Source organism: Xenorhabdus sp. KK7.4, assembly GCF_963876465.1.
Classification (GTDB): Bacteria; Pseudomonadota; Gammaproteobacteria; order Enterobacterales; family Enterobacteriaceae; genus Xenorhabdus; species Xenorhabdus stockiae.
The window spans coordinates 57,672-115,342 of record NZ_CAWNQF010000046.1; the positions used below are offsets into that span (position 1 = coordinate 57,672).

Consider the following 57,671-nt stretch of genomic DNA (forward strand, 5'->3'; position numbering starts at 1 on the left):
GTGTTTTTTGGCAGAAGGTAAAGGACGGGGCATCATGGTCGGATGCCAAGCACAAGGACATACTTGATCCTAAGACAAAGAAAATAGAGCTAGAGGTAGAACAGAATGCGTTGTGGCGGGCAACGGTATTGCCGTTGATTGGAGATCCCCCACAATTGGTGGGTAAAGCTCACTTTCCTGAAGCCAATTTACCGAAAAGCCTTGTAGGTTCGACTACAGATAAGTACACAATGCCCACTAACCTGAGAGTGATTGCTGCCAACAACGCAGGAAAAAACTCTGTTCACGCATCCTGGGATGAAGCACTGGCAGCATCAGGCATACCAGCAGCAGGATATCGCGTGTTCTTTCAGGGAAAAACAGCGAGCGGTGCGTGGTCATCGTGGTCACACTTACCGGATACGGACAAACGCGAAGTGGTGTTTCAGGTGACCAGTGCCACGGATATAGGCCCGTGGCGAGTCGTCGTGCTACCACTGTATACATTACCCAACGTCACTGCTGTCGTGGGTGCCGATGAACACGGCAATCCGTTTGCAGCAGACGCAGACACACGCGGTGTGCAGATCAATAAACCGATACTGACATGCCAGTTCCCAGAGCCAGAGGAAACACTCTATATCACCGAAGGGACAATCGGTTCTGGGTCTGTAACAGCTTTGTTCAACTCTGTGGATCCCGATACGAAAGAGGGATCACTACAATGGGAGTGGGCGGATAGCGCGGACGGGAAGTTTATACCCGGTGGCCGGTGGGTAGGAATGTCAGGGCAAAACAGTGTGCAGATGGTGTTCGGAACAAAGGATGATCCAGCAACCGAAAACAACTCAGGATGGTACCGCCTGCGGGCAACCAATAACCTGGGTGAAAGCATAAGTCAGCCAGTACATGTGGTCATCAGCAATCAGGTAATACCATTATTGCTGGATCAGACGCCAGTCTCCTATGGAGAAGCGGTGGGGTATACCAACAGTGCCGGGGATGCGGAAATCGAGGTGTTATTTACCGCTTATCCGGCCCCGACCAATGCACAAGTAATGTGGGAAAAATTAGACCCGGCAACTCAAAAATACACTCCGAACATTAGCGACCGCTTATTCTCATTACCGCTTCAATCATACGGAAAAGAGAAAGAACATAAGTACATTGCCACTCTGGTCTTCGGGCAGGAAAAAACCTATCCGACTGAAGACGATTCAGGCTGGTATATCGCTCATATCAAGACCACATTCGCCGACAAAAGTGAGCACGAAACCTATTCGCTTCCCGTCTTCGTCAGTATCGGCGCATCTGTCAACTGAGCTATGAAAACGAAGGAGTAAAACAATGAATAAAAATCGGACAATAGGAGTAAAAAACTCCGCAATACGAGACAACATGTCGACACTACTGCGAATTCTGGCAGGCGGGTTGATGGCCATAGTTCTGGGCTTCGGGTTGAATGCTGCGCCTGCACATGCAGCCGGAACGTGGACGATGTTTATGACAAACTTTTCCGATAAGACTATTACTCTCCACCCTAGCAATTCCACGTGTATGTATAGTACAGGCGGAGAGCAGACGGTTCTGCCCAACGGGACAAATACCTTCACATTCGAGGACTCGAACGCACTTTTTGGTGGTTGTTGGTTGAGAGAAAAGTATATCGATTGGGAGGTAACGATCGAGGGCTTACCGGCGCCTACCGGATCCGGTCGCTTCAGTCTGCGCTGGGATCATGTATATTACTATTCTGGCGCAGAATGGCGCACAAAGATAACAAGCCCTAATTCATCCTTAGGTATACCGGTAACGGGAGCGAATTGCACCGAAATGGAGGGATTCCCCGAATCTGAGTATAGTTGTTTGAATGTTTGGCAAAAGGCACCGAATAACGATGGAGGTAAAATTTGGCTCTACTTCAACTTCGCACATATCAACCAGCAAGGTGAAAACGCGACTTATATGTATGAAGACGAGGCAAAATTCAGCGGTATTGGCGACATCAGAAATACCATTACTTTACATCAAGGATCTCCTCATGGAAATCCACTCCCCGGCTGCGAGAACATATCCGTCAGTCAAGAGCAGGGGGGATATAATGGTAATTGGTCTTGCACTTCGAGTTCCCTTCCGTACGGCATAACTCAGATTGTTGCCGTTCAGAATGATGGTATCTCTTCGCACTCTTCAACACCATACACTATCCTTGCGGAGCTAAAGGTGCATTCCCCCAGAGATAACGAAATTATCTTCAAAACCCTTGGCCCCTATGAGATTAGAGGCCGGGCGACTCCCGGTGCGAAAATCGAGGTGACACCTCGCGAGGGAGGAACTCCGGCAGGAGCATCCCCCTTTAGCTGCTCGGCAACTGCCGATGAATCGGGCGGTTGGTATTGCAAAAAGCAATTTCCCGCGCTGATTGATGGCACCTATCAGTGGGACGTCACACAAACTTTCAATGGGTATGGCAGTCAAGTCAATACAAATACAGGATATTATCACCTGACTGTCGGAGAGCTTAAGGTTTCGATTGATCCGATTGGGGTGGATGGAGTTGTGCCTGACTGGGGTGAGTTCTTGCAGATCCATGGACTGGGAACACCTCGCGATACTGTACACCTTCTTGTACAGAAGGACGGAGATTCTAAGACGATACTAAAATCTCACAACTGCAGAGAAAACTCAGCTTCCGATCAACCTGATATGCACCCCATTTCTGACACGAGTACCTGGGGATGCAACTATCCCATTCCCGAGGTAGGAACTACCTGGGACGTCACTGCTACACAATATCGCCCCCACGGAGAGGAAGTGCAGGATCCCGCAAAAACATCTTTCAGCGTCAAAACTGCGGCTCCTCTATTAGTGCATAAACAAAAAGACTCAAGCGACCGGAACGATAAGATAACCCTCTCTGGAACAGCAACTCCGGGTGCTACCGTCAAAGTTACCACTAAACAAGGGCCTCGGTGTCTGGTTAAAGTGACCGCAAACTCTTCAGGATTGCACATCCCTACGCCTTGGTCATGCATATTGGACAACGTTAATGCCGGAGGATTAGATTTCACGGCTATCCAGATATACGGTTCTATCATCAGCGCCCCAATTACTGGTTCAACAAATAACCTATAATGTAGCCCCATTTTAGTGAACACAGAGATAGGCATAATTACCGGCTGACTTCATCGTCAGCCGGTAGCTTCCTTTACTGGAGCACGCGATGATAATGATGAAACAGGAAAAATCATTTCTAAAATGGAAGGGCGACTTTTAAAAAGAGTTGCGAGCCTGCCGGGCGATTAGTCACGATCAGGTCTTTTTGCCATTTCAGGGCCACCAGCAAGCCTTTATCATTAGCGTAACGGACGGAAGGACCCAGACCAAATGCGCTCGCTTTACCCTGCGCTGAATTAGGCCCGCTGTCATTTGTGACCTGCTGGAATGCATAACCACCAACCCCAGCGACCAAGCCATTACCGAATCCCCAGCCCAGTGCATAATCTATATGAAAAGCCCGACCAGATGTTGTATTGGTCTTTTTATTTTTCAGATTAAAGTCATACATCACTTTTAAATCGGTATTGTAACCGTAAGCCGGAAAGTAGCTTATCGCCCAGACAGGCTGAAATGCCCAGTGATTTTTCCCCGGACTGGAAGGATCATGGCGATTATAGCTGCCTGTTGGTGCACTGATATCAAGACCGATAACATAACCTAAATCCGGAGCCGGATGATACCCAAGAGCCGGGCCAAAAGTGATATCCCCAATCCCTTTACTGTCGCTGCGTTTCCCCCCTGCTTCTGCTGTTACACTCAGTAAAGGTACAATAGTATGATAAGCCAGTTGTCCCCCCATAATTTGTTGATCTGTGACCAGAACTAACCGGGGAGCAAGAACATTCACATTCACTTTAAAACCGGGAACAGGAAGCCGGGAACCGTTATTTCCCCTGAGTTTGTTATAGTGAATATTGCCACCATAAAGCAGTACATGGACACCCGGTGGAGGCAGAGCACCTGACAGGTAATTATCTAATCCATCCGGATAGATACCAACACCGCCACCTTCTGTTGCCATAACAGAATGGCTTACAACTACAGCACTCATAACGGAAATACTGAGTAGTGATAAAACGGTAAGCTGAGTCGCTCTCCGATACTTTCTTATTCCTGTGTTTATCAGTTTTGCTTTTATTGCCGTGTATATTTTTATCATGACGGATCCTCCGGAGTGGGAAGTGAGCAAATATCGTATATGAGGAATGAATGTGATCAGTGCCGCGCAAGCCTGCGAGCAACCAGATAGCCGGAGGTTCCTGCTAATCCGGGTCCGGGATGTGCTGATGCTCCAATATGAAAGACATTACAAATAAAAGTCTGATGTGCTTTCGTCCTTTTTGAAGACGCAAAGGGACGCAGCCAGAAAAATTGGTCAGGTGTGCAAATCCCTGAATAGGGATCTCCCCCCACTAAATTACAGTTCAGTGTCTGTAAATCTGCCGGAGAATATGCCCTGCGGCCAACAATGGTGGATGAAAACCCCGGAATTACTCTCTCCAGACGAGCCTGTACGCGATCTGCGAACGCTTCACGAACAGCATCATTCCATTTGCCATCTTCGGGAATGGGGATTTCTCCCAGTGCATCCCCTTTCAGATGAGTGGGCAACTCCTGCATCTGGATCCATAAAATCCATCCACCTTCAGGAGCCCGCCCCGGATCAAGCGCAACCGGCTGACCTATAGCTAATGTTGGGTGCTCCGGCAAATAACCATTATTAGCCTGTGTTACCGACAGACAAATTTCTTGCATACTTTCTGCTAAGTGAATAAGCGGTACATGACATAATTTGGGATCGCTCCATGACGGGGGAGAATTCAGGGCAAAGTGAACCTGCATTCCACCACGCCCATAGCGATATCCCTGCGCATATTGTTGAACTGTCTGAGGAACGTTATCCAGTAAGTGGCCATAAAGCTGTTGCGGAGTGACATTGCAGACCACCGCATCGGTAGCGTGATAAACCCTTTCCCCGGCGATGACACCAGAAGCACGGTACTTTCGCCCCCGCTGATGAGTGATAATGTGATCAACATTGGTATGTGTGAGAAGCTGTCCCCCATACTGCTCTATGATCATTTTCAACGCTTCAACAATGCTGATACTTCCCCCTTTAACTACCGGCATTCCTCCCGCTACCACCGCAGCAAAAGTGAGTTTTCCAATCAGGGCAGAACTGGCATCATCCGGCCCCAGACCTGTATGCAAGGCCCATGGCGCAATCAGGGTACGGATGAAATCGGACTGCAATTCACGTTCAGACCAGCGCCGGAACGTTTCCAGTGAATGACCGGCAAATTCCACCAGACCATCAATACCGCGTTTTCGCCATTCATTAAACAGTAACCGGAGTACGCTGAAACCATAAGGGTTTTGCCCCAGTAAACTGAATACCAATTCAGCATCATCATGAAGAATTTGCTGCACCATGTAGCGAAATGCTTCTCCGTCTTTTCCGGCAATTTCATCAAGCTGCAATGCAGCAGGTAAAACGCCCCGCTTTAACGCAATTCCCCGACCATTCGTCTGAACCAGCCCAGTGGAATAATCACTTTGTATGAACTCTACACCCGCTTTTTCTAATTCCGGCTTCAGCACCTGATAAGCCGGGCTACTCAAAAATAGCGGATACCAGCAGGAGAGCACATCATGGATATAACCGGGAAAAAGTTCTTCTGTGCGGATACATCCCCCCAGCACTGCATTCCGTTCCAGTACCAGTACAGATTTTCCCCAGATGGACAGTAGCGCGGCACATACCAGTGAGTTTATTCCACTGCCGATAATAATGACTTGTGGTTTAGAACTGTTCATAGGGTTGTTCCATCAGGCTGTTCAACCAGTGCCAGAACTCGCAGAGGACTTCCCGAACCTCCTTCAATTTTAAGGGGAGCAGCAATAATAACGGTTCCGACTGGTGGTAATAAATCGAGGTTTTTCAGGCATTGCAAACCGTATTTATTTGCTCCGTGCATCAGGGTGTGACAAGGATAAGCCACGGGCCATGAATAAGACTGACCGGCATCAGTATTGATAGTTTCCACCCCAAATCCCCGGATATTACGTTTATGGATAAGCCACTCTACTGTTTCCTGATCAGGCCCCGGTGTATGCGCTCCGTCACCAAGCATATTGAGGAAACGGCTGGGATCGTCCGCCCGTTTTGACCAGTCAGTACGGAACAACAGCCATGCTCCAGCAGGGATTTGCCCGTGTCGATTTTCCCATTCAAGCAGGAAATCAATTGTCAGCAACCAATCCGGATTGTTTGCCACCTGTTGGCTGGCATCCACAACGACTGCGGGTGCCACAAAATTATGTAACGGAATGCTATCAACGGTATTATCTGAATAGTCTTTGCCGCTCACCCAGTGCGCTGGAGCATCAAAGTGTGTGCCTGTATGTTCTCCACAACTGAAATTATTCCAATACCAGCCCGGCCCGTTTTCGTCGTAACAAGAAATACGCTCCATTTTGAATGACCAGACTTGCCCATATTGTTCAGGTAACTGTAAAGCCGGGAAATCAGGCGATAAAGTCTGTGTAAGATCAATCACCTTCACTCCCCCCTGATCCAGCGCTGTAGTGAACATATTTAGCAGGCTTTTCATGCATCCTCTCCCATATTACTTCCCACATCATGCAATTCCGTAAACATACCGCAGTGAAAAACCAACGGCTTACCTTCGAGGCTGGCAATACGTTTCACCTGACCAATCATCAACAAATGATCACCAACATGGGTTTGCTGATGATTCGAGCAAACCAGTGTTGCTATTGCGCCACAAATTGCTGGGATCCCTTCCGGCGTTTCCTGCACAGGAATATCCTGAAACTTGTTTTCAACCCTCGGATTAGCAAAACGCAGGGCCAGTTCCTGATGGTCACAGCTAAGAATGCTGATCGTAAAATATTCACAGTTCTGGAATACAGCCAGACTGGGAGAGTGATTGACCAGACTCCAGAGTATCAGCGGTGGCTCCAGTGAAAGTGATGCAAATGAATTGATGGTCAGGCCCACATTGCGCCCGTCAGCAGTACGTGTCGCCACAATAGCAACACCGGTTGGGTAGCTCCCCAGAATGGTACGCAATGCCCTTGCCTCAAATTCGGTTATTCCCCATTCAGTACCGGGTAACATGGCTTCGCTGTTCTGGATATTCATGGTTATGTTGACTTTTTCCACACTGAAATTCTCCACACTAAGACCCTGCTTTTCAGGTAGCTTGTTCAATCGCTTTCTTAATTAAGAATTAGCCGCCTGTGCATGCTGTGTCTGTGAGTTAATGTAGGCTTCACAGGCATCACTATCCCGCCACCACGGAAACAGTACGGGAGGATGGTTGAAAGCATTGGCAATTGTGCTGGCAAGTGCCGGTAGCTGCTGTGCTGCGCCTAATAGATGCAGGATATGAGGTTTGGGCGGGATGAGCAGACTGTTTGTCCACTCCACTACATACTGGCTGTAATCCCAGAATCGCTCAAAGGTATCGTTCATCCATTCTGCCGTAAAAGGTTTGTCACCACGGGCAAGAATCGATTCGTAATAGACCTGACAGGCTTTGGTCGCATTGTTGGAGCCTTGTCCGGTAAGCGGATCGTTTGCCACTACCGCATCACCCAGTCCAAAGACCTGACGACCAGACGGTAATGTCAGTACCGGTTTGCGCACTACCGGTGCGAAACGTCCCGCCAGAATGCCGTTCGCATCGGTCAGTTCTACTTTTTCACAACGCGCTGCTTCCCACGGCAAAAAGGTTTTAAGGATGTGCCTGCTATAAGCCAGATGCTCCTGCGGTGTTCGGGCTTCCTGCCAGCCATCCATTGCTCCTCCCGGTATCCCTTCAAAGACCATAATGTCACAGGGACCACTCAGAGTCAGACCAGGAAAAACGAAATACTCGCCCACTCCGGGGATCAGGTTGAAAGAAACGCGAGAATATTCAGGCACCGGCAGCATACCATTCACATAAGTCAGTGCCAGTGCACGCTGCGGCTTATCATAGGGGGAACGGGTTGCATCACGCTCGAGCAATCTCACAACTTCCCCTTTCCCGCCCGCCAGAATAACCAGCTCGTGGGTCGATGCCAGTTGTTCCAGTTCATTAACACCTACATCAAGAATCACCAAATTACCGCCACGGGAAGCAAACAACTCCATCCAGAAAGGCATTTTAATACGCTGATCAACCGCCTGTGCGTACTTATCGAGCCGGGCGCTCCAGTCAATTACTTTAGTATTTGGCATTTCCGGATGCGGAACAGCGAAGCCGATACCTTCAACTGGCGGACATAGTGCTTCCCATTTATTCAGCCCCAGCTTCCGCTCAAACTGTAAAGAAGAATCGAACATACACTGACTCGACATCACCCGGCCATTCCGGACATCATCAGGAGTGCGATTGGTAACTACGGTTACCTGATAGCCCTTGTCAAGTAGACCAAGGGCCAGAGGCAGTCCGGCCTGACCACCTCCCACAATAGCGATACGACGCATGGTATTTTTCTCCTACCTTATGTTTCATTTCAACGGTGTTTTGAAACAACCGTGTTTTGTAACAACGACGATTTGCGACTATTCCGCCAGACGGCAAATGGCAGGTTTTGCCTGCTCAGGTCCCATCACTGAATAACCACCATCAACGGAGTAATCGGCCCCGGTCACAAAGCTCGACAAATCAGAAAGAAGAAAGGACACGACCTGAGCAATCTCTTCAGGATCGCCCGCACGGCCAAGTAAGTGATAATCTGCGGCAACTTCATCTGTTTTCCGGCGACTGCCCTGAGTCAGCTCATCCATGACCCGTGACCAGGTCCAACCCGGTGAAACGGAGTTCACACGAATGCGATCAGCGGCATAGTCCATTGCCATACTGCGGGTAGCTTGTAATAAAGCGGCTTTTGAGGCGGGATATAGCCAGCGGCCTGTCTGGGCAACAGAGGATGAAACGCTGGTGAAGTTAACAATTGCTCCACCTCCGGCTGCCATAAAATAAGGATGTGCAAACTGGGCAGCCTTGATGGCGCTGACCACATTAATATTCAGTGCCGTCAGCCACATTTCGCGGCCGGAGTCGGCACCATCATCCAGATAAGTTGCAGCAAGATTAACGAGACAATTAAGGTGACCATAGTAAGCTGCAACCTCGCGTATCCCCTGAGAGAGCTGTTTGTCATCGGTAATATCAACAGGCCAGAAATGAATATCATCAGGTCGGACATCGCAGGCTTTTTTTCCGCCTTCACGATCAATATCAAAAATAGCAACCTTAACACCATATTCACTCAATACTCTGGCAACGGCCGCCCCTATTTTGGTTGCACCACCAGTAACAATAGCGACCTTATTACTTAATCCTTTCATGAGTGATCCCCTTGTACATATATCTGCCGCTATTCAGGGAAAACTATCAGGACAAATTATTCGGTCGGAATTCGGGGGCACTAAGAAAAGACACATTTTTGACTGAATAGCTTTTGTTCGAATAGATCGTGACTGAATAGCCGCTCAGAGATATAAACACCGAATATCTAATATTTTGTATATTTAGTGTTTTTATAATTAATAAATCATGGTGGGTATCATTACGTGAAAAAGATAAGAACAAATAGCCGATATTTGCAGGAAATATCCATCCAGCGCAGGTATTAAAAAATGTATTCAATAGATTTCAGAATTTAGAAATAATATATTCTTTGTTTAACTTATCCCATCACCGAACACACTGAAATAGTAACCCACGGAATTAATCATCCTGGAATTCCGGATCTCGTTTGTAGCATCATGGTTGTGAGTCGCGACTAAACCGTCTCTGGTTTACCGAAGAAAAATTCTCCCGTCTTGAGCTAGCCAATTATAATCTTTGGCTATAAATATATTTCGCCCAACACATCACTAACAATAAAAAACATCAAAAATTAAATACTCCTATAAGCAATAAAAAAACAAGGATAATAAAAAACAACATAGACATTAATTAAAACAACAACCAGCATTACACTATAAATAACAGCATCCATAAGTAATATGGAACAATTATATTCACATAAAAAATATACTCTGGTATTTTGGGGGGAGCAAAATACTAACTATTAAATAAGAACTCTATTTCACGAGGATGAGTGTTGAAAGATTGCAAAGTTATTTGTAAGGACATCATGATAGATGATGCTACGTTCTAACGTGCAAATTAAGGTCAGGAAAATCATCAGCCCTATTCATTTTGTACTATCAACTATGACTAACTTGTAAGCAGAACACACTCATATAAATAATTATGAGAAAAGCTGAGGATCATTTGAATCCAGATTTATATCACCTCCACCCTACTCAGGAGAATATATTTTACGAACAACTTCTTTATGAGAATAGCCCAGTACATACCCTAAACTGGTATACCTTAATAGAGGAAAATGTTGATATTACCCTCTTGCAAAAAACATTGAATTTACTATATCAGCATATCGATACTTTACGTTTACGTATATTCATCAATGCCGACAATGAAGCGGTTCAATACATTCAGGAACAAAGTATTCCCACGTTAATCAATGAATACGATGTTTCAAAACTGCCTGATCCTGAAAATCACGCACTTCTGTGGATGAAGCAACAAAACAATATCGCTATAGATTACTTAAATGAAATACCCTACCAGTTCACATTAATCCGTCTCGCCAATGAAAAAAATTATTTTTTCACTACATTCCACCATATTTTCATTGACGGTGTCGGATTATACCGATTTCACGAGTATGTTTATAAACTATATACATGCCTTAAAAATGGAACATCCACAACGTGGTTATCTGAAATTCCGCAATATCTCACGGCAGTAAAAAAAGCAAGAACCTATTTAAATAATTTTAATTATGAAGATGACAAGAATTATTGGCTGGATTTTTTAAAGAAAAATGAAATACACCAATTAACACCTTATTACCATAATAAAGGCTCTGATAATCAGACGCTGACATTACCACTCTCAGTTAAAAACGATTTACGTACTCTTTGTCACGAAAACAAAACTAATTTACTTGCCGTATTTTCCACGCTTGCTTCTATTGTTATGGCTGAATTAACCGGGCAACAAGAGCTGGTTTTCAACACGACAACCCATGGAAGAACAACAAAATCCGAAAAATATGTTGTCGGGATGCAAGCAAATACGTATCCAGTACATTGCCCTATTTCACGAACTTCTTCTATTATTAAGCAAATTAAGCAAGTAGAGTCAGCGCTAAAAAACAGCTATCTCCACGGAAAGTTTCCCAATTCACATCTTACTCGTCTTGCGAACCAAGATGGATTTTCTTTACCCAGCATTCTGATTTTATATGACCGTTTTTCAGCATCGGATACTGAAATTGACCAAATTCAGCATTTTCATATAGACACTGAATTTAATATTAATCCCATCTTATTTCGGCTGAAAGATCATGGCTGTGATCAGGAATTAAAAATAACCATCCAATATTTACAAGCCTATTTTAGTGATTCAGAGGTCAATAATATCCTTGAGCGATTAAATAACCTGCTAACGGCTATTATTGACAACCCTGCTATTTTAGTCAGTGAATTACCTATCCTGTTGGAGCAGGAACGCCATACCCTATTCAATATCTGGAACCAGACCGATGCCCCTTATCCGCAGGATAAAACCCTGCCACAGTTGTTTGAAGCACAAGCCGCTCAGCGACCCAATGCGACTGCAATCATCTTTGAAAACCAAAGCATCAGCTATGGCGAACTCAACCGGCGCGCCAACCAACTGGCCCATCATCTGATTGCACTGGGCGTCAGGCCGGATGATCGGGTTGGCATTTGCCTTGAGCGCAGTTTGAATATGGTGGTCGGGATACTGGCTATTCTCAAGTCGGGTGGCGCGTATCTGCCACTCGATCCGGATTATCCCACCGAACGATTGAGCTATATGCTGGATGATGCAGCACCGGTAGCTTTACTGACTCAAACCACACTGGCGGATAAACTGACGACGTCAGTCCCCACCGTGTGGCTGGATAATCCGGCTCAAAACTTTGACACGCAGCCGGACAATAACCCGGATGCACAAGCTTTGGGGCTGACTTCACGTCATCTGGCTTACGTGATTTACACCTCCGGCTCCACCGGACAACCCAAAGGCGTGATGGTGGAACACCGTAATGTCCTGCGCCTGATTATCAATAATGGCTTTGCGGATATCGGCCCGGATGACTGCGTTGCCCATTGTGCCAACCCTGCCTTCGATGCCGCCACGTGGGAAATCTGGTCAGCCCTGCTGAATGGCAGTTGTCTGCATATTGTGCCTCAGACGGTAGTACTCGAACCCACCGATTTTCGTGAGGCACTAATCAGGGGAAAAGTAACCGCATTATGGTTAACTGCCGGTTTGTTTAATGAATACCTTGATACATTACAGCCTGTGTTCGGGCAGCTCCGCTACCTGTTGGTCGGGGGGGATGTCCTCAATCCGCAGAAAATAAAACAGGTGCTGTCGGCAAGTCATCCGCCTGCTCACCTGCTTAACGGCTATGGCCCCACGGAATCCACCACATTTGCCACGACCTATACGATCACCGCGCCAATTGATGGCATACAGTCTATTCCGATTGGCCGCCCTATCGCCAATACCCGGATTTACCTGCTTGACGCCCATCAACACCCCGTACCGATGGGGGCACCGGGTGAAATTTATATCAGTGGCGAGGGCGTGGCACGAGGTTATCTGAACCAACCGGAACTGACCACTGAACGATTCCTCGCCGATCCATTTTCCTCTGAGTCAGAGGCAAAAATGTATAAAACGGGGGATTTGGGGCGCTACTTGCCGGACGGCAATATCGACTATCTGGGACGCAATGATTTTCAGATTAAAATCCGTGGATTCCGTATTGAACTGGGGGAAGTTGAGAATGCGTTAGCGGCACATCCGCAGATCAAACAGGCCGTGGTGATTGATCGTGATCATCACGGACAGAAAGTACTGGCGGCCTATCTGGTCATTGAGGGTCTCTTAGCTGATGAAGATCTACTCACGCATTTATCCGCGCGCCTGCCGGACTATATGCTGCCCACCAGCTTTACCTTTATTGATGCGGTTCCGCTGACGTCAAACGGCAAAGTCAACCGCAGAGCCTTGCCAGAGCCGGCTTTCGGCAACAGAGACAGTTATGTCGCTCCCCGCAATGCACTGGAAACCCAGCTTTGTGCTCTCTGGCAGACGGCTTTAGGGCTGGAGCGAGTGGGTATTGACGATAATTTCTTCCGTATCGGCGGCAATTCCCTGACCGCCATTAAGTTGATCGCCGCCATTCGCCGTACCCTGTCTACCGATATTTCACTGGCACAACTGTTTGAGCTGAAAACTATCGCCGGGTTAGCCACACAGATGGATGAACAAATTTGTACGGTTATCCCACCGCTGGCACAAGCGCGCTATCCCTTATCATTTGCTCAGGAGCGGATGCTGTTTATCGAGCAGTTTGAGCAGGGCTCTGATGTCTATCATATCCCATATCTGGTTCAGTTGGCTCAGGAGGCTTCTCTGCCTGTACTGGAAGCCGCCATTAACCGATTAGCGGAACGTCATGCGGTGCTGAGAACCGTGTATCGCAGTGATGATCAGAGCCAGCAGTATCAGCAGGCACTGAACACACATTTCGTGATCCCGTCTCAAATTTGTGACGACAGGGAGACGTTACTGGCTAACGCCCGCAGCGAAATCGCTACTCCCTTTGATTTAACCACAGAGCCGAGCCTGCGTTTACGGCATTATCAGGTCGCAAACAGTCATTACCTCTTACTGTTATGGCACCATATTGCAATGGATGGCTGGTCCATCGATATCTTTATGGCGGAACTGGCGGAGGTTTACCACGCACTGCAATCAGGCCGTGACAGCCAGCTCCCTGTGCTGGATATTACCTACGGGGATTACGCGGCATGGCAACGGGATTATTTGCTGGGGGACGTCCGAGAGCAACAACTGGCTTACTGGCAACAGACGCTGGCGGGCTATGAATCGCTGGCTCTGCCCACCGATCACCCCCGGCCGGCACAAGTCAATTATCAGGGGCGGGATATCAATTTTACGCTGGATGCCCAGCTGTCTGAACAGCTACGTACTCTGGCAAAAACGCAGGAAACCACCCTGTATACCGTGCTGCTCAGTGCGTTTTACGTCACACTGGCAAAATTATCCGGGCAGGACGATATCGTTATCGGCACCCCGACCGATAACCGTCACCATGCGCAAACGCTGCCCTTATTAGGGATGTTCGTTAACACACTGCCCTTACGGGCACAACTGCAACACACTGACAGTGTAACCACGCTGATTACACAGGCTCACAAACTGGTTAGCGGGGCTAAAGCCCATCAGGATATGCCGTTTGAGCAGTTGGTTGAGGCACTGAACATTGAACGGGATACCGCTCGTCACCCGGTATTTCAGGTGATATTCAGTGTGCAGGCTTTCGGTGAAAATCCGTCAGACGGCAATCTGCCGTTTAGCCCGGTCGTACTGGATGAAACGTTATACAGCCCCGCCAAATTTGACCTGAGCCTGTTTTTGTCCGATGGCAAAACAGCAATTACCGGTTGCCTGAACTACGCCGTGAGCCTGTTTAACGATACCAGCATTACCCGTATCGCGGAGAGTTACCAGCGGGTATTGAGCGCGTTTGTGGCCCACCAGCAACAAGCGTTGTCCAGTATTGATATTTTATCGGCGCAGGAACGTCATACCTTATTACACCTCTGGAATCAGACCGATGCCCCTTATCCGCAGGATAAAACCCTGCCACAGTTGTTTGAAGCTCAGGTTACAGCAAATCCGAACAACGTCGCTCTGGTGTTTGAAGGCAAAACTCTGACCTATCACCAGCTGAATGAACGCGCCAATCAGCTAGCCCATGCCATACGCGAACGCTACCAACAACAGCATAATGTACCGATGCCAACAGATACGTTGATCGCTCTCTATCTGGATCGCAGCCCGGAAATGGTCATTAGTATACTGGCAGTACTCAAAGCCGGCGGGGCTTATGTACCGGTATCACCGGATTATCCGCCGGAGCGGGTTCAGTTTATTCTGGACGATACGCAGTCACCCTGTGTTGTGACTCAGCAAAAGTTTCTGCCAACATTGCAGGCTTATACACAAGCACTCGTGACACCATCAGCCCTGATTGCCGCAGATGACAGTCGTGTGACTGAACACTATTCAACAGACAATCTGGCGTTAGCCGGTCAAGCGTCAGATTTAGCCTATGTTATCTATACCTCCGGCACGACCGGGAAACCCAAAGGCGTCTTGCAGACCCACCATAATGTCAACCGCTTATTCACCACTAGCCAAAAAGATTACCAGTTCGATCAACACGATGTCTGGGTGCTTTTCCATGCGTATACGTTTGATTTCAGTGTGTGGGAATTATGGGGCACCCTACTCTATGGCGGGCGTTTAATTATCCCTACGGTTGAGTGCATTAAGGATTTTAGCCAATTCAGCCGGTTATGCGCCGAACAGAATGTGACGGTACTGAACCAAACGCCGGGGGCATTTTATGCCTTTATCGACGAAGCAGTAAGCAACAGTACAGAGTTTCCTCACCTTCGCTATGTCATATTTGGTGGCGATAAATTAAATCCGGTTCAGTTAACACCCTGGTGGGATCGTTATGGCGATCAAAAACCGGCGCTCATCAATATGTATGGGATCACCGAAACCACCGTCCATGTAACCTACAAAAAATTAACGCAAGGAGATACCACTGCGATATCCCGCATTGGCCGTCCCCTGAGCGACATGTCTGCCTACGTACTGAATACTGCCGGACAACTGGCTCCGATTGGTGCCACCGGCGAACTTTACATTGGTGGCGCAGGGCTGGCACGGGGTTATTTAAACCGACCGGAATTAACCGCCGAACGTTTTATCGAAAACCCATTTGCCACAGAGAAGAACAAAGAGCAGGGTTACACACGCCTGTATAAAACCGGTGATTTAGCGCGCTGGCTCCCCAATGGCGAGCTGGAATATCTGGGACGCAATGATTTTCAGGTCAAAATTCGCGGCTACCGCATTGAGCTGGGCGAAATTGAAAGTGCGCTGGCGGCACATCCACAGGTTAAACAAGCCGTTGTCATCGATCGCGAATATCAGGGCAATACCGCACTGATCGCTTATCTGGTGATTGAGGGTGAACTTTCTGACGAAGGGTTAATCAGCCATTTATCTTCTCGCCTGCCGGACTATATGTTGCCTGCCAGTTTTACCCGGATTGAGGCGATCCCGCTGACATTGAACGGTAAAGTGGATCGTCAGGCTTTACCCGAACCGAGCTGGAGCAATAAAGAGGGTTATGTTGCACCCCGCAATACACTGGAAACCCGGCTTTGCGCTATCTGGCAGGATGTTTTAGCACTGGAGCAAGTGGGTATTGACGATAACTTCTTCCGTATCGGCGGCAATTCCCTGACCGCCATTAAGTTGATCGCCGCCATTCGCCGTACCCTGTCTACGGATATTTCACTGGCACAACTGTTTGAATTAAAGACCATCGCCGGATTAGCCACACAGATGGACACACAAATTTGCACGGTTATCCCACCACTGGCACAAGCGCGCTATCCCTTATCATTTGCTCAGGAGCGGATGCTGTTTATCGAGCAGTTTGAGCAGGGTTCCGATGTCTATCATATTCCGTATCTGGTTCAGTTGGCTCAGGAGGCTTCCCTGCCTTTGCTGGAAACCGCCATTAACCGATTAGCGGAACGTCATGCGGTGCTGAGAACCGTGTATCGCAGTGATGATCAGAGCCAGCAGTATCAGCAGGTATTAGACACATATTTCGTGATCCCGTCTCAAATTTGTGACGACAGGGAGACGTTACTGGCTAACGCCCGCAGCGAAATCGCTACTCCCTTTGATTTAACCACAGAGCCGAGCCTGCGTTTACGGCATTATCAGGTCGCAAACAGTCATTACCTCTTACTGTTATGGCACCATATCGCGATGGATGGCTGGTCCATCGATATCTTTATGGCGGAACTGGCGGAGGTTTACCACACGCTGCAAGCAGGCCGTGACAGCCAGCTCCCTGCGTTGGAGATCACCTACGGGGATTACGCGGCATGGCAACGGGATTATTTGCAGGGAGACATCCGCGAACAACAACTGGCTTACTGGCAACAGGCACTTGCAGGCTATGAATCGCTGTCACTGCCCACCGATCACTCCAGACCGGCACAGGTCAATTATCAGGGGCGGGATATCAATTTTACGCTGGACGCCCAGCTGTCTGAACAGTTAAGGGAGTTAGCAAAAACGCAGGAAACCACCCTGTATACCGTACTGCTCAGTGCGTTTTACGTCACACTGGCAAAATTATCCGGGCAGGACGATATCGTTATCGGCACCCCGACGGATAACCGTCACCATGCACAAACACTGCCCTTATTAGGGATGTTCGTTAACACACTGCCCTTACGGGCACAACTGCAACACACAGACAGTGTAACCGCGCTGATTACACAGGCACACAAACTGGTTAGCGGAGCTAAAGCCCATCAGGATATGCCGTTTGAACAGCTCCTTGATGCGCTGAACATTGAACGGGATACCGCTCGTCACCCGGTATTTCAGGTGATATTCAGTGTGCAGTCTTTCGGCGAAAATCCGTCAGACAACCGCCTTCCATTCAGTCCGGTCGTACTGGATGAAGCTCTATACAGCCCCGCCAAATTTGACCTGAGCCTGTTTTTGTCCGATGGCAAAACAGCGATTACCGGTTGCCTGAACTACGCCGTGAGCCTGTTTAACGATACCAGCATCACCCGTATCGCAGAGAGTTACCAGCGGGTATTGAGCGCGTTTGTGGCCGACCAGCAACAACCGTTATCCAACATTGATATTTTATCGGCGCAGGAACGCCATACCTTATTACACCGCTGGAACCAGACGGATGCCCCTTATCCGCAGGATAAAACCCTGCCACAATTGTTTGAAGCGCAGGCGGCAAGAACACCGGATCATGTTGCACTGGTGTTTGAAGGTGAATCCCTGACTTATCACCAGCTTAATCAGCGCGCCAATCAACTGGCCCATGCCATACGCGAACGTTATCAGCAACAGCATCATCAAACGATGCAAGCTGATACACCGATAGCCTTGTATTTTGACCGCAGTCCGGAAATGGTCATCAGTATGCTGGCGGTGCTGAAAGCCGGAGGCGCTTATGTGCCAATATCACCGGAATATCCCACAGAGCGGGTACAGTTTATTCTGACAGACACCGCGACGCCTTGTGTTCTGACCCAACAACACTATCTGACCACGCTCCGGCCACTGGCTGGGTCATCGATCCTTATCGCAGCAGATAATCAGGCAGACACAGTCAGCCAGCCTGTGGAAAACCCCGATTCCATCAGTCAACCGACCAATCTGGCCTATATCATCTATACCTCCGGCACCACCGGTCAGCCGAAAGGGGTGATGATTGAACATAAAAATGTGGCGCATCTGACAGTCGCGCAAAGTGCATTTTTTGATACTGAAAAGACCACTAAAAGTTTAATGTTTGCCGCTTATGTGTTTGATGCGTTTGTTTTCGAACTCTTTCCCGCGTTATTGAATGGCCTGACGCTTTATCTTTGCAATGAAGCAGAACGCCATGCCCCTGCCATCGCAGAACTTATTCAGCGAGAAGGTATTCAAATGGCTACCTTACCGCCAGCAATACTCAAGTTGTTGACGGATGTGGAATTACCCTTACTCCAGTTATTAGTTACCGCAGGTGAATCCCCTTCTCTGGATTTTATGGATCATTTCAGCCAACACAGTAATGTGATGAATGCTTACGGTCCGACAGAAATCACCGTTTGTGCAACACAGAAACGGTATCAACATGGAGATATCGCCACCAATATTGGTAACGCTATCAATAATACCCGCCTTTACGTACTGGATAGTGATGGAAATCCATCGCCTATCGGTACGCCGGGTGAGTTGTATATTGGTGGTGCTGGTGTCGCACGGGGATATTTAAATCGCCCTGAATTAACGGCTGAGCGCTTTGTTGCGAATCCTTTTGCAACCGCAAACGAAACGGTTAAAGGTTACAGCCGTCTGTATAAAACCGGTGATTTAGTGCGCTGGTTACCCAACGGCGAACTGGAATATCTGGGGCGCAATGATTTTCAGGTCAAAATTCGCGGTTATCGTATTGAGCTGGGCGAAATTGAAAGTGCGCTGACGGCTCATCCACAAGTCAAACAAGCCGTAGTGATTGACCGTGAACATCAGGGTCATAAAGTGCTGGCAGCCTATCTGGTTGTCGAGGATACGGTGTCCGATGACATACTACTTGCGCACTTATCTGCTCGCCTGCCGGACTATATGCTGCCCGCCAGCTTTACCTTTATGGAGACTATACCACTAACGCTGAATGGCAAAGTGGACCGCAAAGCCTTGCCAGAGCCGGTTTTCGGGAACAGAGAAAATTATGTTGCGCCCCGTAATGCCTTAGAAACCCAGCTTTGTGCTATCTGGCAGGCAGTTTTAGGGCTGGAGCGGATAAGCATCCACGATAATTTCTTCCGCATTGGTGGTGACTCCATTATTAGTCTCCAACTAGTGTCCAAACTGCGTCAGGCCGGTTTTTCGCTGCAGGTGAAAACCATTTTTGAGGCACCAACCGTGGCACAATTAGCGGTATTACTGATGCAAACAGCGTCTACTGCCAAAATCGTTGCCGAACAAGGGTTATTAAACGGGGAATTTACTTTACTGCCTGTTCAGCAAACCTTCTTTGACTGGCAGTTAGCTCAGCCTCATCACTGGAATCAGGCCTTTATGGTTCAGATCCCCGGTGATATCCAAGTCATACAGATTGAACAAGCACTGACTGCATTAACTGAGCGGCACGATATATTACACGCCCGCTTTATTGCAACGGAACAGGGATATCGCCAGTGTTATTCTGCGGATATTCCGTCTTCACAACCGCAGTTAAAACACTGTGATATCCGTCAGTGCAATCAGGAAGAACTCCACCAACAACTTACCCAGTGGCAAAGTGGGTTCGATTATCATAATGGGCCACTCTGGCAAGCCGCTCATCTGACTGGCTATGCTGATGGCAGTACCCGATTATTCTTTGCCTTCCATCATCTGATTATTGATGCAGTGTCCTGGCGGATTATTGCGGAAGATATGCGTTTGCTATTACAGGGGATGCCCCTGCCTGCAAAAACCAGCAGTTATCGCCAATGGGTGACCACTGTTCAGCAGTACGCCCGGCAGCATCAACATGAAGTGCCTTACTGGAAACAAGTACTGGCAGGCAATAACAGCAAGCCCGCGTTGGATAATCTCACACACCACCAGCTGGAAATCTCGGCAGAAATGACAGATATCCTGCTGCATGAAGCTAACGCAGGTTATCACACCGAAATTAATGACTTGTTGTTGAGCGCGTTGACCGTGGCCTTGCAGGATACCTTCGACCAATCTGTCAACCATATCCTTCTGGAAGGACACGGGCGGGAATCTATTGATAACACAATAGATATTTCCGAAACCGTTGGCTGGTTTACTACGATATACCCGGTTCGTCTGGAAAATAAGGCGGATATAACCGACACCCTTATCCATACCAAAGAGATGCTGCGCACTGTGCCAAACAAAGGCATCGGTTACGGCGCATTACAACAAGCGGGTTATTTGACCGGTGATTTGCCTGCTATCAGTTTCAACTATCTTGGGCAGTTAGGCAGTCCCAGCCGTCAGGACTGGTCAATTACTGACGATGATTGCGGAATGATGATAACCAGTGAAAACGACGGTCATTTTCTGTTAGGAATTAATGGCTCCGTTCAGGCAGGAAAACTACTGTTTTATGTCGATTCCCGTCTGCCACAGACTAAGACAGCCCTGTTTATCCGGGCATTTGAGCAGACACTCAATCACATCATTACCACAGCGCAAAAACAGTCACAAACGGGAGAAATAATGACTCCCAGTGATTACGGTATCAAGGGAGTTTCGCTGGAGCAATTCAACCAGATAACTCACCATTTTGAACATACCAATAATGTCAGTTCACCCCACGACTCTGAAAATGAAACTACTTTGGATTTATAGAAATGTTGACGCTATTTAAAGAACTTAACAAAAATCAGGCATCAGTATGGGTTTATGAAAATAAGTTGAAACTGACATTCACAGGGGGAACTCCCCCTGATCAACTTATTGATCAAGTTAAACAGAAAAAAGAAAACATTCTTAATTTTTTAAATGAAAAAAATATCTTCTCAGTAGAAGACTTTAGGCGTTTTATTTCCCTTGAAAATTCGTCCCGTGTGCCTGCGACTTCATCCAATAACAAAAAAATTGAGGCTATTTTTCCTGCCACCAGCTTGCAACAAGGGTTTGTCTATCATTATCTTTCTCAGCCACAGGATGATGCTTATCGCGTACAACTGCTGTTGGATTACCACACCTCTATTGATGTTGACGCTTACCAACAAGCATGGACACTGGCTTCGCGCCGTTTCCCGATCCTCAGAACCGCTTTTGACTGGGAAGGCGAAATATTACAAATCGTCACAACTGGTGCCAGTATTGATGCGACAAATTTCAGATACGAAGACATTACCGAATTATCAGAAGAAGAAAAAAACAGGGCGATTGATACGCTTCAACAACATGATCTCACCCTGCCATTTGATTTACGTCAGCCCGGATTAGCACGCTTTACCCTGATTAAACAACGTCAGCAATTAATTACCGTCGTTATCACCCTACACCACAGCATCATTGATGGCTGGAGTTACCCGGTTTTATTGCAAACCGTTCATGGCTATTACAACGCACTCGTACAGGGCCACACGCCTGAAATCGTTGTAGATAAAGCTTATCTTAACGCCCAGCAATATTACCGCAATCATCAGGCCGATACGGATATTTATTGGGCTGAGCGCAAGGCCCAATGGCAGGGTACTAATGATTTATCGGCGCTGCTAAGCCACCGGGTTGACTTAACCCAGATAAAAGCGATTGAGAAACCGGCTGAACAACTACTCACTGTGCAGGGTAACGCTTATGAGCAGCTTAAAAACACCTGCCGGATACACGGGATAACGCTGAATGTCGCGCTGCAATTTGCCTGGCATAAACTGTTACACATTTACACCGCTGATGAGCAGACGATTGTCGGCACAACCGTCTCCGGTCGGGATATCCCCGTTGAAGGGATCGAATCCAGTGTCGGTCTTTATATCAATACACTGCCTCTGGCGGTGCAGTGGAAACAAACCGACAGCGTCGTCACCGTTTTACAACATATCCAGAAAAATATCGCCGACCTCAACAGCCACAGTGCCGTTTCTCTCGCCAGCCTGCAATCTGACGGAGAACGGTTATTTCACAGCCTGCTAGTGTTTGAAAATTACCCTGCTCCGGTGGCAGACGAGAACCAGACCGGCATCGAACAGACACTGACATTTCGCCGCGCAGTAGAAAAAGTGGATTATCCGTTGTCATTGATCGCGTATGAGCAAGATAACCGTTTAGTCATCAAATTTAATTATGGGAAAGACTGGCTGACTGATGAACAGGCATTACGCTTGCTGAGGCAACTCGAACGTATTCTGCACGAGGTTGCCTATCATCCGGAACAGTCTCATACCGCTATCACCTGTCTCAGTGAGGAAGAGCGTCATACGTTGCTGCACAGGTGGAACCAGACCGATGCGCCTTATCCGCAGGATAAAACCCTGCCACAGTTGTTTGAAGCGCAGGCGGCTCAACACCCTGATGCCACTGCAGTGGAATTTGAAGAACAGGTATTGAGCTATGGGGAACTTAACTGCCGCGCCAATCGTCTGGCTCACTATCTGATGACGCTGGGGGTAGGCCCTGACGAGCGTGTTGCCATTTGTGTTGAACGCAGCCCGGAGATGGTGGTGGGCTTACTCGCCATTCTTAAAGCGGGCGGGGCTTATGTACCACTCGACCCCGCCCTTCCGGACGAGCGACTGGCTCACATGCTTAGAGATTCGGCCCCCGTGGCTCTACTTACCCAGTCTACTTTTGCACAGGCTCTGGAGGCTGCTCTCCCCTCGGCCAGTCATACCGTATTACTCGATAAACAGCCGGCTTATCTCACCGACCAGCCAGTTCATAATCCGGATGTACAAGCACTGGCATCTCACCATCTGGCCTATGTGATCTACACCTCCGGCTCCACTGGCTTACCCAAAGGGGTGGAAATGCCGCAGTCCTCGTTATCAAACCTGCTGCACTGGCATCACCATACGCCTGAACACCCCACGACCGCCGGTAAAACCCTGCAATTTGCAGCACTGGGCTTTGATGTTGCGTTTCAGGAAATCTTTACCACGCTGTGTGAAGGCAGCTGTCTGGTGCTGATTCATGACTCCCTCCGCCGGGATCCCCAACAGCTTCTTAAACTGGTTCAACAACAACAGATTGAGCGGCTCTTTCTGCCTTATGTTGCTCTCCAGCATTTTGCCGAGGCAGTCAATCTGAGTGAAGGAGACGATCTTTCCTGCCTGAAGCATATTATTACCGCCGGCGAACAGTTGCGTATCACCCCCGCCATTCAGCGTCTACTGCGACGTGCTCGTCACTGCCGGTTACATAATCACTACGGCCCGACAGAAAGTCACGTGGTAACGTCATACACGCTGGACAAAGAGACTGAGCACTGGTCAACGTTACCGCCGATCGGGCGCCCGATAGCCAACACGCAAATCTATATTCTTGACCCGCATGGTCAGCCGGTACCGTGGGGAGTCACCGGTGAAATTTATATTGCCGGAAAAGGCGTTGCTCACGGGTATCTCAATCGCCCTGAATTAACGGCTGAACGTTTCCTGAGCTGCCCGTTCTCTAACGAGCCGGGAACACGCATGTACAAAACCGGTGATTTGGGTCGCTGGCTGCCCGATGGCAATATTGACTATCTCGGTCGCAACGATTTTCAGGTTAAAGTTCGCGGCTTCCGTATTGAGCTGGGCGAGATTGAAAGTGCGCTGATGGCCTATTCACAGATCAAACAGGCGGTCGTGATTGATCGTGAGCATCAGGGTCATAAAGTACTGGCGGCGTATCTGGTTGCCGAGGACGCAGTCTCCGATGAAATGCTGCTGGCGCACTTATCTGATCGGCTGCCGGATTATATGCTGCCGGCCAGTTTTACCTTTATCGACGCTATTCCGCTAACGTCAAACGGCAAAGTCAACCGTAGAGCCTTGCCCGAGCCGGTTTTCGGTAACAGAGACAGTTATGTCGCACCCCGCAATGTGTTGGAAACTCAGCTTTGCGCTATCTGGCAGGATGTTTTAGCGCTGGAGCGGGTCGGGATTGACGATAATTTCTTCCGTATCGGCGGCAATTCCCTGACCGCCATTAAGCTGATTGCCGCCATTCGCCGTACCCTGTCTACGGATATTTCACTGGCACAACTGTTTGAACTGAAAACCATCGCCGGGTTAGCCACACAGATGGACGCACAAATTCGCACGGTTATCCCGCCGCTGGCACAAGCGCGCTATCCCTTATCATTTGCGCAGGAGCGGATGCTGTTTATCGAGCAGTTTGAGCAGGGTTCTGATGTCTATCATATTCCGTATCTGGTTCAGTTGGCTCAGGAGGCTTCCCTGCCTGTACTGGAAGCCGCCATTAACCGATTAGCGGAACGTCATGCGGTGCTGAGCACCGTGTATCGCAGTGATGATCACGATCAGATGTATCAGCAGGCACTGGAGACGCATTTCGTGATCCCGTCTCAGGCCTGTGACGACAGGGCGACGTTACTGGCTAACGTCAGCAGCGAAATCGCGACCCCCTTTGATTTAGCCACCGAACCGAGCCTGCGCCTGCGGCATTATCAGGTCACAGACAGTCACTACCTCTTACTGTTATGGCACCATATTGCGATGGATGGCTGGTCCACCGATATCTTTATGGCGGAACTGGCGGAGGTTTACCACGCGCTGCAAGCAGGCCGAGACAGTCAGCTCCCTGAGTTAGAGATTACCTACGGCGATTACGCGGCCTGGCAACGGGATTATTTGCTGGGGGACGTCCGAGAGCAACAACTGACTTACTGGCAACAGACGCTGGCGGGCTATGAATCGCTGGCGCTGCCCACCGATCATCCCCGGCCGGCACAGGTCAATTATCAGGGACGGGATGTCCACTTTGCGCTGGATGCCCAGTTGTCTGAACAACTACGGACACTGGCAAGAACACAGGAAACCACCCTGTATACCGTGCTGCTCAGTGCGTTTTACGTCACGCTGGCAAAATTATCCGGACAGGACGATATCGTTATCGGCACGCCGACCGATAACCGTCACCACGCGCAAACCCTACCCCTGTTAGGCATGTTCGTTAACTCACTGGCCTTAAGGGTACAACTGCAACACACTGACAATGTGGCCGCGTTGATGACGCAGACACACAAACTGGTTACCGACGCCAAAGCCCATCAGGATATGCCGTTTGAACAACTTCTGGATGCGCTAAATATTGAACGGGATACCGCCCGCCATCCGCTATTTCAGGTGATGTTCAGTGTACAAACTTTTGGTGAAAATCCGTCAGACGGCAATCTGCCGTTTAGCCCGGTCGCACTGGATGAAACGTTATACAGCCCGGCCAAATTTGACCTGAGCCTGTTTTTGTCCGATGGCAAAACAGCGATTACCGGTTGCCTGAACTACGCCGTGAGCCTGTTTAACGATACCAGCATCACCCGTATCGCGGAGAGTTACCAACGGGTATTGCGCGCGTTTGTCGCCGACCAGCAACAACCGTTATCCAACATTGATATTTTATCGGCACAGGAACGTCATACTCTGCTACATCGCTGGAACCAGACAGATGCGCCTTATCCGCAGGATAAAACCTTGTCACAGTTGTTTGAAGCACAGGCGGCTCAGCGCCCGGATGCGATTGCAATTACCTTCGAACACCAAAGCATCAGCTATGGCGAACTCAACCGCCGCGCCAACCGGCTGGCCCATCATCTGATTGCTCTGGGCGTCAGACCGGATGATCGGGTTGGCATTTGCCTTGAGCGCAGTTTGGATATGGTGGTCGGGATACTGGCTATTCTCAAGGCTAGCGGGGCATATCTGCCTCTCGATCCGGCTTATCCCACCGAACGATTGAGCTATATGCTGGAAGATGCAACACCGGTGGTCTTACTGACGCAAACCTCACTGGCAGATAAACTGACCTCGTCAGTCCCCACCGTGTGGCTGGATAACTCGGCTCAGGGTTTTGACACGCAACCAGACACTAATCCGGATGCACAGGCACTGGGGCTGACTGCCCGTCATCTGGCTTACGTGATTTACACTTCCGGCTCCACCGGACAACCCAAAGGCGTGATGGTCGAGCACCGTAATGTCCTGCGTCTGATCATCAATAATGGCTTTGCGGATATCGGCCCGGATGACTGCGTTGCCCATTGTGCCAACCCTGCCTTCGATGCCGCCACATGGGAAATCTGGTCGGCCCTGCTGAATGGCAGTTGTCTGCATATTGTGCCTCATGCCGTAGTACTCGAACCCACCGATTTCCGTGAGGCACTGCGCAAAGGAAAAGTGACCGCATTATGGTTAACCGCCGGTTTATTTAATGAATACCTTGATACGCTGCAACCGGTGTTCGGGCAGCTCAGCTACCTGCTGGTCGGGGGGGATGTTCTTAATCCGCAGAAGATAAAACAGGTGCTGTCGGCAAACCAGCCACCTGCTCACCTGCTTAACGGCTATGGCCCGACGGAATCCACCACGTTTGCAACGACCTATGCGATCACGGCTCCGGTTGATGTCACACAGTCTATCCCGATTGGCCGCCCTATCGCCAATACCCGGATTTACCTGCTTGACGCCCATCAACAGCCTGTACCAATGGGCGTTTCAGGTGAAATTTATATCAGCGGCGAGGGTGTGGCACGGGGTTATCTGAACCAGCCCGAACTGACCGCCGAACGTTTCCTCACTGACCCGTATTCCTCAGCGTCGGGGGCAAAAATGTATAAAACGGGGGATATGGGGCGCTACCTGCCGGATGGCAATATCGACTATCTGGGGCGTAATGACTCTCAGGTTAAAGTTCGCGGCTTCCGTATTGAGCTGGGGGAAATTGAGAATGCGTTAGCGGCGCATCCGCAGGTCAAACAGGCCGTCGTGATTGACCGTGAGCATAGCGGGCATAAAGTTTTGGCGGCGTATCTGGTTATCGAGGACGCTGTCTCCGATGACATGCTGCTTACGCACTTATCTGATCGTCTGCCGGACTATATGCTGCCGGCCAGTTTTACTTTTATGGACGCTATTCCGCTCACACTAAACGGTAAAGTCAACCGCAGAGCCTTGCCGGAGCCGGTTTTCGGTCACAAAGAACATTACGTCGCGCCGCGTAATGCACTGGAAACCCAGCTTTGTGCTATTTGGCAGGATATTTTAGCGCTGGAGCGAGTCGGTATTGACGATAATTTCTTCCGTATCGGCGGCAATTCCCTGACCGCCATTAAGCTGATTGCCGCCATTCGCCGTACCCTGTCTACGGATATTTCGCTGGCACAACTGTTTGAACTGAAAACCATCGCCGGGTTAGCCACACAGATGGACACACAAATTCGCACGGTTATCCCGCCGCTGGCACAAGCGCGCTATCCCTTATCATTTGCGCAGGAGCGGATGCTGTTTATCGAGCAGTTTGAGCAGGGCTCTGATGTCTACCATATCCCGTATCTGGCTCAGTTAACTCAGGATACTTCGCTGCCTTTGCTGGAAGCCGCCATTAACCGATTAGCGGAACGTCATGCCGTACTGAGCACCGTGTATCGCAGTGATGATCACGATCAGATGTATCAGCAGGCACTGGAGACGCATTTCGTGATCCCGTCTCAGGCCTGTGACGACAGGGCGACGTTACTGGCTAACGTCCGCAGCGAGATAGCCATCTCTTTTGATTTAACCACCGAACCGAGCCTGCGCCTGCGGCATTATCAGGTCGCAGACCGTCACTACTTATTACTGTTATGGCACCATATCGCGATGGATGGCTGGTCCATCGATATCTTTATGGCGGAACTGGCGGAGATCTACCACGCCCTGCAAGCAGGCCATGGTAGCCCACTCCCTGAGTTAGAGATTACCTACGGCGATTACGCGGCATGGCAACGGGATTATTTGCAGGGGGACATCCGCGAACAACAACTGGCTTACTGGCAACAGACGCTGGCGGGCTATGAATCGCTGGCCCTGCCCATCGATCACCCCCGGCCGGCACAGGTCAATTATCAGGGACGAGACATCCACTTTGCGCTGGATGCTCAACTGTCTGAACAGCTACGGACACTGGCAAAAACGCAGGAAACCACCCTGTATACCGTGCTGCTCAGTGCGTTTTACGTCACGCTGGCAAAATTATCCGGACAGGACGATATCGTTATCGGCACGCCGACCGATAACCGCCACCATGCGCAAACGCTGCCCCTGTTAGGTATGTTTGTTAACTCACTGGCGTTAAGGGCACAGCTACAACACACCGATGGCGTGACCGCGCTGATTGCACAGGTACACAAACTGATTACCGGCGCCAAAGCCCATCAGGATATGCCGTTTGAGCAACTGATTGAAGCCCTGAACATTGAGCGGGATACCGCCCGTCATCCGCTCTTTCAGGTGATGTTCAGCGTGCAGGCTTTCGGTGAAAATCCGTCAGACGGCAATCTGCCGTTTAGCCCGATCGCACTGGATGAAACGTTATACAGCCCCGCCAAATTTGACCTGAGCCTGTTTTTGTCCGATGGCAAAACAGCAATTACCGGTTGCCTGAACTACGCCGTGAGCCTGTTTAACGACACCAGCATCACCCGTATCGCAGAGAGTTATCAACGGGTATTGCGCGCGTTTGTGGCCGACCAGCAACAACCATTATCCAATATTGATATTTTATCGGCACAGGAACGCCATACCTTATTGCACCGCTGGAACCAGACGGATGCGCCTTATCCGAAGGATAAAACCCTGCCCCAGTTGTTTGAAGCGCAGGCGGCTCAGCGCCCGGATGCGATTGCAATTACCTTTGAACACCAAAGCATCAGCTATGGTGAACTCAACCGGCGCGCCAACCAGCTGGCCCATCATCTGATTGCACTGGGCGTCAGGCCGGATGATCGGGTTGGTATTTGCCTTGAACGCAGTATGGATATGGTGGTCGGGATACTGGCTATTCTCAAGGCAGGCGGGGCTTATCTGCCCCTCGATCCGGATTATCCCGCGGAACGATTGGCCTATATGCTGGATGATGCATCACCGGTGATCTTACTGACGCAAACTGCACAGGCGGATAAACTGGCCTCGTCAGTCCCCACCGTGTGGCTGGATAACCCGACGCGAGGCTTTGACACGCAACCGGATACCAATCCGAATACACAAGCACTGGGGCTGACTGCCCGTCATCTGGCTTACGTGATTTACACCTCCGGCTCGACGGGGAAACCTAAAGGGGTGATGGTGGAGCACCGTAATATTCTGCGTCTGATTATCAATAATGGTTTTGCGGATATCGGCCCGGATGACTGCGTTGCCCATTGTGCCAATCCCGCCTTTGATGCTGCCACCTGGGAAATCTGGTCGGCCCTGTTAAATGGCAGTTGTCTGCATATTGTGCCTCAGACGGTAGTGCTCGAACCCACCGATTTTCGTGAGGCACTGATCAGGGGAAAAGTAACCGCATTATGGTTAACTGCCGGTTTATTTAATGAATACCTTGATACATTACAGTCTGTGTTCGGGCAGCTCCGCTACCTGCTGGTCGGGGGGGATGTCCTCAATCCGCAGAAAATAAAACAGGTGCTGTCGGCAGACCATCCGCCTGCTCACCTGCTTAATGGCTATGGCCCAACGGAGTCCACCACGTTTGCCACGACCTATGCAATCACCGCGCCGGTTGATGGCATGCAGTCTATCCCGATTGGCCGTCCTATCGCCAATACCCGGATTTACCTGCTTGACGCCTATCAACAACCGGTACCGATGGGGGCACCGGGTGAAATTTATATCAGTGGCGAGGGTGTGGCACGAGGTTATCTGAACCAACCGGAACTGACCACTGAACGATTCCTCGCCGATCCATTTTCCTCTGAGTCAGAGGCAAAAATGTATAAAACGGGGGATCTGGGGCGCTACTTGCCGGACGGCAGTATCGACTATCTGGGTCGCAATGATTTTCAGATCAAAATCCGCGGCTTCCGTATTGAACTGGGGGAAATTGAAAGTGCCCTTGCGGCGCATCCTCAGGTTAAACAGGTTATCGTGATTGACCGTGAGCATAGCGGGCATAAAGTTTTAGCTGCCTATCTGGTTGTTGAGGATGCTGTTTCCGATGACATGCTGCTTGCGCACTTATCTGATCGTCTGCCGGACTATATGCTGCCTGCCAGCTTTACCTTTATGGAGGCTATTCCGCTCACACTGAACGGTAAAGTCAACCGCAGAGCCTTGCCGGAACCGGTTTTCGGTAACAGAGACAGCTATGTCGCACCCCGCAATGTGCTGGAAACCCAGCTTTGCGCGATTTGGCAGGATGTGTTAGCACTGGAGCGGGTCGGGATTGACGATAACTTCTTCCGTATCGGCGGCAATTCCCTGACCGCCATTAAATTGATTGCCGCCATTCGCCGTACCCTGTCTACGGATATTTCACTGGCACAACTGTTTGAATTAAAAACCATCGCCGGGTTAGCCACGCAGATGGACACACAAATTCGTACGGTTATCCCACCGCTGGCACAAGCGCGCTATCCCTTATCATTTGCGCAGGAGCGCATGCTGTTTATTGAGCAGTTTGAGCAGGGCTCTGATGTCTATCATATTCCGTATCTGGTTCAGTTAACTCAGGATACTTCGCTGCCTTTGCTGGAAGCCGCCATTAACCGATTAGCGGAACGCCATGCCGTGCTGAGCACCGTGTATCGCAGTGATGATCACGATCAGATGTATCAGCAGGCATTGGAGACGCATTTCGTGATCCCGTCTCAGGCCTGTGACGACAGAGAGAGGCTGCTGGCTAACGTCCGCAGCGAGATAGCCATCCCCTTTGATTTAACCACCGAACCGAGCCTGCGCCTGCGGCATTATCAGGTCGCAGACAACCATTATCTCTTGCTGTTATGGCACCATATCGCGATGGATGGCTGGTCCACCGATATCTTTATGGCGGAACTGGCGGAGATTTACCACGCGCTGCAAGCAGGCCGTGATATCCAGCTCCCTGCGCTGGATATCACCTACGGGGATTACGCGGCCTGGCAACGGGATTATTTACAGGGGGATATCCGCGAACAGCAACTGGCTTACTGGCAGCACACGCTGGTAGGCTATGAATCGCTGGCCCTGCCCACCGATCACCCCCGGCCGGCACAGGTCAATTATCAGGGACGGGACGTCCACTTTGCGCTGGATGCCCAGTTGTCTGAACAGCTACGCACGCTGGCAAGAACGCAGGAAACCACCCTGTATACCGTGCTGCTCAGTGCGTTTTACGTCACGCTGGCAAAATTATCCGGACAGGATGATATCGTTATCGGCACGCCGACCGATAACCGCCATCATGCGCAAACGCTGCCCCTGTTAGGCATGTTTGTTAACTCACTGGCGTTAAGGGCACAGCTACAACACACCGATGGCGTGACCGCGTTGATTGCACAGGTACACAAACTGGTTAGCGGTGCTAAAGCCCATCAGGATATGCCGTTTGAGCAACTGATTGAAGCACTGAACATTGAGCGGGATACCGCCCGTCATCCGCTCTTTCAGGTGATGTTCAGTGTGCAGGCTTTCGGTGAAAATCCGTCAGACGGCAATCTGCCGTTTAGCCCAGTCGCACTGGATGAAACGTTATACAGCCCGGCCAAATTTGACCTGAGCCTGTTTTTGTCCGATGGCAAAATGGCAATTACCGGTTGCCTGAACTACGCCGTGAGCCTGTTTAACGATACCAGCATCACCCGTATCGCGGAGAGTTTCCAACGGGTATTGCGCGCGTTTGTCGCCGACCAGCAACAACCGTTATCCAGTATTGATATTTTATCGGCACAGGAACGTCATACCCTATTAACTATCTGGAATCAGACAGATACCCCTTATCCGCAGGATAAAACCCTGCAACAGTTGTTTGAAGCACAAGCCGCTCAGCGCCCGGATGCGACTGCAATCACCTTTGAACACCAAAGCATCAGCTATGGCGAACTCAACCGGCGCGCCAACCAGCTGGCCCATCATCTGATTGCACTGGGCGTCAGGCCGGATGATCGGGTTGGTATTTGCCTTGAACGCAGTTTGAATATGGTGGTCGGGATACTGGCTATTCTCAAGTCGGGTGGCGCGTATCTGCCTCTCGATCCGGCTTACCCCGCCGAACGATTGGCCTATATGCTGGAAGATGCAACACCGGTGGTCTTACTGACGCAAACCACACTGGCAGATAAACTGGCCTGCTCAGTGCCCACGGTATTGCTCGACAACCCTGCTCTGCACCTTGAGGCTCAGCCAGATAGCAATCCGGATACACAAGCGCTGGGGCTGACTTCAAATCATCTGGCTTACGTGATTTACACCTCCGGCTCCACCGGACAACCCAAAGGCGTGATGGTCGAGCACCGTAATATCCTGCGCCTGATTATCAATAATGGTTTTGCGGATATCGGCCCGGATGACTGCGTTGCCCATTGCGCCAACCCTGCTTTCGATGCCGCCACGTGGGAAATCTGGTCAGCCTTACTGAATGGCAGTTGTCTGCATATTGTGCCTCATACTGTCGTACTCGAACCCACCGGTTTCCGTGAGGCACTGATCAGGGGAAAAGTGACCGCATTATGGTTAACTGCCGGTTTGTTTAATGAATACCTTGATACGCTACAACCGGTGTTCGGGCAGCTTCGCTACCTGCTGGTCGGGGGCGATGTCCTCAATCCGCAGAAAATAAAACAGGTGTTGTCGGCAGACCATCCGCCTGCTCATTTAATTAACGGCTATGGCCCCACAGAATCCACCACATTTGCCACGACCTATGCGATCACCGCGCCAATTGATGGCATGCAGTCTATCCCGATTGGCCGTCCTATCGCCAATACCCGGATTTACCTGCTTGATGCCGCTCAGCAGATGGTAGCGCCGGGAGCCATCGGGGAACTTTATATCGGCGGAGCCGGTGTTGCCCGAGGCTATCTGAACCAGCCCAAACTCACAGCAGAAAGCTTCCTTCCTGACCCTTTCTCTTCCGTGCCAGAGGCAAGAATGTATAAAACGGGGGATCTGGGGCGCTACTTGCCGGACGGTAATATCGACTATCTGGGGCGTAATGACTCTCAGGTTAAAGTTCGCGGCTTCCGTATTGAGTTGGGGGAAATTGAGAATGCGTTAGCGGCGCATCCGCAGGTCAAACAGGCAGTCGTGATTGACCGTGAGCATAGCGGGCATAAAGTTTTGGCGGCGTATCTGGTTATCGAGGATGATGTTTCCGATGACATGCTGCTTACGTATTTATCTGATCGTCTGCCGGACTATATGCTGCCCGCCAGTTTTACTTTTATGGAAGCTATTCCGCTCACACTAAACGGTAAAGTCAACCGCAGAGCCTTGCCCGAACCGGTTTTCGGTAACAGAGACAGCTATGTTGCACCCCGTAACGCCTTAGAAAATCAGCTTTGTGCGATTTGGCAGGATATTTTAGCGTTGGAGCGGGTGGGTATTGAAGATAACTTCTTCCGTATCGGAGGAAATTCTCTGCTGGCGATTAAACTCACTTCGGCAATACGCCATAAAATGACCATTGATATTCCGTTAAATATTTTATTCAACTGCAAGTGCATTGCTTTATTATCCCAGTGGTTGGTAACGGATAATAAAAAAATCAGTTTACTTAATTTCCTAACACCAGAATCAATGGCAATGGATAAACTATTTATGATTCACCCCGCTAATGGCGGTAGCGAATCCTATGCTCCTCTGGCAAATATATTAGCGGATAGCTACAACTGTATTGGTATCGATAATTACAATCTCAGTACAGATAACCAAATAGATTCATTACAAGAATTAGCTAATATTTATATGCAGTTAATTCTGACGGAAATCTCTATTAACCAACCTATCCGGATCTTAGGCTGGTCATTAGGTGGACAGTTAGCGATGGAAATTGCCTATCAATTAGAACAGATTGGCGTACAAAAAATCCAGTTGTTCTTATTAGATACGGTAATTAACAACGCTGAGACTAAAATACTTAGAAATAACATCGATATATCAAACTCGAATCTATTACTCGCTGATAAACTACAGGAAATGGGTGCCAGTGAAACCTATATCAATAAAGTATTGAAGGCTGCACCATTTGAATACAAAACCGCTGATTGTGACTTAAGTGGAATATTAAAACATACAAACATTACACTATTCAAAGCAGGTGAAATCAATCCTGATTATAATGATGTCTCGCAAGTAAAGCTGGCTGAATCAATCATAAAAGTGACTGATAATAATATTTCTCAATGGGCAACCACCCCATTAGAAGTTATATTATTGAAAAATCACCATCATAATAACATTCTTGAATGTACTTCTGTTATTCGCAAAGAAATAATTAATGCATTAGGAGTTAAGGAAACATCGTTAATATAAATTAATTTGATAATGATTAATGAGGCTGGTATTACCAGCCTCTTATTCAATAAAGTATCCGGTCAGGTAGCTCTGTGGATTGTTTGGGTATTCTTCAATAGTTTTTCTCTTTAAATCCTTTTTTATCATTGATATAGGATACAGTTGTCACCCTAAATATAAGTATCAATAGTAAAATATTTATTTTCATATCATTGCTTCTACAAGTTCAATGTTTCTATATTGTATTCAATATGTTAATCAATTGATTCTATTAAACTGTTATATTAAATATATAAAAAATTGTTACTGTTATATATTAAATATCCATGCTTTACTCATTCGTACTTTTTCATTGGGTTTTCTTATAACAAATAGAATGAGGTAACTATGTTCGGGTTAACTGCCCTTGAACTTGCAAGGATACAATTCGCATTTACCGTTTCTTTTCATATTATCTTTCCCGCTATTACGATAGGTTTAGCCAGTTTTCTTGCTCTGTTGGAAGGCTTATGGCTGAAAACACGTAATACAGACTACAAAACGCTATACCACTTCTGGGCAAAAATCTTTGGCATTAATTTTGGTATGGGCGTGGTTTCCGGTTTAGTCATGGCCTATCAATTCGGCACTAACTGGAGTTTTTTCTCTGATTTTGCCGGAAGCATCACTGGCCCGTTATTAGTTTATGAAGTGCTTACCGCGTTTTTCCTTGAGGCCGGGTTTCTTGGCGTTATGCTATTCGGCTGGAATCGGGTGGGTGAAAAACTTCATTTTTTCGCCACCTGCATGGTGGCACTCGGTACAATTATCTCTACATTTTGGATACTGGCTTCCAATAGCTGGATGCAGACGCCACAAGGCCATGAAATTATTGATAATCAGATTGTCCCCGTAGATTGGCTGGCCGTTATCTTCAACCCTTCTTTTCCTTATCGTTTGCTGCATATGGGAACAGCAGCATTTCTCGCTTCAGCATTTTTTATTGCTGCCTCCGCAGCCTGGCATTTGCTGAAAGGCCATGATTCGTCAGCCATGAAAAAAATGCTCTCAATGGCGATGTGGCTGATTCTGATCATTGCTCCATTACAGGCATTTATCGGTGATTTACATGGCCTGAATACCCTGAAACATCAGCCTGCCAAAATTGCTGCGATGGAAGGCCATTGGGAAAATCATCCCGGCGAAGCCACGCCACTGATTATATTCGGTATTCCCGATCAGGAAGCAGAAGAGACTCGTTATGCCGTCAAAATTCCCTACCTCGCCAGCATTATCCTGACACACAGCATTGATAAACAGGTTCCGGCACTGAAAGAGTTTCCACCAGAAGATCGTCCTAATGCTTTTATGGTGTTCTGGTCATTCCGGGTTATGGTCGGACTGGGATTATTAATGATTCTGGCAGGAGTCTGGGGATTGTGGCTGCGCTATAAAAAACGTTTGTACCAGAGCCGGACGTTTCTCCGCTTTATGCTCCTGATGGCACCTTCTGGCCTGATTGCCATACTAGCCGGATGGTTCACCACGGAAATCGGCCGTCAACCGTGGGTTGTCTATGGATTGATGCGTACGAAAGATGCGGTCTCTGCTCATGGTGAATTCCATATGAGTATCAGCCTGCTTATCTTCTTTGTCGTCTACGGCGCTGTTTTCGGTGCTGGTTATGCTTATATGATGAAACTTATCCGTAAAGGACCCAATAAGGAGTTAACAAATGGGTATTGACCTTCCTCTAATCTGGTTCCTGATTATCATCTTCAGTACCATGATGTATATCGTGATGGACGGCTTTGATCTTGGTATTGGTATCTTATATCCCATGGTTAAGGGGCAGGCAGATCGTGATTTAATGATGAATTCTGTTGCCCCCGTCTGGGATGGTAACGAAACCTGGCTGGTGCTGGGTGGCGCAGGTTTATTTGGCGCTTTTCCTCTGGCCTATGCGGTGATTCTGGATGCGTTGGCGATCCCATTGACTCTTATGTTATTAGGGCTGATATTTCGCGGCGTAGCGTTCGAGTTCCGTTTCAAATCAGCGCCGAAACATCAGCCGATTTGGGATAAGGCATTTATTGCCGGTTCAATCATTGCGACTTTTATACAGGGTGTCGTCGTCGGTGCTGTTATTGAAGGCTTTCCTGTAGAAAATCGTACCTATATTGGCGGGAGTTTCGACTGGCTTTCACCCTTTCCATTATTTTGCGGTTTTGGTCTGCTTATCGCTTATGGGCTACTGGGATGTGGCTGGCTGGTGATGAAAACCGAAGGGCATTTGCAGCAAAAAATGCTCAGGCTGCTGCGTCCATTAACTTTATTGATGCTGATAGTCATCACTATCGTCAGTGTCTGGACACCGCTTTCTCAGCCAGCTATTGCTGAGCGCTGGTTTAGTCTGCCTAACCTGTTTTTCTTTCTGCCTGTGCCATTACTGGTCTTATGGTCAGGCTGGAAACTGCTGGTTGCGAACCAAAAGAGCGGTCATTACACGCCGTTTTTAGCAGCATTATTACTCGTATTCATGGGGTTCAGCGGGTTAGGGATCAGCATCTGGCCAAATATCATTCCCCCTTTTATCAGTTATGAAGAGGCTGCATCTCCCCCTGAGTCTCTGGGTTTTATGCTTGTCGGTGCACTATTTATCATCCCAATAATATTGACTTATACCTATTGGAGTTATTATGTCTTCCGAGGAAAAATCACCCATGAACAAGGCTACCATTAACACAGAACATTCACATTCTCCGCTATGGAAACGATTGGGCTGGATGATAACTATTTGGTGTTGTAGTGTATTAACGCTTTATGCCGTTTCGACTTTATTCCGTTTCTTAATGACAGCGGCGGGAATGAAAGTGAAGTAATTATTCATTTTCTGCCTGATTTTATTAGAACATAATCAATAGCAATATTTTTATATTAGATATTTGATTTAGTTATTCGGGTTCTTTCTACAAATATTTAACGGCTTCATAATTGCAACATAATATAGAAAGCAATAAATGAAGCCGTTCTGTTGAGCTACATATCCTTCACCCTTTCAATTACTCTTCTGAGCAATCTTTATTCTCAATTAGACTGGAGAACTATAAGCCTGCAATGCTTTTTGACATAACTTAGAGCGCACACAATCTTCCTGAGAAAAATGAATTACACCAATTACTTCATCATTAAAAAAACGTTCCAGCGCATCTGCCAGCCCTGATTTGCTACAGTCCGGTAAATCGCACTGGCTGATATCTCCATTCACAATAACAGTTACGTTTTCTCCCAACCGGGTTAAAAACATTTTCATTTGATTAATCGTCACATTTTGTGCTTCATCAAGGATCACAAACGCATTTTCAAATGTCCTGCCACGCATATAAGCAAAAGGAGCTATTTCGACTTTTCCAATTTCAGGACGAAGACAGTATTGCAAAAACGATGCGCCCATACGTTTTAATAACACCTCATAAACTGGGCGGAAATATGGCGCAAACTTTTCTGCCACATCGCCCGGCAGATAACCCAAGTCTTCTTCCGCCTGCAATACCGGACGTGTCACGATGATTTTATCAACCTCTTTATTAATCAGTGCATCTGCTGCCATTGCTGTACTGATAAACGTTTTGCCACAACCCGCTTCACCATCAGCAATAACCAATTGTTTATTCTTGATAGCGCGCATGTAACGGTACTGCACTTCATTGCGTGGGCGAATTTCAGAGGTATCCCTGTTTTCACGTGCCATTCCAATCGCTTCTACTCCGCCAATCTGTACTAATGAGGTAACGTTATTATCATTGCGATAACGAGACTGACGCATATCTTTTTTTAGCATTCTCCTGACTTCGCGGCGAGATTTCATCACTGCTTTTTGTCTACTCATAGTCGCACACCTTATCGTTGGCTTCACACTTGCGGTGTTCTATCACCGATATAGAATAACTGCGTTATATTGAATAGAAGTGAGCTCCCTTTTCAGCTCATTAAGACCCATAAAAAAACCGGTGATGAGACAACCGCCTTTCTGTTGGCAGTTCGGTCTTCATCACCGGTTCACTTCCTGACTGAATTGTAATTGTTTCAGTATCTGTCATCGGCATTCCTCGCATATCCGCTTTACCGTAACCAGACTAAATTTAGCGGACTATGATGTCAGTATAATGACAATCTTTTATTTATGACAAGGTAACAATTTAAATTTTACTGAAACATTTTTTAACTTTTGATTGATAAATCACAAAGCAACAAAAACATAAAATAACAACTCAGCCAGTGTTAATTATTTTTTACAATTAGCGGCTAAATGATACCCGGCTTTCTGGGCTTCAGATTCCGAACGAAAATAAACCGCATTTTTCTCTGAAGTGGTTTTATACCCTGAGCAATGAGAAAGATGATATATCATGCTATTTTTATTCCCTTTAATCGCTTCATTTGCAGTTGATTTAGTCACTGAAACCGGTTCGGATATTGACCGTACAGCATTTACATTTCGGCTATCAGTTTGCCCGGTAACCCCCTGACCTGAATTTTTATGCCCTAACTGCCACTTTTTGCTTCCAGTAACGAATGGATTGTGGTGCCCCATAATCCGGGCGATACGATTATCTCTTTCACGCTCCCAGGCTTCCACAGGATATTGCCGATCCCAGGCCATCATTAACTGCTGCTGCTGACGCGACATTGTCAGGTTATAGCGATCATGCATATAGAAATAGACTCTGGCAACCATGCCTTTCACTTTGTCACGCGGTTCAAACAAACGTGATTTAAAATCAACTTTACTACTACAGGCACCATACATATTGGGCAGATTTTTGGCAGCCATTCCATACCCTAAATTGCTGCGATCCCCATTTACTTCGCCAATAGAAGGGGCCAGATTATGCAGATCCGATTCTATTACGCGAAATGCCGGGTCACTATCAACACAGTTTTTTCTCCCGCCATTCTGCCAGCATTGTCTCTGATGACCGAATACCCATGCTGGTACAATATGCTCCCACTCGATGCGTTCAGCTCGGTTTTGCTGCGACCTTACATGATAGTTACATGAAGGCAAGTCAACGCGTCCGCCACTTTTACCAACCCATTGCCAGTCACAGCCACAATACAAAGTACCAACACCTGACTTTTCCAGCCCTGCATAAACATATTTTCGTGATTCGACTTTAGCCTGTTCAAAGTTGGCCGGAGCACTCCATGCGTTAAAAGATACAATTAACCCAAAAAATAAAAGATAATTTGCCCAAAGGCGAATATTATTGCTCAAAATAATACCTATTGACTTGTTGTATAATACCAATCTGTTATCCTGCCTGAATAGACAAATAAATGACACATTTTTTATGTTTCGAATCTTACTTAATTTTTATTATAGAGTCAGTTTGTTATTTTAGTTTGTCAAAACCAATATCACTTAATTCATCGAATAAGTTAATTTATTACAACTTTAAAGGCTCAAATACCTTGTTTATTAAGCTATTGCACTCAATTTATTTGGGTAAAATTAAATCAACTTTAGAATATTTAATACTATAAATGACAATTAACACTAAAATTGAACAGCTTGAACACGAGCTACTGGATGTTGTAAAAAAATATTCAGGAAATGAAGAAGTTACAATTAACACGATTAATACTTCAGAAAACAACTTACAAATTCAGGTTATCATCGCAGGTAAAAATCAGTTAGATATTACTTTAAATTCATTTTCTGATGAACAATGACTACATTACATGTCTGAAAAATAAGCAAAGGGAACCATCGTTAAATTAATGGCTCCCTTTATTGCTAATCTGTTAAAATTAATTAATACTTAAAACTGACATAATAAAAGTTAAGCAATATTAAAGTTACAATAACTAATATTATTTCCTAGACCCCAAATCATCATCCTGTTCATCACCGATGAGTTTTCTGGTCAGTTCATAGCAATGGGTAATTTTGCCTTCGCTAAGCTGGAACCTGGCAAACACTTCAAATTCCGCATTAGTTCCATCTTTTTTAACTACCTTGACTCGATGATGGGTATGAACATTATTTCCATTTTCCGCTACGGATAAGATATTAATATTCGTACTTATTAAAGCTTCTTTTAATACGTTAATATGTGAAACAAAATCATCGAAGAGAAGCTCATTGCCATTGGCTACCTGAATATAATCATGAGAAAAATAGCTTTCAATATCTGAAGTAGTAACATTATCTGTTTCAAGCATATATTTTAAAGCACTTACCACAACAGTAGAATAAGACATAGTATACCCTTCCATAAACATAAGAAAAAATAATATTTACTGCCATTTACTATTAACCCCGCCAGATAAAAATATCTGCCGGGGTTAATGAATAAATATTCGTGCAACTTAGCTTAACGAACAACTAATACGGAAATATTCGCGTACCCCACGATCCCCGATGCATTAGAACCCAATAGATGAGTTGAAATATCAGGCCTGCGTGAACCGACAATAATCAGATCAGCCCCGATTTCACGGGCAGTAGAGAGTACTTTATCTCTTGGTGAGCCAAAGGCGACAGAAAACGATACTTTATCCTTCGGTAAGTTGATTTTTTCTACAACTTTTTTGAGTTCCTCTTCGGAATTTGCAATGGCTTTTTTCGCAAAGGCGCTCAGTAAATCATAATGATAGCTATAGCTTACAGAAAATCTCGAAATATCAGGCACCGAGTGAAACAGATGAACCTTTGCATCAGAAATTTTTGCCAAAAACTCCGCATGCTTGAGTGCATTGTCAGTCAGGTGATCTTCAGCAATATCTATTGGAACCAAAATCGTTTTATACATATTTACTCCCCTGTAATCGAATATTTCCCATCGTTTTCCAAGCCGTAGACTTTTTCTGACTACATTTTGGAATGCGTGGGGTATAGCCGCTATACCATTACGTTTTTACAATTAGTGAAACCACAACAAAAACCACTAATAGCCGCTAAGCTGCAACAGTTAATTCAGATAACTACCTCACAACCAATACGGACGTCTTCGCATATCTGACGACTGCCGCAGAGTTGGACCCCAGTAAATGAGTGGTAATATTCGGCCGCCTTGAACCAATCACAATAAGATCAGCGCCCAGCTCATCGGCCGTGGCAGTGATTTCATCTCTTGGTGAACCAAAAGCAATAGAGTAACTAATACGCTCAGCAGGTAGATCAATGGAAGCAACCAGCTTACCCAGATCCTTCTCAGCAGTAATAGTCGCTTTATCTTTAATTTCCATATAGCCTAATGCGTAAGCATTAATAATCGCGGATGAAATGGGCAATACATGTAAAATATGTAATTTAGCACCTGTTTCTCTGGCTATGTTAAGCGCGCAGTGAACAGCTTTGCTTGTCAGTTCATCCTCAGAGATATCTACCGGTAATAAAATAGTTCTGTACATAATGCACGCTCCTATTAACTCAACTACCTAAATTAGCTGATTCTACGAGTATATTAAGATCCGGTACTACTTACTGTGAGTTGTCTAACAACTCAACATCTTAGGGTTAAACCAGGCTAATAAACAAATAGTTATATTCAGTGGATTTCAATATGAATTGGGGTTCTATATCCCCCAGCCTGCAATATATTGTATTAGCGAAATCAGTTTAGCCTAAAAAATAAAACAAAAAAGGTGCTGATATGCAGCACCTTTTTAAATATAAATTAGGTTAATCTTTTTTCTCTAACGGAAAAGGAGCCGGGTGTTTCGTATTGTAGTTAAAAGTATACATAGCTGTGATGACCATCATAGCCACCAGCGTCCAGACGACTTCTTTTGCACCTGTACCCACTACAGCCCAGATACAGTAAACAAAGGCGATAAATGTAATCACAATATAACGCCCTTTTTCCTGACCAAAATGGCCGTGACCAAGTAACAATAACGCAGCACAGGTATACAGATAAGGTATCAGGGTAAAAATCACTGAAACAGATGAAACCAGACTGAATTCTTTTGCCGCATTAGGCGAAATACTGCTGAATTGGACAACAGTCATTAAAACACCCAGTATCAACAGACCTACTACCGGTGTTCCGGCTTTGTTCACTTTAGCAAAGACTTTAGGAAATAAACCATCATCAGCTGCGGCTTTTGCCGTCTGACCAGCAAGCAATGTCCATCCCCCCAATGACCCCAGACAGCCAGCTGCTGCACAGAATGCCACGATTGCGCCGGCTGTATCCCCCAGCGCCAGACGGGCAGCATCACCAAATGGCGAAGATGAAATAACCAGACTCGCATTCGGGATCATTCCCATAATCACACTACTGGATAAGACATAACACACAGCAGCAATTAATACGCCACCAATCGTGGCAATCGGTACATTTCGCTTGGGATTTTTAACGACACCAGCAGCAACTGAGGCACTTTCAACACCGATAAAAGACCATAATGTTACGTTTAAAGTACTTTGAATGGCGCTAAACGTGTTCATACCGCTGACGTTCCAGGCATCCATATAGGTTGAGCCGTTGAACCAGAACCAGCCAAATACAGCAACGGCGACAATCGGGATCAGAGCCAGAGTTGTCGCAACCGCCTGAACTCGGGTAATGACATGAGGGCCAATAATATTCAGGAAAACAAATATCCACAGTATTGCTATACAGGTAAATGTTGAAATAACCGGATCTTTCAGAATAGGAAAAAAGTAGCTGATATAACCTACTCCAATCACAACCATCGCGATATTACCAATCCAGCAGGCCAGCCAGTAAAGAACGTTAGTCTGATAACCTAAAAATGGCCCGAAAGCTCTCCTCGCATAAGCATAAGAACCTCCGGGGCTATCATCCAGTGAAGAGATCTTGGCATAGACAATGGATAACCCGACGGCACCAATGATAGTAACCAACCATCCAAGAATCGCTATTCCTCCTGTTGCCGCCAGACTCGCCGGCAGCAGAAAAACGCCCGATCCCATGATATTTCCCGCTACCATCAATGTAACGGGAATCAAACCCACTTTTGTTGATTCCGCAACTGTAGCCATAATTTATTTTCCCTTACGCTTTACGCACATAACGTGGTAGATACCATTAATGATTTCCGTCCCTTCCGTTTCATGCTCAAAGCCGGGAAATTCATGATCCCATTTTTGCAATGCATGCAGATAGCTAATCTGCGGACTGTTTTTATCACCGAAGTTTTCCCCTGACATCAGCATAGGAATACCGGGTGGATAAGGAATAATTGAGTTCGCGGCAATACGATGAGGAAGTTTATCGAGCGCGACCAATTCCACATCATTGGTCACAATCGCCTGATAAGCTGCCCTGGGTATCATGTCAACTTCAGGCAGCATCGCGTATGCCTGATTCAGTTTCTCACCCGGGTTATTTTTGTGTAAGTAAGCGAACATTTTATCGCCCAAATCTCTTACCCCTGACGCACTATAGACATCCGGATAGTCATGGACTAAATCAGGTAATACCTTACTCAAAGGTGTATTAGCATCATAATGATGTTTGAATGAAAGCAGGGTATTAAGTAACGTGCCCCATTTCCCTTTGGTAATCCCCATTGAAAACAGGAACATGATCTGGAAATCTGTAGTGCGCGTCGGAACGATGCCATGCTGGCTTAACCATGCTGTCACCAGTGCTGCCGGCACCCCCTGTTTCAATAGCTTGCCGTTGTCTCCCATACCCGGCGTGAGGATACTGACTTTAATGGGATCAAGCATACTCCAGTCATTCGGCAAATCTTCAAACCCGTGCCAACTGTCACCGGGGTTCATCGTCCAGCAACTTTGTTTTGTGGCCAGTAAATCCCGCGGAGCATCTGCAAAAAGCATTTTCTTACCTGTAGCAGGATCTGTCACTTGCTCCTGATTCCACGGTTTAAAGAACCAGTCACCTTTTTTACTGAAATCCCGATACAAACGTGCTAATGCCTGACGAAAATCGACTGCTTCTTCAATAACTTCCTGAGTAAGCGAATAACCACTGTTGCCATCCATCATTGAGGTAGCAATATCATTTGAAGCACAGATCGCATACAGAGGTGACGTTGTCGCATGCATCATATAGGCTTGGTTAAATCTTGAAAAATCAATCGGATTACGACCATCACGCACATGGATAAAAGAGGCCTGCGATAGTGCATTCAATAGCTTATGGGATGAATGTGTGGCAAAAACGGTTGGCCCTTTATGTGTTTTGGGGTCACCCCGCATAGCATAATGATCATGATAGATAGGATTAAAACGGGCATAACCGTACCATGCTTCATCAAAATGGATTCTATCAACGCTTTTATCCAGCAGGTTTTGTACATGTTTGGCGTTATAGCAAACACCATCATAAGTACAGTTTGTCACCACAGTGTAGACAGGCTTTTTCTTCACCATATCTTTGGTCAGCGGGTTCTGTTTCAGCTTTTTCTGGAGTGTTTTTGTCTCCATTTCCTGCGGATAAATCGGGCCGATAATGCCGTATCGATTACGGCTCGGTAACATATAAACCGGCTTTGCGCCTGTCAGGATCAGCCCCTGTTCAATGGATTTATGACAGTTACGGTCAATAATAACGATATCGTCTTCTGTCATACAGGCCTGCATAATAGTTCGGTTAGAACCTGATGTTCCGACTACAACAGAATACGAATGATCGGCACCAAACACTCTGGCTGTATTTCTTTCACTCTCGCCGAACGCTCCGGTGTGATCCAGCAATGATCCCAAAGAAGATCGTTCAATTCCCATATCAGAGCGAAAAAGATTTTCTCCATAATAATCATGGTAAATACGACCAACAGGCGTTTTATTAAATCCTACGCCTCCCTGATGCCCGGGTGCCGCCCATGAATATTCATAGATTTTTCTGTAATTCATCAAAGCTGACATTAATGGCGGCAATAATTGCTGACGATAACGGTGCATCGCGGCAATAGCCCTGCCCGTAATAAAATCTGAGGAATCTTCAAGTATCCATGCGAATTCAGTTAATTGCTCCAGCATCACATGATCCAGTAAAAAGACCGCCTTTTCTCGATCACTTAATAAGAATACCGGTACACCTTCCTGACGCTCAAATAACTTATTCAGTAATTTTTGGATTTGCTGATATAAATCATCATCCATCAATGCACAACTGACCATTAAGCAATCAATGGGTTCATTAGCAGCAATTATCGTGTAGCTATCATCAAAAGAATCCGCAATAACAACTTCAACATCCCGTTCAATTAATTTATCTGCCAAGCGATGTATTGCGTTTTCAATATAATGACTATGATGCTTTGTACCCACCTCATTTTTTGCTATCAATACCTTCATGACGTTTTTCCTTATTCTATCTTTACACGAAATAAAAAATAGACTTAGTATTCTCTGGCGGTTGCCCATAGGATGGTTGACACAATCAGGAAAATTAAACGGCTGTTATCACTTATGGTCTTGCGTCAATTTGTTCACAGTGCTGTATGAGCCGTAACATCAATATTGATGAGTTAATCACATTAGATAACTATTTGTGAGCATATAAGATTTTGAGTTTAAAATTACTTTGATTAAATATAGTGGCTATTTTTTATAGTGCAATTCAGCAAATCCTATCCAATTAATCACCATTAATAATATAAAAAGTGAAAATATAAACAAAAATCTGGTAATATTTATCTTTTAAGACCTATATGAAATTAGTTATTTTCCTAATTTATTACAGTATTAATTCATTTTATTTATAGATAAATTTAGTGATATTGAATGTAAGGAAGAAATAATGCGCATCATTGCAATACGGCATGCAGAAACTCAATGGAATATAGAAAGAATTCTTCAGGGACGTCTTGATAGCCCTGTGACTGAAAATGGTTTCCGACAGATAAATTCATTATTATCAGCAATAAAAGATTTTCCCATCAGCAAAGTGATTTCATCTTCTTCCGGTCGAGCCTGTACGACAGGTCAGGTTTTAGCAGATTATTTCGGCTGCGGGATGGAAATTAATGAAAATTTATGTGAACAAAATTTTGGGATATTAGAAGGACTACCCTTTGAACAGGCGGATTATCACTATCCCGACATTACATCACGGCTTTTTGCCGGAGATCCAACGGTAACTATACCTGAAGGCGAATCTACAATTGAAGTAGCACAAAGAGCCATCAGTTACATACAAAGTCTGGCAACAAATAATAGTAATGATACGGTATGCTTGGTTACACATGGCCGTACTCTGCAATACCTGTTATGGCAACTAAAAGGCGGTAATTTACAAGAAAAAACAACACTATATAGTCACCAAAATTGTAGTTACTCTGTTATTGAAGTTAAAAATGAGAGAATTCATGTGGTGCGCTGGGGTGTTGCAACGCATTTATTAAAATAAAAACATAATTGTAGAAACATCTTCGCTGCCCTGTTTCATAAAACCTCAGGACTATAACAAAAAACCCTAAAAGCATTGTATTTTAATATTCGATAGTATGTTCCAAAGACAGTAGCTTTCTGTTAATGAAAATACAGAAATAATGAAAGTCCTTTATTTTAAGGTATCTAAAAAATAACAATGGGATTCTATTGTGCACAACGAATACTCGCCATACTTTATCAATCTCAGTCAGGTTTTTAACCCGGAAATCAGAATATTTTGCTTCCCTTATGCTGGGGGTAGTAACTCAACTTTTGTGCCTTTTGCCAGAAAAATCACAGAAAATGTTGAGTTTTTAGTCAGCCAGCCTCCGGGTAAAGGGGCTAGGTTCAAAGAAAAACCTTATGACAATATGCAAAACCTGGTTGAGGATATATATACCAACATCAAGCCTCTGTTAGATAAGCCATATATATTTTTAGGGCATAGCTTAGGAAGCCGGGTAGCTTTTGAACTGTTAAGAAAAATCGCTGCAGAATCATTGCCATTACCCATTGAATTTATTGCTTCCGGCAGCAGAGGGCCGCAGGTTTCTGCCATTCGCAAACCAATAAGTTCATTAAACGACAAAGAATTTGCAATTGCATTGAAGGATTTCGGCCGCGTAAATCAGCAAATTCTTGAGAACGATGAGTTACTCTCGCTGATCTTACCTGCCATAAAAGCAGATTTTAAGATTTCAGAAGAGTATTACTATATCGGAGCAGAATCTTTCGCTTGCCCCTTGACAGTATTTGGCGGAACAGATGACCCGCTGGTAGCTGAGCATGAACTTTATTCCTGGTTTGATTTATTCGAACAGGATAAAAATGTTATTTTGTTTCAGGGCCGTCATTTCTTTATTGATGATAATCATGATCTGGTTATTGATGCTCTATCAAAGATAATTCATTCCAAAATATCCAGACGACCATTTAAAACCTTATCAGGTAATTAAAACGATACAAAAATTACGGGCTTCACATTATCTGTGTGGCCCGTAAATTAATATTGATAAAAATAAAAACCAACGTACAATTATAAAAATTTATTGGTGGAGGCCCCGGCATGGAAAAATTTACTGATAAATTAATTAGTCTGGATCGCTTTCTTCTGCGAATACTTCGTTTCCTTTTTCATGCGCTAGCTATTTTTTTAATTGGCATTATTCCCGGTGTATTAGGTTTTTTCCTCATTGAAAGCCATGCAATTCCTGATGCACTGTTAAATTCTGTTTCAATGATTGGCACACAGACCCTGCATATACAACCAACCAGCACACTGGGGAAATATTTCGCTGCTATTTATGGGTTATTTCTACAGGCTATCTTTTTTATTGCCGTCGGATTAGTAGTGACGCCATTCGTTCACCGTATTCTTCACAATTGGCATATTGATGATGGTGATGAAAACGATAATAAAGAAAAGGAAAATAATCCCTAATACTTTCTCTTTATGATTTAATATCAATAATTGTGATAAATATGACATATTCAACAAAATAAATAATTAAACAACGGCTGTATTTGATATAGAATTTTATTACTAATATTTATCTAAAACACATAGGTAATACAATGAATAAAGGTCGCTGTTTGTGTGGTGCAGTAGAAGTAAAAACCAACGATCCTATTGATACTATCAATGCATGCCACTGTAAAACATGCCAGAATTGGGGCGGAGGACCATTTCTCTCTGTAGAGTGTAAAAATAATTTACAGATAACAGGAGATGAAAACATTGCAACTTACCCCTCTTCAGAGTGGGCAGAACGCGCTTTCTGTAAAAAATGTGGAACTCATCTTTTTTATCACCTGCATCATCCCAGTACTTATTATGTCCCAGTAGCTCTATTTGAAAATAGTGATTCGGGAAAATTATCCAATCAAGTATTTATCGATAGCAAGCCCAGTTATTACAATTTCGTTGAAAAAACACCAATGCTAACTAAACAAGATATTCTTAACTTGTTTAGTTAATTATCATTATGAGGGGAAACTCCCCTCATAATAATTATCAATTTCAATACTCACGTAAAATTCATATTTTCCCTTCCCAGCTGAAATCAGCATAAATAGTTTTCATCGCAAACAAATTTTGTGAAAATAATTATTTCTATATTTATTTTGTTGATATGTAACAATTTCTTTCTGTTTCTTGCTAATACCAGTATAATGTTGCCCTTATTAGGTAAAATGTTTTATACCCGATGGATTCCAAGCGATGGCAGTCATGTTGCAACTTGGAAAACAGTGGGTGACTTGAAAATCGAAAGTAGGTGTTACGTTGGTGGAGAAGTTGTTTGATTAATGTTTTGTTAGTTGATGATCACGAACTGGTTCGCATTGGCGTGAAAGGCATACTTGATGATGTACGGGGAATTAAAGTTATAGGTGAGGCCGGTAGCGGAGAAGATGCTATTAAATGGTGCAGATCCAATAGCACAGATGTTGTTATGATGGATATGGGAATGCCCGGCATAGGAGGCCTTGAAGCTGCGAAAAAAATAATTCGCTATTCACCTGATACCCGGATCATTATGTTGACCATCCATACCGAAAGCTCTCTACCCACAAAAGTTATGCAGGCCGGTGTCAGGGGTTATTTAAGTAAAGCCGCTACACCTCAGGATATGATCAACGCTATCCGGAGTGTTTATGCCGGGCAACGCTATATTTCTCCTGATATCGCCCAACAAATGGCCCTCGATCAGCTATCTCCACAAAAAGAGAACCCATTGGATGATCTCTCTGAACGAGAATTGCAGATCATGACAATGATCACTCAGGGCAAGAAAGTGAATGAAATATCAGCACTCCTTAACCTGAGCCCGAAAACTGTTAATAGCTATCGCTATAGAATGTTCAACAAATTAAATATTAAGGGTGATGTAGAATTAACCCATATAGCAATACGCTGTGGTTTACTTGATGCCCCAATATGATAAATCATAGTGGATGATAAAATGAGTCAGTGATGGGTGGTAAATCGTGGCAGAGCAATTTGATTCAAAAACATTTTTAAAAACAGTAACCAGCCAACCCGGTGTTTATAGAATGTATGATGCAACCGGGACTGTGATTTATGTCGGCAAAGCTAAGGATTTAAAAAAACGGCTTTCCAGCTATTTTAGGGTGCAGGTTAGCAGCCGAAAAACAGAATCTTTGGTGAAAAATATCGCTCAGATTGATGTCACTATCACCCATACAGAAACAGAAGCTCTGCTGCTTGAACATAACTACATCAAGCTTTACCAGCCTCGCTATAACGTATTGCTCCGAGACGATAAATCTTATCCTTATATTTTCTTAAGTGGTGATACCCATCCTCGCCTGACTCTATATCGCGGAGCCAAACATGCTAAGGGAGAGTACTTTGGTCCATTCCCAAACTCCCACGCAGTACGTGACGCATTAGCACTTCTGCAAAAATTATTTCCCATTCGTCAGTGTGAAAATAGCGTATATCGCAATCGTTCCAGGCCTTGCCTGCAATACCAGATTGGTCGCTGCCTTGCTCCGTGCGTCAAAGGATTTGTCACAGATGAAGAGTATCAGCAACAAGTAGAATACGTTCGTTTATTTTTGTCTGGTAAAGATCAACAGGTACTGTCTGAACTCGTTAAAAGAATGGAAAACGCAAGCAAACAGCTTCACTTTGAAGATGCAGCACGCTACCGCGACCAGATTCAGGCTGTGCGACAAGTCACAGAACGGCAATCTGTCTCCGGCGAAGGAGATGATTTGGATGCTATCAGTGTTGCCTTTGAAGCAGGCATGGCATGCGTTCATGTTCTATTTATCCGGCAAGGTAAAATTCTTGGGAGCCGGAGTTACTATCCTAAAATTCCTACAGATACCAAATTAGATGAAGTCGTACAGACTTTTCTCGGGCAATTTTATCTTCAGGGTAGCCAGAACAGAACATTACCAACCGCAATCTTACTGGACTTCTCACTACCGGAAAAAGAGTTGCTGGAAAACTCTCTTTCTGAATTATCCGGCAGAAAAGTACATATCCAGCCCCGTCCCAGAGGGGACAGGGCTCGTTACCTCAAACTGGCACGCACCAACGCTGCTACTGCATTAACAACCAGACTTTCCCAGCAATCGACAATTCATCAGCGTCTGGCAGCACTTGCTGAATTTGCAGGTATAGGAAAAATCCGCCGGATGGAATGCTTCGACATCAGCCATACTATGGGAGACCAGACAGTTGCATCCTGTGTCGTATTCGACAGTAATGGCCCTTTACGCTCAGAGTATCGGCGCTATAACATAAACGGAATCACCGCAGGAGATGACTATGCTGCAATGAATCAGGTATTACGCCGTCGATACAGCAAAGCTATTGATTCAGCAAAAATCCCTGACATCATCTTTATTGATGGTGGTAAAGGTCAGTTAAAGCAGGCAATAGAAGTCTTTCACTCGTTAGACGTTGAATGGGATAAAAGGCATCCTAAACTTATTGGCGTAGCCAAAGGCAGTGACCGCAAAGCCGGGCTGGAAACGCTATTTTTCTCCATAGAAGATGAAGGAATAGCACTTCCTCCTGACTCACCTGCTTTACATGTCATTCAACATATACGTGATGAGTCTCACAATCACGCAATTACAGGTCATCGCCAGCGTAGGGAAAAAGCAAAAAAGACCAGTACACTGGAATCTATCGAAGGAATCGGACCAAAACGTCGGCAAATGCTGTTAAAATATATGGGAGGGTTACAACCTTTACGTAATGCAAGTGTTGAAGAGATCGCAAAAGTACCATCTATCTCTTATTCACTGGCAGAAAAAATTTATAATGCGTTGAAACACTAAGATTCTTGATGCACCATACCGATAAACTTCACTTGGCCAGATAGTTACTAAGCATTATGCAATTAAATATTCCAACATGGCTTACTCTATTTCGTATTGCCTTAATCCCATTCTTTGTTTTGGCTTTTTACCTGCCTTTCCAATGGGCGCCGATGTTATGTGCCATCATCTTTGTGATCGCTGCGGCGACAGATTGGTTTGATGGCTTTCTTGCCCGTTTATGGAAACAGACAACACGCTTTGGCGCATTTCTGGATCCTGTTGCTGATAAAGTCATGGTAGGCACTGCATTAGTACTGGTGGCAGAGCATTATCATACTTGGTGGATAACATTACCGACAGCAACCATGATTGCGCGAGAGATTATCATCTCATCCCTTAGGGAATGGATGGCGGAATTAGGAAAACGTAGCAGTGTCGCTGTCTCATGGATGGGTAAAGTAAAAACAACGGCACAAATGGCAGCATTGGTTGCTTTGCTATGGCGTCCAAACGCTGAACTTGAAATCAGTGGTTTCATCTTATTATACGCTGCGACAATCCTGACATTCTGGTCAATGTTTCAATATTTAAGCGCCGCATGGACTGATTTGCGCGAAAGTTGATCCAAATGATGCAAAAACCATCGAACGAACGAGTTTTATAAATAATTGTGTTGACTCATTTCGGGAAATAAGTAGAATGCAACGCATCGAACGGCACATGAGGTTTACGAAATAAGTTAAGTAAATCAAGCGGTTTGAAAAGGCGGGAATAGCTCAGTTGGTAGAGCACAACCTTGCCAAGGTTGGGGTCGCGAGTTCGAGTCTCGTTTCCCGCTCCAAAAAGGCGCGTTGGCAGAGTGGCCATGCAGCGGATTGCAAATCCGTCAACCTCGGTTCGACTCCGGGACGCGCCTCCAAATTTAGCCCAGGTGGTGAAATCGGTAGACACAAGGGATTTAAAATCCCTCGGCTGTAAGGCTGTGCGGGTTCAAGTCCCGCCCTGGGCACCAAATTAAAAACCACTGATAAAACAGTGAGTTCGGGAATAAAAAAGGCCACCGCAAGGTGGCTTTTTTCTTTGATCAAAATCACGTTTCAGAACATCTTCAGAAGATGGTTTCAGAACATCCCTTTTTATATTTGAATAAATATTCATCAATCCAGCATTACTATATTCAATATATTTCAACGAATTTACGCAATTCATTCCTCAATCATAAGAAATAATCAGTTTCTTCGCTGCTCTGATTGTCAAATCAATTCACCATCTACTCCCCTTTTTCTCAGTAACCTCACTCCGGCTGTTCAGGCCAGACGATATCGGGGGCCGTGGAACAATCCACCCGGTTGAGCAGGACGCGGTATTTTTTCCATTTAAGCAGGGCGGCTTTTTCTTCTTTCGTCGCCATGTCGAGGTCAACGGCATCCTGTAGGGGGGTGAGGGCAATTGTTGCCGTATCCATTAGTGACTGCTTTTCACGCTCCGCGCGATGTTGTAACTGTTCAGCCGTGGGGGGAGGATTGAGAATGATATCCGCTTCCGCTTCAGTAATCGGTATCAACCCGGGTTCTTGCGACCCCTCAAATTCATAGGCGTAGATTTCATTCTTCTCTGATTTGTAGTAGTGCATTAGCGTAGCTCCAGCCATAAAAAAATGTCATTTTGACCGCCATCCGATGCCAGTTGGTAACTGGAGCCAGCGGGAATAATGGCATGGTGGGTGAATGTTTTGAAAGCCCCTGCATTAAACTGGCTTCCCATCATCGACACAATGCTATTATTGACACGAAGTTGGTTACTGGCATCACCTGTCATTGACACGCTGACCATCACAAAAATAGGCCGGGTGGTCTCATTTCTATAGGTCACGCCCAGCTTCCGTCCGGCAGTGAGATTTAACAGTTGTTGGTTGATGCCAATACTGGCATTGGCAACGACTGACTCACGAACGGTGTTAACTTCACGGCTAATCGACTTTATTTGTCCATCAACGTGGCGTACTTCATCGCTGACAGCCTTTATTGCCTCGCCCACCGCACGCTGCGACATAATCGCCGCGCTGTTATCACCGGTGCTTTGTGACAACCCCGTGATACGGTCTACGGGAACCTGTCCGTATGACATCACACCGTCAGGATTAAATGCCCAGAGATAATGGCTGTCTATGCGATCCCGTAACCCAGCGGAACGGTCACTGTTAATGACGAAAAATGCGTTTTTGTTCAAAACCAAGGTTTCCTTGCTACCCCCGGCAAAATATTCAGACGAGGCCGCATTTTTCGCCAACTCTACCGTTTTTGCTAAACCAAGATTGTTCACAAACGCCACTTTATCCTCAACATCCGCACCGTTCTTCGCTTTTTCAAGGCGACTGTTGGCATTGTCGTTGACCTGATTCAATGCCGAATTAGTGGCGTAATCGCCTTTGTCTTGTTTGGTGTTCAGGGCATCAGTGATGGATTTTGCAATACCAATGGCATCAACAAATAACATCCATTCGTTTTGCGAGTTATCCGGTTGCTGACCTCGCGTCTGCTTTTTGGCAACGTAGAATTTTCCGGCGTGTTGCACCACCGCTGACTGAGGGTAATCAACCGATTTATCCCATTCCACTATCCCGCGCTGGGACAGGTACAGCATCCACTCGTCAGAGCGCTTCCCCAAAGCGTTAAACCATTCCATCGGGGGTTTTCCAGCGGTGCGATCAATGGTGACACCCCAGCCGCGCAGAATGTCCGGGAAGGTTTCTGTTTCGCCGGTTTTGGCGTCATTGGCAAATATTTTATAGTCAGGTTTATTGATGATTGACATTGATGATCCTCGTAAATTTTCCGTCACCAAATCCAAAAGCGTGAGCGTCATTCGCCCACCCGAACGGACAGTCGCTGTTCACAACAACAAATTGGTATTTCACGCCTATCGGTCGACTCAAAATGTCGAGCTGCAGGATGGCGTGTAGTCTAAATGGCGTAAGATAAGCCGCAGGGACAACCACATTCATAGTCATGTCATAGTTATCAATGACAAATGACTGGTTGCCGAGCAGGTGCTGCAATGAGTGGGTGATACCTTCAATCGTAGGGTGCTGAAAGTTTTTAATGATCTTCGCCCGGATAAAGAACCGGTAATCAGAGTCATCCAGATTGACAGACTTTTGCAGGGAGTCGCCGTATCGGTAGAACAGGCCGTTATTAAATCCCAGTGCTCCCGCTATCCCCAACCAGCCAAAATAGTCTTTCGGCACGAATGACTTCATCGTTCTGCCAATCCCGACATGGCGACCAATCAGATCCAACCCATAGCCCACAGACTTGTTGATATCAAGTATGCTAGGGAGCTGTAATGCCGTTTCGAAAATAACCCTGGTCTCAGAAAGCAAAAGCCCGACGGTTTGCCGGGCCTTGGGTTTTCCTCTGTATTGCCAGATTAAAAAATCCTCACGTTTACTCAATCAACACCTCCACATGCTCAGGCTTGATTTGTGCACACTGGCGAACGCCTATCTGAGAGGAATCAGCATCATTGACTGTGATGGATTTAATATAAAAGCCTGAAACAGCGTTAACCCGGCAGGTCAACCGCATGGCGTAGACGGATTCACCAATCATAAATTCAGTATCAGCCAGTGATTTTTTGATGCCTTCCGTGTCTATATCCTGAAAGCCGTTAATGCGCTCAATAATGATTTTTACCCGGATATCTACCCTCTCAGCGCGGTCAAACCTGACGGTGCGTTCTGCGCCTGAGAACTCACTGAGGTATGAGATATCCCCCATTAGCCCACATCCCCCGACTTTCTTTCTCAGGATGGTAAGCGCAATATCTTCATTTCGACCACCGATGATAACGGCGTTCATTGAATGGGCCGGAACCCCGTTTTTATCTGTCTGGTTGGTAAAATTTTCATACACTCGCGCTTGTTTAACATCGGGCAAATCCAGTAAAGCCGCTTCAATGCCTTGCCTGTCATCATGGTTATTAATGGAGTGAGAACGCATAAAACGAAGTAAAAAATTGCCGTCCGTCTCTTCCTCGCTGCCCACTTTGGCCTCTGTTGTGGTCACGGCTTTATCAACGCCGACAATCACGGTTTCCATCTGTAACTCTTTATGGGCTTGCAGAGTAAATGCGCCCAGTTCTTGGCTACGCAATCCCACCTGTGCCGAGCCATTATGATTGAGCGTGACCTCTGTCAGGGTTACCCATCTGACCCGATTATCATCGGTTAACACGGTTCCCGCAGGGATAGTGACATCGACATTGCCGGTGATGATCACCTCATCCAGATAACTGAATTCCGCGCCACGGCGAACCAGTCCCGCATACATAGCCCTTTGTTCCAACCATGCACCAGTTGCGTGGTAGGGGTCTAACATCTGCGCAATAAAGGCGATAACCTGATTGATATTGGCAAGCTCCTGTGAGAACAGACCAATAATCTGACCATCCGGAGAGTCCGCATCCAGATTGATATCTTCGCCGTAAATGCGCTTAAAACCGACCTCCAGCCGCTCATGAATAGCGGAAAGCTGGTCAATCACAATACCGGTATCAGTGATCTGGAGCATAGAGACTGACCTCGTTTTTGTTATCGTGGATATCAATATAGGCAACCTCAATCAAAGACTGACGGCTGTCTTCATCGATGCGGATATCAAAGTGGGTGATTTCCTGCACACCAACGGTATTCAGGACGGTTTCTTTTAATTCTGACTCCATTGCCATCAGGTTTGGATTTTTCCGCAGATAATCGAACCACGGCACCCCATGCTCAGGGTTAAGAAACCAGTCATTGAATAGTGACAAAAGTCGTGTCTTTACCGATTGCGCGATAGCCTCTGATTTTGTGGCGTAATCACTGCGCCCGTTACCAAATGTCCAGTCGTGATTATCATCCAGTCGTCGCATTCTCATTGATTAGGCCTCCCGGTATTGCCGCCGTGCGAGTCAGGGTGAGTATGGTTTTCAAGGTCTACACCGCCGCCAATCACCTTCGCCGCACGGATAGTGCCGTTTGACTCGCTGTTTCCGCTGGTCTGGTTCCAGTTTCCGGCCTGTTGATGGTTACCTATCTGTTTACTGTGCCCGAGGTGTTCTATATCGCCCTGAATGGTGATTTTCCCCTGCACCATCCGAATGAACGTCGAACCATCATCGGTCTGCATGGAGGCGCCATCATGAAAGAAAGCCGGCATTTTTTTAGGCTGACTGCAAATACCCGGAATAAAGGACGCATCAGAATAATCATGCAGCCGGGCATCCAGTGGTACGGATTTATTCCCTGTTGCATACCAGCCATCAATGCAACGCTCAGAGAATATCGCCAGTCCCTCATCTCCGGCTTTTACTGGAACCGTGAAACAGAATCCGCCCGCCCGGGGGAACTGAACAGGCACATCCACCAGCGGGGGTAATTCAATCACTGAACCATTACTCAATAACTGGGTGATCATCAGTTCGACAGTGGCAGTATGACCATTAAAAGAGACGACTCTGGCAGGTAAGGCGGTGTGGATATCAAGGCGTTCGTTTTCGGCTTTTCTGTCCAGCACATCAAGCAGTGTTGGATTTTGCATTTTTCTTCTCCTCTTTTTTCTTCCCTTCTTTTTTCTTGCTGTCCTTCTTCTTCTCTACTTTCTGATACTGACCGCCGATACAGGTGATTTTGGTCGCCCAGTGATCGCCCATTAAATCCCCGGAATGTTCAAGTTCGGTGATTTTATAATCGCCGTTATATTCAGG

General features: G+C 46.4%; 35 protein-coding genes and 3 tRNA genes (2 of these 38 cut by a window edge). 18 read left to right on the forward strand and 20 right to left on the reverse strand.

Annotated elements, in window-relative coordinates; all coding sequences use genetic code 11:
• Together AACS90_RS05220 and AACS90_RS05225 are read left to right on the forward strand one after the other, a co-directional pair.
• Window positions 1-1,301, forward strand: partial view of a trypsin-like serine protease gene (locus AACS90_RS05220; protein WP_193757189.1) — the 3' portion only. 886 nt of this gene lie to the left of the window's left edge; the window shows 1,301 of its 2,187 coding nt (coding positions 887-2,187); the start codon falls outside the window, past its left edge; it ends in the stop codon at window positions 1,299-1,301.
• A gap of 25 nt (window positions 1,302-1,326) precedes the next feature.
• Window positions 1,327-3,114, forward strand: a complete 1,788-nt coding sequence (locus tag AACS90_RS05225) for a hypothetical protein (RefSeq protein ID WP_099121984.1) — start codon at window positions 1,327-1,329, stop codon at window positions 3,112-3,114.
• Between the two features lie 118 nt (window positions 3,115-3,232).
• Here the strand turns inward: AACS90_RS05225 and AACS90_RS05230 are convergent, their stop codons facing one another.
• The 6 genes from AACS90_RS05230 to AACS90_RS05255 form a co-directional block, all read right to left on the reverse strand.
• On the reverse strand, window positions 3,233-4,198 hold the full coding sequence (locus tag AACS90_RS05230; protein WP_241538237.1) for a SphA family protein: 966 nt from the start codon (window positions 4,196-4,198) through the stop codon (window positions 3,233-3,235).
• Between the two features lie 56 nt (window positions 4,199-4,254).
• On the reverse strand, window positions 4,255-5,856 hold the full coding sequence (locus AACS90_RS05235) for a phytoene desaturase family protein (protein ID WP_099121985.1): 1,602 nt from the start codon (window positions 5,854-5,856) through the stop codon (window positions 4,255-4,257).
• On the reverse strand, window positions 5,853-6,653 hold the full coding sequence (locus AACS90_RS05240) for a cyclase family protein (protein WP_099121986.1): 801 nt from the start codon (window positions 6,651-6,653) through the stop codon (window positions 5,853-5,855). Before AACS90_RS05240 ends, AACS90_RS05235 begins: the two co-directional genes overlap by 4 nt.
• Window positions 6,650-7,228 (reverse strand): flavin reductase family protein, encoded by a 579-nt coding sequence (locus tag AACS90_RS05245; protein ID WP_241538238.1) that lies wholly within the window; start codon window positions 7,226-7,228, stop codon window positions 6,650-6,652. The genes AACS90_RS05240 and AACS90_RS05245 overlap by 4 nt, the downstream gene beginning before the upstream one ends.
• Window positions 7,229-7,288: 60 nt before the next feature.
• Window positions 7,289-8,539 (reverse strand): styrene monooxygenase/indole monooxygenase family protein, encoded by a 1,251-nt coding sequence (locus AACS90_RS05250; RefSeq protein WP_099121987.1) that lies wholly within the window; start codon window positions 8,537-8,539, stop codon window positions 7,289-7,291.
• Window positions 8,540-8,617: 78 nt separating this feature from the next.
• Window positions 8,618-9,406 carry an SDR family oxidoreductase gene (locus AACS90_RS05255; protein ID WP_099121988.1) on the reverse strand — a complete coding sequence of 263 codons (789 nt, stop codon included), beginning with the start codon at window positions 9,404-9,406 and terminating at the stop codon, window positions 8,618-8,620.
• 913 nt (window positions 9,407-10,319) lie between these two features.
• Here AACS90_RS05255 and AACS90_RS05260 point away from each other — a divergent pair.
• From AACS90_RS05260 to AACS90_RS05280, 5 genes are all read left to right on the forward strand, one after another.
• Entirely contained in the window at window positions 10,320-21,191 is a 10,872-nt protein-coding gene (locus AACS90_RS05260) for a non-ribosomal peptide synthetase (protein ID WP_099121989.1), read from the forward strand.
• A gap of 2 nt (window positions 21,192-21,193) precedes the next feature.
• Window positions 21,194-34,780: a non-ribosomal peptide synthetase gene (locus AACS90_RS05265; RefSeq protein WP_099121990.1), complete on the forward strand. Its 13,587-nt coding sequence runs from the start codon at window positions 21,194-21,196 to the stop codon at window positions 34,778-34,780.
• A gap of 369 nt (window positions 34,781-35,149) precedes the next feature.
• Window positions 35,150-36,487: a cytochrome ubiquinol oxidase subunit I gene (locus tag AACS90_RS05270; protein WP_099121991.1), complete on the forward strand. Its 1,338-nt coding sequence runs from the start codon at window positions 35,150-35,152 to the stop codon at window positions 36,485-36,487.
• The gene (gene cydB / locus AACS90_RS05275; protein ID WP_099121992.1) at window positions 36,477-37,484 is read left to right on the forward strand and encodes a cytochrome d ubiquinol oxidase subunit II; all 1,008 of its coding nucleotides are present in this window, start codon (window positions 36,477-36,479) and stop codon (window positions 37,482-37,484) included. Before AACS90_RS05270 ends, cydB begins: the two co-directional genes overlap by 11 nt.
• Entirely contained in the window at window positions 37,465-37,623 is a 159-nt protein-coding gene (locus AACS90_RS05280) for a DUF2474 domain-containing protein (protein ID WP_099121993.1), read from the forward strand. Before cydB ends, AACS90_RS05280 begins: the two co-directional genes overlap by 20 nt.
• A 209-nt stretch (window positions 37,624-37,832) precedes the next feature.
• On the opposite strand, the gene phoH is transcribed toward AACS90_RS05280, so the two are convergent.
• Both phoH and AACS90_RS05290 read right to left on the reverse strand, forming a co-directional pair.
• Entirely contained in the window at window positions 37,833-38,630 is a 798-nt protein-coding gene (gene phoH, locus AACS90_RS05285; protein WP_099121994.1) for a phosphate starvation-inducible protein PhoH, read from the reverse strand.
• 396 nt (window positions 38,631-39,026) lie between these two features.
• Window positions 39,027-40,007 (reverse strand): endonuclease, encoded by a 981-nt coding sequence (locus tag AACS90_RS05290; protein ID WP_193757195.1) that lies wholly within the window; start codon window positions 40,005-40,007, stop codon window positions 39,027-39,029.
• A 281-nt stretch (window positions 40,008-40,288) separates the two neighbouring features.
• Between AACS90_RS05290 and AACS90_RS05295 the strand changes: the two genes are divergently transcribed.
• Window positions 40,289-40,477, forward strand: a complete 189-nt coding sequence (locus tag AACS90_RS05295) for a hypothetical protein (protein ID WP_099111435.1) — start codon at window positions 40,289-40,291, stop codon at window positions 40,475-40,477.
• 141 nt (window positions 40,478-40,618) lie between these two features.
• Here the strand turns inward: AACS90_RS05295 and AACS90_RS05300 are convergent, their stop codons facing one another.
• The 5 genes from AACS90_RS05300 to adiA all read right to left on the reverse strand — a co-directional run bounded on the left by AACS90_RS05300 (window position 40,619) and on the right by adiA (window position 46,046).
• A complete protein-coding gene (locus AACS90_RS05300; protein ID WP_099121995.1) occupies window positions 40,619-41,008 on the reverse strand; it encodes a nuclear transport factor 2 family protein in 390 nt (129 codons plus the stop codon).
• Window positions 41,009-41,121: 113 nt separating this feature from the next.
• Window positions 41,122-41,559, reverse strand: coding sequence for a universal stress protein (locus tag AACS90_RS05305; protein ID WP_099111437.1), 438 nt, complete (start codon window positions 41,557-41,559; stop codon window positions 41,122-41,124).
• 172 nt (window positions 41,560-41,731) lie between these two features.
• Window positions 41,732-42,160: a universal stress protein gene (locus tag AACS90_RS05310; protein ID WP_099111438.1), complete on the reverse strand. Its 429-nt coding sequence runs from the start codon at window positions 42,158-42,160 to the stop codon at window positions 41,732-41,734.
• A 271-nt stretch (window positions 42,161-42,431) separates the two neighbouring features.
• Window positions 42,432-43,760, reverse strand: coding sequence for an arginine/agmatine antiporter (gene adiC, locus AACS90_RS05315; RefSeq protein WP_099121996.1), 1,329 nt, complete (start codon window positions 43,758-43,760; stop codon window positions 42,432-42,434).
• 3 nt (window positions 43,761-43,763) lie between these two features.
• Complete coding sequence (gene adiA, locus AACS90_RS05320; RefSeq protein ID WP_099121997.1) at window positions 43,764-46,046, reverse strand: arginine decarboxylase; 2,283 nt, start codon at window positions 46,044-46,046, stop codon at window positions 43,764-43,766.
• A gap of 445 nt (window positions 46,047-46,491) precedes the next feature.
• Between adiA and AACS90_RS05325 the strand changes: the two genes are divergently transcribed.
• The 10 genes from AACS90_RS05325 (at window position 46,492) to AACS90_RS05370 (ending at window position 52,938) form a co-directional block, all read left to right on the forward strand.
• Entirely contained in the window at window positions 46,492-47,100 is a 609-nt protein-coding gene (locus tag AACS90_RS05325) for a histidine phosphatase family protein (protein WP_099121998.1), read from the forward strand.
• Window positions 47,101-47,293: 193 nt separating this feature from the next.
• Window positions 47,294-48,079 carry a thioesterase II family protein gene (locus tag AACS90_RS05330; protein ID WP_193757191.1) on the forward strand — a complete coding sequence of 262 codons (786 nt, stop codon included), beginning with the start codon at window positions 47,294-47,296 and terminating at the stop codon, window positions 48,077-48,079.
• A gap of 110 nt (window positions 48,080-48,189) precedes the next feature.
• Window positions 48,190-48,564 (forward strand): hypothetical protein, encoded by a 375-nt coding sequence (locus tag AACS90_RS05335; RefSeq protein WP_099122000.1) that lies wholly within the window; start codon window positions 48,190-48,192, stop codon window positions 48,562-48,564.
• Between the two features lie 134 nt (window positions 48,565-48,698).
• A complete protein-coding gene (locus AACS90_RS05340; protein ID WP_099122001.1) occupies window positions 48,699-49,100 on the forward strand; it encodes a GFA family protein in 402 nt (133 codons plus the stop codon).
• A gap of 323 nt (window positions 49,101-49,423) precedes the next feature.
• Window positions 49,424-50,065 (forward strand): UvrY/SirA/GacA family response regulator transcription factor, encoded by a 642-nt coding sequence (gene uvrY / locus AACS90_RS05345; RefSeq protein WP_099111615.1) that lies wholly within the window; start codon window positions 49,424-49,426, stop codon window positions 50,063-50,065.
• A 46-nt stretch (window positions 50,066-50,111) separates the two neighbouring features.
• Window positions 50,112-51,944, forward strand: a complete 1,833-nt coding sequence (uvrC, locus tag AACS90_RS05350; protein WP_099122002.1) for an excinuclease ABC subunit UvrC — start codon at window positions 50,112-50,114, stop codon at window positions 51,942-51,944.
• Between the two features lie 56 nt (window positions 51,945-52,000).
• Window positions 52,001-52,549, forward strand: coding sequence for a CDP-diacylglycerol--glycerol-3-phosphate 3-phosphatidyltransferase (gene pgsA / locus AACS90_RS05355; protein ID WP_099122003.1), 549 nt, complete (start codon window positions 52,001-52,003; stop codon window positions 52,547-52,549).
• Between the two features lie 142 nt (window positions 52,550-52,691).
• Window positions 52,692-52,767 (forward strand) — tRNA-Gly (locus AACS90_RS05360).
• A gap of 4 nt (window positions 52,768-52,771) precedes the next feature.
• Window positions 52,772-52,845 (forward strand) — tRNA-Cys (locus tag AACS90_RS05365).
• A 6-nt stretch (window positions 52,846-52,851) separates the two neighbouring features.
• Window positions 52,852-52,938, forward strand: a tRNA-Leu gene (locus tag AACS90_RS05370).
• Between the two features lie 282 nt (window positions 52,939-53,220).
• Here AACS90_RS05370 and AACS90_RS05375 read toward each other — a convergent pair.
• The 7 genes in view from AACS90_RS05375 to AACS90_RS05405 are tightly spaced (each overlapping or abutting the next) and all read right to left on the reverse strand, a layout consistent with a single transcriptional unit that may run on beyond the window.
• Window positions 53,221-53,559 carry a tail fiber assembly protein gene (locus AACS90_RS05375; RefSeq protein WP_099121923.1) on the reverse strand — a complete coding sequence of 113 codons (339 nt, stop codon included), beginning with the start codon at window positions 53,557-53,559 and terminating at the stop codon, window positions 53,221-53,223.
• Window positions 53,559-54,740 (reverse strand): hypothetical protein, encoded by a 1,182-nt coding sequence (locus AACS90_RS05380; RefSeq protein ID WP_193757192.1) that lies wholly within the window; start codon window positions 54,738-54,740, stop codon window positions 53,559-53,561. Before AACS90_RS05380 ends, AACS90_RS05375 begins: the two co-directional genes overlap by 1 nt.
• A complete protein-coding gene (locus tag AACS90_RS05385) occupies window positions 54,724-55,380 on the reverse strand; it encodes a DUF2612 domain-containing protein (protein ID WP_099122004.1) in 657 nt (218 codons plus the stop codon). Before AACS90_RS05385 ends, AACS90_RS05380 begins: the two co-directional genes overlap by 17 nt.
• Window positions 55,373-56,497: a baseplate J/gp47 family protein gene (locus tag AACS90_RS05390; RefSeq protein ID WP_099122005.1), complete on the reverse strand. Its 1,125-nt coding sequence runs from the start codon at window positions 56,495-56,497 to the stop codon at window positions 55,373-55,375. Before AACS90_RS05390 ends, AACS90_RS05385 begins: the two co-directional genes overlap by 8 nt.
• Entirely contained in the window at window positions 56,481-56,843 is a 363-nt protein-coding gene (locus tag AACS90_RS05395) for a hypothetical protein (RefSeq protein ID WP_099122006.1), read from the reverse strand. The genes AACS90_RS05390 and AACS90_RS05395 overlap by 17 nt, the downstream gene beginning before the upstream one ends.
• On the reverse strand, window positions 56,840-57,505 hold the full coding sequence (locus AACS90_RS05400; RefSeq protein ID WP_099122007.1) for a Gp138 family membrane-puncturing spike protein: 666 nt from the start codon (window positions 57,503-57,505) through the stop codon (window positions 56,840-56,842). The genes AACS90_RS05395 and AACS90_RS05400 overlap by 4 nt, the downstream gene beginning before the upstream one ends.
• Window positions 57,483-57,671, reverse strand: partial view of a phage protein gene (locus AACS90_RS05405; RefSeq protein WP_099122008.1) — the end only. The gene runs 705 nt beyond the window's last position; 189 of the gene's 894 nt are visible here — the last part of the coding sequence; the start codon falls outside the window, past its right edge; its stop codon occupies window positions 57,483-57,485. The genes AACS90_RS05400 and AACS90_RS05405 overlap by 23 nt, the downstream gene beginning before the upstream one ends.

What these genes read in the sequence shown, in the direction of transcription:
- AACS90_RS05225 (WP_099121984.1), top strand. Translation starts at nt 1,327, where the DNA reads ATGAATAAAAATCGGACAATAGGAGTAAAAAACTCCGCAATACGAGAC.
- AACS90_RS05230 (WP_241538237.1), bottom strand. Translation starts at nt 4,198, where the DNA reads ATGATAAAAATATACACGGCAATAAAAGCAAAACTGATAAACACAGGA.
- AACS90_RS05235 (WP_099121985.1), bottom strand. Translation starts at nt 5,856, where the DNA reads ATGAACAGTTCTAAACCACAAGTCATTATTATCGGCAGTGGAATAAAC.
- AACS90_RS05240 (WP_099121986.1), bottom strand. Translation starts at nt 6,653, where the DNA reads ATGAAAAGCCTGCTAAATATGTTCACTACAGCGCTGGATCAGGGGGGA.
- AACS90_RS05250 (WP_099121987.1), bottom strand. Translation starts at nt 8,539, where the DNA reads ATGCGTCGTATCGCTATTGTGGGAGGTGGTCAGGCCGGACTGCCTCTG.
- AACS90_RS05255 (WP_099121988.1), bottom strand. Translation starts at nt 9,406, where the DNA reads ATGAAAGGATTAAGTAATAAGGTCGCTATTGTTACTGGTGGTGCAACC.
- AACS90_RS05260 (WP_099121989.1), top strand. Translation starts at nt 10,320, where the DNA reads ATGAGAAAAGCTGAGGATCATTTGAATCCAGATTTATATCACCTCCAC.
- AACS90_RS05265 (WP_099121990.1), top strand. Translation starts at nt 21,194, where the DNA reads ATGTTGACGCTATTTAAAGAACTTAACAAAAATCAGGCATCAGTATGG.
- AACS90_RS05270 (WP_099121991.1), top strand. Translation starts at nt 35,150, where the DNA reads ATGTTCGGGTTAACTGCCCTTGAACTTGCAAGGATACAATTCGCATTT.
- cydB (WP_099121992.1), top strand. Translation starts at nt 36,477, where the DNA reads ATGGGTATTGACCTTCCTCTAATCTGGTTCCTGATTATCATCTTCAGT.
- AACS90_RS05280 (WP_099121993.1), top strand. Translation starts at nt 37,465, where the DNA reads ATGAACAAGGCTACCATTAACACAGAACATTCACATTCTCCGCTATGG.
- phoH (WP_099121994.1), bottom strand. Translation starts at nt 38,630, where the DNA reads ATGAGTAGACAAAAAGCAGTGATGAAATCTCGCCGCGAAGTCAGGAGA.
- AACS90_RS05295 (WP_099111435.1), top strand. Translation starts at nt 40,289, where the DNA reads ATGACAATTAACACTAAAATTGAACAGCTTGAACACGAGCTACTGGAT.
- AACS90_RS05300 (WP_099121995.1), bottom strand. Translation starts at nt 41,008, where the DNA reads ATGTCTTATTCTACTGTTGTGGTAAGTGCTTTAAAATATATGCTTGAA.
- AACS90_RS05305 (WP_099111437.1), bottom strand. Translation starts at nt 41,559, where the DNA reads ATGTATAAAACGATTTTGGTTCCAATAGATATTGCTGAAGATCACCTG.
- AACS90_RS05310 (WP_099111438.1), bottom strand. Translation starts at nt 42,160, where the DNA reads ATGTACAGAACTATTTTATTACCGGTAGATATCTCTGAGGATGAACTG.
- adiC (WP_099121996.1), bottom strand. Translation starts at nt 43,760, where the DNA reads ATGGCTACAGTTGCGGAATCAACAAAAGTGGGTTTGATTCCCGTTACA.
- adiA (WP_099121997.1), bottom strand. Translation starts at nt 46,046, where the DNA reads ATGAAGGTATTGATAGCAAAAAATGAGGTGGGTACAAAGCATCATAGT.
- AACS90_RS05325 (WP_099121998.1), top strand. Translation starts at nt 46,492, where the DNA reads ATGCGCATCATTGCAATACGGCATGCAGAAACTCAATGGAATATAGAA.
- AACS90_RS05335 (WP_099122000.1), top strand. Translation starts at nt 48,190, where the DNA reads ATGGAAAAATTTACTGATAAATTAATTAGTCTGGATCGCTTTCTTCTG.
- AACS90_RS05340 (WP_099122001.1), top strand. Translation starts at nt 48,699, where the DNA reads ATGAATAAAGGTCGCTGTTTGTGTGGTGCAGTAGAAGTAAAAACCAAC.
- pgsA (WP_099122003.1), top strand. Translation starts at nt 52,001, where the DNA reads ATGCAATTAAATATTCCAACATGGCTTACTCTATTTCGTATTGCCTTA.
- AACS90_RS05375 (WP_099121923.1), bottom strand. Translation starts at nt 53,559, where the DNA reads ATGCACTACTACAAATCAGAGAAGAATGAAATCTACGCCTATGAATTT.
- AACS90_RS05380 (WP_193757192.1), bottom strand. Translation starts at nt 54,740, where the DNA reads ATGTCAATCATCAATAAACCTGACTATAAAATATTTGCCAATGACGCC.
- AACS90_RS05390 (WP_099122005.1), bottom strand. Translation starts at nt 56,497, where the DNA reads ATGCTCCAGATCACTGATACCGGTATTGTGATTGACCAGCTTTCCGCT.
- AACS90_RS05395 (WP_099122006.1), bottom strand. Translation starts at nt 56,843, where the DNA reads ATGAGAATGCGACGACTGGATGATAATCACGACTGGACATTTGGTAAC.
- AACS90_RS05400 (WP_099122007.1), bottom strand. Translation starts at nt 57,505, where the DNA reads ATGCAAAATCCAACACTGCTTGATGTGCTGGACAGAAAAGCCGAAAAC.